This is a genomic window from Sinomonas sp. RB5 (genome assembly GCF_054063535.1).
Window position 1 is genome coordinate 1 of sequence record NZ_JBSSGJ010000023.1, and the last position, 55,500, is coordinate 55,500.

The following is a 55,500-nucleotide window of genomic DNA, read 5'->3' on the forward strand; positions in this document are numbered from 1 at the left end:
CCGCGAACGCATCCACGAGATCGCCGCCGCCCGCGACGGCTACACCGGCGCAGCCCCCGTCGTCGCCAACCGCACCCGACACGACTGACCCACCCCGCGGCCCGGCCGCCGGGGGTCCGGCCGGGCCGCGCCCCATCCGCATATTGCCAATCGTTACCGCAGCCCCATGGTCGGCCCCAGTGCCCCGTGCTACGTTCAATCGAAGAGTAATGAGCGCCAGTGCCAAGCCCTGACTTAGCTGGCCGGCAACCCTCCAAGCGGCGGGGTGCCTCAGGTGAGTACTCGGCATTCGTCTTCGATACGCAAGCCCGAAGGAGCCCCGTCATGCCCGACACAGCAACCGAGCAGACCGCGGCGGCAGCCGCGACCACCCCGCTCAACGACCCGGCGGCCCCGGGCAGCCCCGCCGAGGAGAAGCTGGCCTACCGGCTCCTGACCGGCCCGGACACCCGCGAATTCTGCGCCCGCATCTCGCAGGCCCTCGCCGACGGGTACGTGCTCCACGGCAGCCCGGCCGCCACCTTCAACGGCACCGACGTCATCGTGGCCCAGGCCGTGGTCCTCCCCCACACGGTGGCCAGGGCGGACGCCGCGGTGGCCTCCGCCGTCGACTCCCTCGAGTACGAGGGCGAGGGCCACGCGTGAGCTACGCGGGCGACCTCACCCCGGAGGAGGCCTGGTCCAAGCTCGCGAGCGGCGAGGCCGTGCTCGTGGACGTGCGCACCGAGGAGGAGTGGGCGCACGTGGGCATTCCCGATACCAAGGGCACCGAGAACGATCCGCTCTTCATCCCCTGGGTGTTCGAGGGCGGCATCCCCAATCCGGACTTCGTGATGGAGCTCGAACTCCAGGGGCCCGACGACAGGACGACCCCCCTGCTGTTCCTCTGCCGCTCCGGCCACCGCTCCGCGGCCGCGGCCGCCGTGGCCACAAACCTCGGCTTCACCGCGTACAGCGTCCTCGAGGGCTTCGAGGGCGTGCCCGGGCCGGACGGCCAGCGGACGGTCAACGGGTGGAAGAACCGCGGACTGCCGACCAATCTTGGACAGGACTGAAGACTTACGTGAGCTTTGACATCAACGCCGCCAGCTGGAGCGAGGACACGCAGGCGGTGCGGGGCGGACTCCTGCGCACCGACTTCCAGGAGACGTCCGAGGCGCTCTTCCTCACCTCCGGATTCGTCTACTCCTCCGCCGAGGCCGCCGAGCGGGCGTTCACCGGCGAGGAAGAGCGCTTCGTCTACTCGCGCTACGGCAACCCCTCCGTCGCCACCTTCCAGGAGCGGCTCCGGCTGCTCGAGGGGACCGAGGCCTGCTTCGCGACCGCATCCGGCATGTCCGCGGTGTTCACCGCGCTGGCGGCCCTGCTGGGAGCCGGGGACCGGGTCGTCGCGGCGCGCAGCCTGTTCGGCTCGTGCTTCGTGATCCTCAACGAGATCCTGCCCCGCTGGGGCGTTGAGACGGTGTTCGTGGACGGCCCCGACCTGGACCAGTGGCGCGAGGCGCTCTCCCGGCCCACCACCGCCGTGTTCTTCGAGTCCCCATCGAACCCGATGCAGGAGCTCGTGGACATCCAGGCCGTCGCGGACCTCGCCCATGCCGCGGGCGCGAAGGTCGTCGTCGACAACGTCTTCGCCACCCCCCTGCTCCAGCGCAGCCTGGACTTCGGTGCCGACGTCATCGTGTACTCCGGCACCAAGCACATCGACGGCCAGGGCCGCGTGCTCGGCGGCGCCGTGCTCGGCACGAAGGAGTTCATCGACGGGCCGGTGAAGAACCTCATGCGCCACACGGGCCCGGCGCTCTCGGCCTTCAACGCCTGGGTGCTCTCCAAGGGCCTGGAGACGATGGGGCTGCGCGTGCGGCACTCCTCGGCGAGTGCCCTCGCGATCGCCGAATGGCTCGAGGCGCGGCCCGAGGTCCGCTGGGTCAAGTACCCGCATCTCGCCTCGCACCCGCAGTACGAGCTCGCGAAGAAGCAGATGAGCGCCGGCGGAACCGTCATCACCTTCGAGCTGGATGCCCCCGAGGGCCAGGGCAAGGAGGCGGCCTTCCGCCTGCTCAACGGGCTTCAGGTCATCGACATCTCCAACAACCTCGGCGACTCGAAGTCCCTCATCACCCACCCCGCCACGACGACCCACCGGGCCATGGGCCCCGAGGGGCGCGCGGCGATCGGGCTCGGCGACGGCGTGCTGCGGCTCTCGGTGGGACTCGAGGACGTCGGGGACCTGATCGGGGACCTCGAGCGGGCGCTCACCCACGGCGGCTGAGGGGAGCCACGTGGCCGAGGGAAGCGCGGCGACGGCCGCACCGGGGACACTGTGACCATGCGGCACTTCGACATCGTCATCACCACACCGCTCCCGCCCCGCCAGGCGTGGACACGGGTGCTCGACCTGCGCGGGCATGACCGGTTCATCCCGTTCACGCGCATCACCCGGGGACTGGCCACGGCCGACGAGCTCCATGCCGGGCACCTCTTCACCGGGCGCACCGCCGTGGGCCCTGTCGGCTTCGACGACACCATGACCATCGAGTCGATCACCCCGCCCACCGACTCGGCGCCCGGCCGGGCCCGGATCGTCAAGGGGGGCCCGCTCGTGCTGGGCGCGGTGGACCTCACCGTCTCCGCGCACGACGGCGGCTCGACCGTTCGCTGGTCGCAGGACCTGGGGCTGGCCCGCCTCGGGCGGGTCGGGAGCTGGGCGGCCGGCGCCGTCGCCCCGCTGCTCTACCGGCCGCTGCTCAAGCGCCTCCTGCGCCACGGCGGCTGAGCGGAGCCACGCAGCCCAGCGGAGCCGGCCCACTCCGCCCGTGCCGGACAATGGGCCCATGGACACGCCCGGCCGAGACCTCCGAGTACCGCCGCAGCCCGGCGCGCGGCACGGGGTCACCATCCCGGCCTCCGAACTCGTGGAGCGGTTCAGCCGCTCGAGCGGTCCGGGCGGCCAGGGCGTCAACACGACCGACAGCCGGGTGGAGCTCCTCTTCGACCCCGGCGCGAGCGCGGCCTTCTCGGACACCCAGCGCGAGCGCGTCCTCGCCCGGCTGGCCGGCCGGCTCGTGGGCCGGCGGCTGAGCGTCGTCGCGTCCGGCGAACGCTCCCAGCTGCGCAACCGCGAGGCGGCGCGGGCCAGGCTCGCGGCGCTGCTGTCCGAGGCCCTCATGCCGCCGGGCCCCCTCCGCCGTGCCACCCGCCCGACCCGGGGCTCGCAGGTCCGCCGCCTCGAGTCCAAGAAGCGCCGCGGCGAGACCAAGGCAGCCCGGCGCCGGCTCCCTCCGCCGTAGGGACGGACCCCTTGACAGTGATCCACACCACGCCTAGCGTAAAAAAGGGGGTATATCCTATAGGAAAGAGGAGGCTATCGTGGCCGAAGCTGTCCACGGCGCCGTCGGCAGAAAGCGCTGGACGCGCCTGATCCCGGTGGCAATCATCGTCTACATCATCTCGTTCATGGACCGGACCAACATCGGGTTCGCCCTGAACGGGCTCCACAAGGACCTCGGCATCGACGCTGCACAGCAGGGTCTGGCCGCGGGGATCTTCTTCATCGGCTACCTGACGCTCCAGATTCCCGGCGGCCATCTGGCCGAACGCTGGAGCGCCAAGAAGTTCGTCGGCATCATGATCCTCGTCTGGGGCGTCCTGGCGGTCCTCGGCGGCTTCATCCAGAACTTCGGGGAACTGCTCGTTGTCCGCTTCTTCCTCGGCGTGGCGGAGGCCGGCATCTGGCCCGCGATCCTGGTGCTCATCAGCCACTGGTTCCCCGCGGCCGAACGCGCCCGCGCCTACGCCTTCTGGATGATGAACATCGCGATCGCCTCGATCATCACCGCACCCCTGTCGGGGTGGATCCTCTCCTTCTCGGACTGGCGCTGGCTGTTCATCATCGAGGGCATCTTCCCGTTCGTGATCGCCGCCCCCATCTGGTGGCTGATGATCGCCGACCGCCCGCGCGACGCCAAGTGGTGCTCGCCCGAAGAGCGCGCCTACATCGAAGAGGGCCTCGCCGCAGACGAGGCCGCCTCCCCGCAGCTCGGGCACGTGAGCATCAAGCACGTGTTCGCCAACAGCGCGGTGTGGCGGCTGACGATCGTCTACTTCCTGATCCAGATCGGCTTCTACGGCCTGAACATCTGGCTCCCGAAGGTCGTCAAGACGATCACCTCCGGCTCCTCGATCGAGGTCGGATTCGTCACCGCGATCCCGTACGTGCTGGCCATGTTCGCCCTCTGGTACAACGCCAAGGCCGCGGACCGCTCCGGCCGCTACTCCACGCACGTGCTGCTCTCCATGGCCGTCGGCGCCGTGGCCCTCGTCATCTCGGTGGCAACGGGCAGCGCCATGCCGATCCTCGCGGTCACGTTCATCAGCATCGCGATGGCCGGAGCGCTGGCCTACGACGGACCGTTCTGGGCCTCGGCCTCCCGCGCCATGCCGGTCGTGGTGGCCGGAAGCGCCATGGGCCTGATCAATGCCGTCGGAAACCTCGGCGGCTTCGTGGGCCCCTACGTCGGCGGCTTCCTGCAGGACGTCACCCATGGGAGCTTCATGGCCACGTCGGTGTTCCTGGCCGCCTGCCTGCTCGCCGCAGGCCTGGTGATGCTGACCCTCCGCAAGGGCGGCGACCGGCCGACGGCGGAGGGCGCCCCCCGCGCGGCAGTCTCGCCCTCCGACCGGCGGGGCTGAGGCGCACCGGAAGGACCGGAGAGCGTCCGCGCCCCCGCAGGGCCCGTCGTCGACGGGAACTGCGGGGGCGTCGGCATTGACGGTACGACACACTTGACGCGGGTGACCTGCTGTCAAATATCCTATAGGAAAGAGGCCCGAAGGTTTGGGCGTCGCAGGTGACTCAATGTCGAGGAGAAGCACATGACCCGGCTGTGGAATGATCCGGCCTCGTTCGCGGATGACATGGTGGACGGATTCGTGCGCGCCAACACCCGCTGGGTGCGCAGGGTGGCCGGCGGGGTGTCCCGCTCGACCCGCTCCCCCGAGCCCGAGGTCGCGCTCGTGATCGGGGGCGGCTCCGGCCACTACCCGGCGTTCGGCGGACTGGTGGGCGCCGGCCTCGCCCACGGCGCCGCGATGGGCAACCTCTTCGCCTCCCCGTCCGCCCACCAGGTCGAGGGCGTGATCCGGGCGAGCGAACAGGGCCGCGGCGCGCTCCTGAGCTTCGGCAACTACGCCGGCGACGTGCTGCACTTCGGCGCCGCCCAGGAGGCCGTGCGCGCCGACGGCATCGACTGCCGCACGGTCACGGTCACCGACGACATCTTCAGCGCCCCGCCCGCCGAGGCCGGCCGCCGCCGCGGCATCGCCGGCGACCTCACCGTCTTCAAGGCCGCCGGCGCGGCGGCGGCCCAGGGCTACGGGATCGACGACGTCGAGCGCGTGGCCATCGCCGCCAACGCCCGCACGCGCTCCATGGGCGTGGCGTTCACCGGCTGCACCCTCCCGGGTGCCGAGGAGCCGCTGTTCACGGTGCCCGAGGGCAAGATGGCCGTGGGGCTGGGCATCCACGGCGAGCCCGGGATCGACATCACCGACATCCCGAGCGCGGACGGCCTCGCCGAGCTCTTCGTGCAGCATCTCCTCGACCCGGCCGAGGTCCCCGAGGGCGCCTCCGTCCGGGGCGGCCGCGTGGTGCCCATCCTCAACGGCCTCGGGTCGGTGAAGAACGAAGAGCTCTTCGTGGTGTTCGCGCGCATCGCGGACCTCCTCGAGGAGGCAGGGCTCACGCTCGTGGACCCGCAGGTCGGCGAGTTCTGCACGAGCTTCGACATGGCCGGCGCCTCGCTCACGCTCTTCTGGGTCGACGACGAGCTCGAGCGGCTCTGGCTCGCGCCCGCCGACACCCCCGCCTTCCGCACCGGCTCGATGGACACCTCAGCGCTCGAGGCCGTCACCGCGGACGGCGAGGACGAGGCGGAGGCCGAGCTGCCGCCGTCGTCCGAGGAATCCCGCCAGGCCGCGCGGCTCATCAGCGGCGCGCTCGCCGCCGTGCGGGAGCTGATCGGCGAGCAGGCGGCCGAGCTGGGCCGCATCGACGCGATCGCGGGAGACGGCGACCACGGCATCGGCATGCAGCGCGGCACCGTCGCCGCCGCGGAGGCCGCCGCCGCGCTGGCGCAGGCGGGCGCGGGCGCCGAGAGCCTCCTCGTCCGCTGCGGCGACGCCTGGTCCGACCGCGCCGGCGGCACCTCCGGGGCGCTCTGGGGACTGATCCTCAGGACCGTCGGCACCCACCTCGGGGACACCGAAGCGCCGACGGCGCCCGCCGTCGCCGCCGGGGTCTCGGCGGCCCGGGACGCGGTCATGGACTACGGCAAGGCCAAGGTGGGCGACAAGACGATGGTCGACGCCCTCGTGCCCTTCGCAGACACCCTCGCCGAGCAGGTGGAGGCGGGCGAGGGCCTCGCGACGGCGTGGCAGCGCGCGGCCTCCGCCGCCGCCCGGGCCGCCGAGGCGACGGCGGACCTCATGCCCGGCATGGGCCGCGCCCGCTCGCACGGCGCCAAGTCCCTCGGCACCCCGGACCCCGGCGCTGTCTCCCTGGCCCTCATCGCCGAGCGCGTGCACGCCGTCCTCGCGGCCCGCTGACCCGGGCTCCGGGCCCGCAACCAGACCAGAACAAGAACCCACGACGAAGGAGCACGCATGCCCGCCTGGCGCATCGTGGTCGGCTCGGATGACGCCGGCTTCGACTACAAGGAAGTCATCAAGAAGGACCTCGAGGCCAACGGCCTGGTCGCCTCCGTGGCGGACGTGGGGGTGGACGCCGACGGGCACACCAACTACCCCACCATCGCCACGACCGCCGCCGAGATGGTGGCCCGCGGAGAGGCCGACCGCGCCATCCTCGTGTGCGGCACCGGCCTCGGCGTCGCGGTCGCGGCGAACAAGGTCAAGGGCATCCGGGCCGTGACCGCGCACGACAGCTTCTCCGTGGAGCGCAGCGTCCTGTCCAACAACGCCCAGGTGCTGTGCATGGGCCAGCGCGTCATCGGGATCGAGCAGGCACGCCGGAACGTGCGCGAGTGGCTCACGTACGTCTTCGACGAGGCGAGCGCCTCCAACGACAAGGTGCGCGAGATCTGCAGCTACGAAGGGATCTGAGGGTGACGGCGTTTCCGCCCGTCCTCCTCGGCACGAGCACCAAGATGTACTTCACCCACGGGCGCACGCTCGCGTGGTGCCGGGCGGTGGCGGAGATCGCCCGCCGGCACCCCGCGACCGTCGGCGGGAGCGCAGGACTGTTCATGGTCCCGGGCTACCTCTCCGTGCCCGGGGCGCTGGAGGCGCTCGAGGGCACCGCGATGGTCGGAGCGCAGGACCTCGCTGCCGAGGACTTCGGCCCCTTCACCGGTGAGGTCAGCGGCGCCCAGCTCGCCGAGCTCGGCTGCTCCCTCGCAGAGGTCGGGCACGCCGAGCGGCGGCGCCTGTTCGGCGAGGACGACGCCGTGGTGCGCGCCAAGACCACCGCGGCCCTGCGCAACGGACTCGTCCCGCTCGTGTGTGTGGGCGAGCCCGACCGGCTCGCCCCCGACGCGGCCGCTCAGGAGTGCATCCGGCAGCTCGACGACGCCCTGGCCGCCGCCGGGGCGTCCGGCCTGTCCGGGCCCGTGATCGCCGCCTACGAGCCGCAGTGGGCCATCGGGGCGCCGGAGCCCGCCGAGCCGGACTACATCCGGTCGGTCTGCGCGCCCCTGCGGGAGCACGTGCGGTCGCTGCCGGGCCACGAGGGCTCGGCCGTCATCTACGGCGGCAGCGCCGGCCCGGGCCTCCTGACCCTGATCGCGGACGCCGTGGACGGCCTGTTCCTGGGCCGGTTCGCCCACGATCCCGCGGCCGTCGAGGACATCCTCGACGAGGTATCGGCCCTCCTCGGCCCAGATGGGACTGGTACTATCAGTGGCGCAGGAGGAGCCCATGTCTGAGACCGTCTACCCCCTCGCCGGAGCGGCAGCCCTCGAGCGCAGGGGGCTGCGCGACCGTGTCTACGACCTCGTCCTGGACATGCTCATGACGGCGGACCTCGCCCCGGGGACCCGCCTGTCCATCGACGCGATCGCCCGGGACCTCAAGGTCTCCCCCACGCCCGTCCGCGAGGCCCTCGTCCAGCTCGAGCGCACCGGCCTCGTGACCCGCGAGGCGCTCAAGGGCTACCGCGTCGCCCCGCCGCTCGCCGAGGAGCACCTCGAGGCGCTCTTCGACGCCCGCCTCGTGCTCGAGGGCGGCGCCACGGAGCTCGCGGCCCGGCACGCGGAGACGCTCGTGCCCCGCCTGGAGCAGGCCCTCGCCGAGCACATCGAGATCTCGCGCGTCGTCGACGAGGCCGTGGCGCACGGCGAGAAGCTCACGCTGGCCCTCATGCGCGATTACTACGCGGTCGACTGGAACTTCCACCACCTCATCTTCGAGGGCACGCAGAATCCCTTCCTGATCGACATGTCGGAAGCCATTTCGACCCGCGTCCACCGCATGCGCCAGACCGTCAAGTCCGGCGTGAGCGACGCGGACGAGGCCGTGGTCGAGCACGGGGCCATCCTCGAGGCCTTCCGCTCCGGGACGGGCGCCGCCGCAGGCGCCGCCATGCGCGACCACATCCAGCGGGTCCGCGAACGCGCCCGCCGGGACGTCGCCTCCAGCTGACAGCCCCAGGACGCACGACGTCGGCCGGTCACCTCCGCGAGGTGACCGGCCGACGTCGTACTCCGTTGCGGTGTCCCCGCCCGGCGGCGGGCGCCGGCGCCCCCGGTCCTCTGCGGAGGACCGGGGGCGCCGTGTGCCAGTACCGGGTCAGTGGACCGGGGTGAGCTCCTCGGCCTCGAGCAGCTCATCCGACTTGGCGCCCTTGAAGAACTTGGTCGCGAAGACCATCGCGGCGGCGAGGAAGGCGAAGACGCCCAGGGACACCACGCCCCATTCGCCGCTCTTGGTGGGCAGCGCGTCGTTGAACGCGGTCCGCATGAGCGGGGCCACGAAGCCGCCGAGGTTACCGAGGGAGTTGATGAGGCCGATGCCCGCCGCGGCGGCAGCGCCCGTGAGGAAGGCCGTGGGGTAGGCCCACGTGATCGGTCCGACCGTGAGGAAGCTGGCCACGGCGAGCGTGATGAAGACGATGCCGAGCAGCGGCTGGCTGTTCGCGCCCGCCCAGGCAGAACCGAGGATGAACACGCCGGTCCCGATGTAGAGCAGGCTGCCCCAGTTGCGCCGGCGCGCCACCGTGTGCGCCGCCTTGCCCAGGTAGTAGCACGCGAACAGGCCAACGAGCCACGGGATGGCGGAGACGAGGCCGACCTCCCACCCGACCTTCTTGCCGAGCAGGCCCGCGACCTCCTGGGGGAGGTAGAACGTAGTGCCGTAGACGGCGATCTGCAGCGCGAAGTAGATGACCGTGAAGTACCAGACCTTCCAGTTCGCCATGGCGCGCCAGATGCCGCTCGGGCCGTCCTCGGTGCGAGCCCGGTCCTCGACCGCCATCGCGTTCGAGAGGGCGAGCTTCTCCTCATCGCTGAGGAACTTGGCCTTGGCCGGGCTGTTCGTGAGGAGGAACAGCGCCGCGATGCCCGCGATGACGGCGAGCAGGCCCTCGCCGAAGAACATCACCTGCCAGCCCCGGGCGAAGCCGAGGGAGTCGCCGAAGCTGATGAGGCCGCCGGAGAGCGGGGCGCCGATCATCTGCGAGAAGGGCTGGGCGAGGTAGAAGATCGCGAACATCTGCACGCGGACCTTGTTCGGGAACCACTCGGACAGGAACATGATGACGCCCGGGAACAGGCCTGCCTCGGTGACGCCGAGGAGGAAGCGCAGCACGTTGAACATGACGTCGTCCGTGGTGAACGCGAACGCGGCCGCGACGATGCCCCACGTGATGGAGATGCGCGCGAGCCAGAAGCGTGCGCCGAAGCGCTTGAGGAGGAGGTTGCTCGGCACCTCGAAGAGGGCGTAGCCGATGAAGAAGATGCCGGCGCCGAGGGCGAACGCGGCGTCGCCGACGCCCCGGTCCGCCTTGAGGGCCGCCTGGGCGAAGCCCACGTTGGTGCGGTCGAGGAAGGCGACGAAATAGAGGATCACGAGCATCGGCATCAGGTGCCGTGCGGCCTTCGAGATGGCGGATTTCAGCGCAATGTCATGCGCCGAGGGCGCGACCGTCCGCGGAGCGGGGATGGACACGTCAGCTCTCCTTTGAGATGAACCCGTGCAGGGGTTGGGTGCCTTGATGGAACGGAAGAGGTACTGCTAGTGGGCCTGCAGGATCGAGACGACGCCGATGGCGACGAACACGATCCCGATGGCCAGGAAGGCGAGGCGGGACTTCGACCAGGGGCCGAGGACAGACTTCACGGTGGCCACCTCAGTGCATGTAGAGGCCGCCGTCGACGTTCAGGGTCTGGCCCGTCACGAAGCCGGCGTCCTCGCTGATGAGGTAGGCGATGGCCGCGGCGATGTCCCGCGGGGTGCCGATGCGCGGCAGCACGCCGTCGGCCGCCATCTTCTCCTTGCGCTCGTCCGTGAGCGTGCCGCCCATGATGTCCGTGTCGATCGGACCGGGCGAGATGGCGTTGGCGGTGATGCCCTGGTGCCCGAGCTCGCGGGCGATGCTGCGGGTGAATCCGATGACGCCGGCCTTGGCCGCGGAGTACACGGTCTTGCTGTAGGTTCCGCCGCCGCGCTGGGCGGAGACCGAGGACAGGCTGACCACGCGGCCCACGCCGTGCTTGACCATGGACTCGACGGCGCGGCGGGTCGCGTAGTGGACGCCGTTCATGTTGATGCCCATGACGCGGTTCCACTCGTCCGCCGTGACCTCGAGGTACGGCACGGGCGAGGAGACGCCGGCGAGGTTCACGAGGGCCACGATTTGGGGCAGCTCCCCCTCGAGCTCGTCGAAGGCGGCGCGGACCTGGGCCTCGTCCGAGACGTCGGCGCCGGCGCCGGCGGCCTGGACACCGTGCTCGAGCGCGATCTCCTCGGCCACGCGCTTGGCGGCCTCGGCCTCGACGTCGATGATGCCGATGTTCCAGCCGCGCTCGGCCAGGTAGTGGGCGGAGGCCCGGCCGATGCCGCGCGGGGAGGCCGCGCCGGTCAGGATCACGGTGCGGGAAGCGGGAAAGTCAGTCATGCGGTTTCTCCTGGTCCTCAGTGGGCAGCCGCGGCGGGCGCGGGCTGGATGGGGGCGGGGCCGAGCTCGTCCATGAGCTTCTTGATGGCCACGTAGGCCTTGTTGCGGTAGGCGACGAGCTCGGGAGTGCGCTCAGCGGGGACGTCGAGGTAGCCGGCCCCGGACTTGGTGCCGAACTTCCCGGCGTCCACGAGCTCCTTGAGGGACTCCGGCGTGGCGAAGCGCTCGGGCCAGCGGGTCTGCAGCGAGGCGTAGCAGAACGCGTACACGTCCAGCCCCGCCATGTCCGCGATCGCGAACGGGCCGAAGACGGGCAGGCGGAAGCCGAAGGTGGTGCGCACGATCGTGTCGATGTCCTCCGGGGTCGCGATGCCCTCCTCGACGATCTGGGTCGCCTCGTGGAACAGCGCGTACTGGAGCCGGTTGAGCACGAACCCGGTCGCGTCCTTCACCCGCGCGGTCTCCTTGCCCGTGGAGGCCACGAGCTCCTCGACCATCGGGATCACGGACTCGTCCGTGCCGGGGTGCGGGATGAGCTCGACCCCGGGGATGAACGGAGCCGGGTTGGAGAAGTGGACGCCGAGGAACCGCTCCGGGTTCGTGACGGCCTCCGCGAGCGAGGCGATGAGGATGGTCGAGGTGTTGGAGCCGATGACCGCGTCCGGCCGGGCCGCGGCGCTGATACGGCGGAGGGTCTCGTGCTTGATCTCGATCTTCTCGGGCACGGCCTCCTCGATGAAGTCCGCGTCGGCCACCGCCTCCTCGATCGAGGCGGCCGGCGAGAGGTGCGCCTCGAGGCGCGCGACGGCGTCGTCCGGGAAGAGCCCGTCGGCGACGAACTGGCGGGCCTCGTCGAGGAGCCGGCCGTAGTTGCGGACGGCGATCTCCTCGGAGATGTCGGCGATCTTCACGGTGGCGCCGGCGAGCGCAAGGACCTGGGCGATCCCGCCGCCCATGTACCCGGAGCCGACGACGGCAACGGTGAGTTCAGTCATGGTGGTTCCTAGCCCTTGGGGAGCAGAGTGCGGATGTACTTCTGGTTGGTGGCGCAGACGCCGAGGCTGTCCCCGCCGTACTGCTCGGTGAGGATGATCCCGTCGAAGCCGACCGCGATGGCGTCGCGGAACACCTGGCGGTAGTTGATGAGGCCCGTCTCCATGGTCGAGGGCACCGAGGTGGCCCAGCTGCCGTCCGCGGCCTCGTCCCGCGTGTAGTTCTTCACGTGCCAGTAGTTGGCGTACGGGAGGGTCTTGTCGAAGAGGTAGCGCCAGTCCTCGACGGGCCGGTGCAGGCGGATGAGGTTGGCGACGTCCGGGTTGAGGCCCACGTTGTCCAGGCCCACCTCCTCGATGAAGCGCACGGCGCTGTCCGCCGTGCCGACGTACGTGTCCTCGTACATCTCGAGCGACATGCGGAGGCCGAGATCCGCGGCGTGCTTGCCGAGCTCGCGGATGCGGCCGACGGCCGTGTCCCAGACCTCGCGGTCGTCGGGGTCCTTGGGGCCCTCGGCCGTCCAGAACCACAGGGCCTTGCGCTGGGCCTCGCTGAAGGGCTGGTGCAGGCCGGTCGAGAAGACCTGCATGCCCCACTCGGCGGCGGCGTCGATGGTCCGGTGGGCGTAGGCGAGGTTGCGCTCCTCGTGGCCGGGCATGATCACGCTCTGGCGCTGGAGGTGGACCGACGGGATCCCCACACCGTGGGACTCCGCGATCGCGAGGAACTCGTGCCGGCGTGCGGGCTCGAGGTCGGCGGGGCGGACGTGGCTGTCCGCGAGCTCGGCGAGGGTGAAGCCGACGTCGGCGATCTGGGCGAACATGTCGTCCCAGACCTCGGGCGATGCATCATGCATCGCCACTCCCGTGCGGCGGTCCACGGCCTGGAAACCGTGGAGGCAGGTGGCGATGGGCCATGACTCTGCGGTGAACGCTGGTTCGTTCGACATGGTGCTCCGTTGCAGCTGTGGATGAAGAACGCTGCCGTGAGGCAGCTCACGAAAAAGATCCTATAGGAAATATGCTTGCTGTCAACGGGGTCCTGAACGCTTGTGGAGTCACCTCCGCACCGTTGAGGGGTCACCTCCGCACTGTTGAGGGGTCACCTCCGCAGGCACCCCGCAGCGGCCCCGGACGTGGCTCTTCAACGCGGCGGGGCTGACTTCTCAACGTGGGGACATGACCCCGCAACACCGCGTACGTGACTTCTCAACGCCGCGTACGTGACTTCTCAACGGGGCGGGGGCGGGGACGGACGTGGCTCCTCGGGGGCTAGGGGATGTCCCACCCGCCGTCGCGCTGCTGGGTCGCCTCCACGGCGGCGTGCACGACGGCGGCCAGCCCCTCGCCGTCGGACGCGGCCTCGCGCTGGGCCCGCTCCCCCGAGCCGCGGGCGAGCACGCCCCGGAGGGCCCGCTCGGCCCCGGTGAGCTCGCCGGTCTCGCGGAGCACGGGCCCCACATGCTCGAGCAGGGAGGCGAGGGCGTCCTCGGCCGGGACCGGCCGGCCGCCGAGCGGGTCCACGAGGTCGCCGTTGAGCCCCGAGCGGCTGGCGCGCCAGGCGGCCAGGCGCAGCACCGCGCCGGGGGTCCCGAGCGGCGGCCGACCCTCGGCGGCCTCGCGTGCGGCGGTCTCGACGAGGCCCCGGACGAGGACCGCGACGAGGGCGGAGTCGGCGGCGTTGAGGCACACGTCGGAGGCGCGGACCTCTACGGTCGGGTGGCGGCGCGAGAGGCGGGCGTCGAAGTACACCATGCCCGCATCGAGGATGCCGCCGGTGCCCACCATGGACGCCACGAGCCGGTTGTAGGCCTCGGCCGAGCCGAACGGCTCCTGAGGGCCGGAGGTGGGCCAGCGGTTCCACACCTGGGTGCGGAAGCTCGCGTAGCCGGTGTTCGCCCCGTGCCAGAACGGCGAGTTCGCGCTCAGCGCCGCGAGCAGGGGCAGCCATTCGCGGATCCGGTCGAGGATCCCCACGCCCTCCTCGGCGGAGGCGATGGACACGTGCACGTGGAGCCCGCACGTGAGCTGCTCGAGGGCGGTCAGGCGGTAGTCCTCGGCCATCGCGGCGAACCGCTCCCCCTCGCTGAGGTGGGTCGCGGAGCTCAGCGGCGAGGTCCCGAGCGCCGCGATGCGGGCGCCGACCTGCCGCGCCGCACGGTCCAGGGCCCGGCGGCCGTGGTACAGCTGCCCGAGCAGCTCCTCGTGGGTCAGACAGGGCTCCGTCTGGACCTCGACCTGCTCGAGCTTGAACTCGCGCTCCACGTCCCGCGGACGGCCCATGACCGCCAGCACCCGGTCCACGAGCGGCTGGGGGGCGCCCGTGTCCGGGTCCACGATCAGCAGCTCTTCCTCCGCCCCAAAGCTCCGCATACCGGCCATTCTGCCAACCCCTGCCGCCCCGCGGACAACCCCCGGCGCCCGGCGCGGCGGCCGGAGCAGCGGCCGGCCCTACTCTGGGTGCATGGATGCCCGCACCTGGTCCCTCGTGTTCGACCTCCTCGGGGTGTTCTTCTTCGCCGTCTCAGGCTGCCTCCTGGCCGTGCAGAAGAACTTCGACATCGTGGGCTCGCTGATGCTGGGCTCCCTCACCGGGCTCGGCGGCGGCGTGATCCGGGACCTCGTGCTGGGGCGCTTCCCCAACTCGTTCGCCGAGCCCGTCTACCTCGCCCCGCCCGTCCTGGCCGCGGCGGTGGTGTACTTCCTCATGCCCGCGGTGCAGAAGGCGCGCCGGACGCTCCTGACGTTCGACGCCGCGGGGCTGGCGCTGTTCTGCATCACCGGCACCGTGACGGCCCTGAGCTACGGGGTGAACCCGGTCTCGGCGGCGCTGCTGGGGACCGTGACCGCGATCGGCGGCGGCCTCATGCGGGACACGGTGGCCAACGTCCGGCCAGGGCTCTTCGACCGGCACGACCTCTACGCCATCCCGGCGATGGTGGGCGCCGGGGCGGTGGCCGCCCTGTGGCCCCTCGGGCTCTACTCGACGGCCGCGGGCGTGGTCGTGGCGGTGGTCGTCTTCGCGTTCCGCATCCTCGCCCTGCGCCTGCGCTGGCGGGTCCCGCTCGCGGCCTCCAGCCGGCACCGCAGCGGCGGGGAGGCCCCCGCGCGGGAGTGAGCCGCGCGCCGTCGTCCGCCCCGTTCCGGACGGTGTTCGGCGCGGGGGCCTTGACGCGCTCCCCACCCGAGGGAGTTGGCTAGGACCATGACCCAGACACGAACCCTCGGCACCGCCTCCCCGCTCACCGTCTCCGCCCTCGGCCTCGGCTGCATGGGCATGTCCGAGTTCTACGGGACCCCCGACGAGGCCGCGGGCCTCGCCACCATCCACCGGGCGCTCGAGCTCGGGATCACGTTCCTGGACACCGCGGACATGTACGGGCCGTTCACGAACGAGCTGCTCGTGGGCCGGGCGATCGCGGGGCGCCGCGACGAGGTCCAGCTGGCCACGAAGTTCGGCAACGTCCGCGGACCGAACGGCGAGCGCCTCGGCATCAGCGGCACCCCGGAGTACGTGCGCCAGGCGTGCGACGCGTCCCTGCAGCGCCTCGGCGTGGACCACATCGACCTCTACTACCAGCACCGGGTGGACCCCAAGGTCCCGATCGAGGACACCGTCGGCGCGATGGCCGAGCTGGTCCAGGCGGGCAAGGTCCGCCACCTCGGCCTCTCGGAGGCCTCCGCGGCGACGATCCGGCGCGCGCACGCCGTGCATCCGATCACGGCCCTCGAGACCGAGTACTCGCTGTTCACCCGCGACCTCGAGGACGAGATCCTCCCCACCCTCCGGGAGCTCGGGATCGGCCTCGTGCCCTATTCCCCGCTGGGACGGGGCATCCTCACGGGCCGGATCACCGCCGAGTCCCTCGCGAAGGCGGGCGACTCCCGCAGCAGCCGCTACTTCCCGCGCTTCCAGGGCGAGGCCCTCGACGCGAACCTCAGGCTCGTGGAGCAGGTCAAGGAGATCGCCGCCGCGAAGGGGGTCACGCCGGGGCAGATCGCGCTGGCCTGGGTCCTCGCGCAGGGCGAGGACGTGGTCCCGATCCCGGGCACCAAGCGCGTGGAGTACCTCGAGGAGAACGCCGCGGCGCTGGACGTGGAGCTGAGCCGGGACGACCTCGAGGCCCTCGAGCGCGCGGTGCCGCGGGACGCGGTCGTCGGCTCCCGCTACGGGGACATGAGCAGCATCGACACGAGCCGCTAGCCCGGCCCCCGGCCCCCGGCCCCGCGAAATGGTGGGTTGAGCACCGTGCAGACCTGCAGGACCGTGCTCAACCCACCATTTGCGGACGCGGGAGCGCACGACGGCGGGCCCGCACCTTCTCGGTGCGGGCCCGCCGGTGTGAGTGGTCCCGTTCAGGCACCCGTGCGGCGGCCGGGAGGCCTCAGCCGTCCTCCCCCGCCGGCGTGGAGGCCGCGGTGTAGCCCTCGAGCTTGAGCGCCGCCTGGGCGTACTTCTGCGTGAAGGTGTCCGTCATCTTGATCTTCGAGGTGTCCACCCCGATGGTCTTCTCCTCCTCGAAGATCGTCTTGGGGCCGCCCGCGGGCATGATCCCGTCCGGCAGGAACTGCGCCTTGTCCTGGTCCAGCGCCTTGACGTACTGGTCCTTGGTGATGGTGGCGTTCTGGACGTAGGACTGCGGCAGCTTGTCCGCGATGTCCGCCGCCGAGTGCGTGCTGATCCAGTGCATCGTGTCCACGAGCGCGTCGACGACCTTCTGCGCCGCGTCCTCGTGGGACTTCACCCAGTCCGCCTGGGCCAGCAGGCCCGCCGAGGGCAGCGTGCCACCGAGCGCCGCCTTGGCGCCGTCCGCCGTCGCGAGGTCGATCGCCGGGACGGCGAGGTTCTTCGCCTCCAGCGCCCCGACCGTGGGCTGGGTGGTCATGACGCAGTCGGCGGAGCCGCGCTGGATGGCCGCGATCGCGGTGGCACCGGCGCCCACCGCGATGGTGTGGTAGTCGTTCTTGGACAGGCCGGCCTTGGACACGATGAACTGGGTGAGCTCGTCGGTGCCGGAGCCGAGGTCGGTCACGCCGACGGTCTTGCCCTTGAGGTCCGCGCCCGAGTGGACGTTGGCCTTCGGCGTGCACATGATGCGCTCGCCCGGGGCGCCGGAGAGCTGGACCAGGTTGACGACGTTCTTGCCCTTGGACTGGAAGTCGACCGTGTGGATGTACCAGGCGCCGGCCATGTCGACCTGGCCCGAGGCCATCGCGTCCTCGGCGCCGACGCCGCCCTGCTGCTCCGTGGAGAGCTCCACCTTGACGCCGTACTTCTGGTAGAAGCCCAGCTGCTGCGCGAGCTGGTACGGCAGGTAGATCTGCTTGTCGATGCCGCCCACCATGAGCTTGACGGTGGGCATGCTCGCGCTGTCCGCGCTCTGGCCGCTGCTCGCGGTGCTCCCGCTCGAGGCGGCGCTGCCCCCGCCGCAGGCGGACAGGGTGAGCGCCACGGCTCCGGCGGCGGCTGCGGCGTAGATGCTGCGCTTCATCTTCATTGTTTTACGCATCCTCTGTGTCATTCCTGCTGGAAATTCCGGGTGAAAAGGGAAAGAAATGCTAGATGGCCTGTGCCTCGGAGCGGTTCGGCGGCCGCCATTTGAGGAGGGACTTCTCCAGCAGGCTGATCAGGAATTCGGCGCCGAGGGTGATCACCGCGATGATGACCATGCAGGCGAACACCGTATTGGGATCGAAAGTGCCCTGGGCCTGGCTGATGATCAGCCCGACGCCCTGCTGGGCGCCGAGCACCTCGGCGACGAGGGCGCCGATGATCGCGAATCCGAAGGCGGTGTGGAGGCTCGCGATGATCCAGGTCATCGCCGACGGGATGGTCACGTGCAGGGCCACCTGGAACGGGGAGGCACCGAGCACCCGCACGTTGGCGACAAGGTTCTGGTCGACCTCCCGCACGCCCTGGAACGCGTTGAAGAAGACCACGAAGAACACGAGCACCGCCGCGAGGAGGATCTTCGGGAAGACGCCGAGGCCGAACGCGACGATGAAGATCGACCCGAGCACGATCCTGGGGATCGAATTCACGATCCGGATGTAGGGGCCGATCACGGCGGAGAGGTACTTGTTGGACCCCAGCAGGATCCCGAGCACCACGCCGACGAGCGTGCCGAGCAGGAACCCGAGGAATGCCTCCTGGACCGTGACCCACAGGTTCTCCCAGATGGTGCCGAACGCGGTGCCCTCGGTGAACAGCCGCACGAGGCTGTTCCAGATCTCCGACGGCTGGCCGAAGAAGAACTTGTCCACCCAGCCCTCCTCGGTGAACCACTGCCAGCCGCCCACCACGGCCACCGCCAGGGCGACGCGCCCGGCCCAGATCAGCGTCCGGCGCCTGCGGAAGGACGCCCGCGCGGCCGCCTGGAGCTCGGCCCCCTGGTCCTTGCGCACCTCGGCGGCGCGCACCTTCTCCTCTGCCATGGCCGTCATGCCCCAACCCCTGCCGTGCGCGCGTAGGCCCGCGTGACTTCGTCTTTGAGCGAGTCCCAGATGTGCCCCTGGAGCTCGAGGAACCGCTCCTCGTGCCGGATCTCCTGGACGTTCCCGCGGGGCCTGGGCAGGTCGATGTCGAAGACGTCCTTCACCGAGCCGGGGCTGCTGGTCATGATGACCACCCGGTCGGAGAGGGCCACGGCCTCGTCGAGGTCGTGGGTGATGAACAGGACCGAGGGCCGCAGCTCCTCCCACAGCTTGAGGAGCTCGTTCTGCATGATCGCCTTGGTCTGCACGTCGAGGGCGCCGAACGGCTCGTCCATGAGCAGGATGCGCGGGTTGTTGATCAGGGCCGCGGCCATGGCGACGCGCTTGCGCATGCCGCCCGAGAGCTGGTGCGGGTAGCGGTCCTCGAACCCGGCCAGGCCCACACGCCGCAGCCAGTCCCGGGCGAGCTCGGTGGCCTCCCGCTTCGGGGTGCCCAGGAGGACCGGGCCCATCATGACGTTCGCGAGGACGCTCTTCCACGGGAACAGGGCATCCGCCTGGAACATGTAGCTCACGCCGTTCGTGACGCCCTCGACCCGCCGCCCGCCCACGTGCACCGAGCCCTCGCTGGGCCGCTCGAGCCCGGAGACCTGGGCCAGGGTGGTGGACTTGCCGCAGCCGGTGGGGCCGACGATCGAGCAGAACTGCCCCGGCTCGACCGTGACCGTGACGTCGCGGATGGCGGTGAACGTCCCGCCCTTCGGGGTCAGGTACCGCTTGGTCAGTCCGGAGATCTCGATCCCCGCATCCTCGGCGCCGATGGCTGGCGGCCGGATGGGATGAATTACTCCCATGGTCAAAAGACCTCTCTGTCTTTGCACGCCCACAGAATTTGCAGGGACGCCATTGTCTGGTGGATCCTTAATCCATGCCCCGTGAAATGGATCACATCGGCTGCACTGACAGTAGGAAAATGTCACCTCCCGCAGCCAGCCTTGCGCGTCTTGCGAGGGTTATCAGCGTTAAAACATGTTTCGAGCCTTTTGCTCATTCGGGGCAGGGCGTGCCGCGATGAGGCGTGCGCGGGACTGGTGGGCCGACCGTCCGCTGGCCTCGCAGATCCTCGTGTGGACCCTCGTGCTGATCGTGCTCACCGTGGCCCTCGGCGGGTTCGTCGCGGACCGCATCACGGGCCAGATCCTCGACAACCAGTTCCAGCTGCGCGCCCTCGGGGTCGCGGAGTCCGTGGCCCAGATGCCCGAGGTTGCCGCGGACCTGGCTTCCCGCGATCCCGGCCACCAGATCCAGGCCCTCGCCGAGCAGGTCAGGGTCCGGGCCAAGACGGACTACGTGGTGGTCACGGACCGGGAGGGGATCCGGTTCTCGCACCCCACGCCCTCGCTCATCGGGCAGCGGCTCGAGGAGCCGGTCGCGGTGCTCGACGGGCAGAGCCACCTGGGCACGAACCATGGCAGCCTCGGGGACTCGGCGAACGCGAAGGCCCCGATCCTCGATGCCGGCGGCCACGTCGTGGGACAGGTCTCGGTGGGCATCCTCGAGACCGCGGTCAGCACCGAGTTCACGCAGGACGCCGGGAGCATCGCAGCGTACTCCGCGCTCATCCTGCTCCTCGGCGGCGCCGGCTCGTTCCTGCTCGCCCGGACCATCAAGCGGGCCACATTCGGGCTCGAGCCGGCGGCGATCGCCTCGCTCCTGCAGGACAGGGAGGCCCTCCTGCACGGAATCCGCGAGGGCATGGTGGGGCTCGACGACGACGGCCGCGTCACCGTGATCAACAACGAGGCGCGGCGGCTCCTCCACCTCGGGGACACCGCGCTGGGCCAGCCCGTCTCGGAGCTCATCCCGCCCGGCCGGCTCCGCGACATCCTCACGGGCGATGCGCTGGGCGAGGACCAGTCGGTCATCACCGAGGATGCACTGCTCGTGGCCAACCGCAGGCCCGTGAGCGTCGGCGGCCGCAGCGTGGGCGCGGTCGTGACCCTCCGCGACCGCACCGAGGTCGAGGCCCTCGTCCGCGACCTGCGCTCGCTCGAGGGGCTCATGGACGCGCTGCGGGCGCAGGAGCACGAGTACGCCAACCGCCTGCACACGGTGGGGGGCCTCCTGGACCTCGGCGAGCCCGAACAGGCCCGGACGTTCATCTCCGGCATCTCGGACTCGTCCCGCTCCCTCGGCGAGGGGCTGCGGGCGCGGATCGAGCCGCCCGAGCTCGCCGCGCTCATCCACGCCAAGATCACCATCGCCGCCGAGCAGGACGTGCGCCTGGTCGTCTCCGAGGACTCGCACCTGCGCGAGCCCGGCCTCGGAACGCAGGACCTGCTCACGATCGTGGGCAACCTCCTCGACAACGCGGTCGACGCCGTCTCCGGGCTCCCGGGGCCGCGGGAGGTCACGCTCACCCTCGACGACTCGTCCGGGGTCTTCGTCTCGGTGACCGACAACGGCCCGGGGGTGCCCGCGGAGGCGGTGGACGACGTCGTGCGCGACGGGTACACGACCAAGCCCGGGAGGGCGGGGAAGCCAGACCTGCGGCGCGGGATCGGGCTCGCTCTCGTGACGCGGATCGTGCGGCGTGCCGGTGGCACGATGGACGTGTTCGCCGGGCCCGGCGGGCGGTTCGAGGTGTGGATTCCGAGGGGCGAGGGCGGGGAGGCGCGGCCGTGATCAGGGTTCTCGTGGTCGATGACGACTTCCGCGTGGCGCGGCTGCACGCGGCCCAGGTGGCCCGCGTGCCGGGGTACGAGTGCGTGGGCGAGGCGCACACCGCCGCGGAGGCGCGCGAGGCCATCGCCAGCGAGCGCCCCGACCTCGTGCTGCTCGACGTGTACCTGCCCGACGAGGACGGCATCGCCCTGCTGGCTTCCCTGCGCGAGGCCGGGCACGATGTGGACGTCATCATCATCACCGCCGCGCGGGACATCGCGACCGTGCGCGCCGCGATGCGCGGCGGAGCCGTGCACTACCTCGTGAAGCCGTTCGGGTTCGAGCAGCTCGCGGCCCAGCTCGGGGCGTACCGGCGGTGGCGGGCGGACGCGGAGTCCCGCAGCCGGACGGGGATCACCGGCCAGAACGACGTCGACGCGCTCTTCGCGTCCCAGCGCGCCTCGACGGCCGCTGCGGGCCCCGGCCCGGGCTCCGCGCGGCGCCTGCCGCCGACCATGCAGAAGGTGCTCGACGCCGTCCTGGGTGCTGGCCGCCCCCTCGGCGCCCAGGACGTCTCCGACCTCATCGGGATCTCCCGCCCCACGGCCCAGCGCTATCTGAGCGAGCTCGAGCGGAAGGGCCGGCTCACCCTGCACCTCGAGTACGGGGCGACGGGACGGCCGGTCAACACGTACGTCCCGGCCCCCGGCTGACCCGCTGGCCCTGCGGTGCTCGGGCCGCGCAATTGGTGACTTGAGCACGGTGCCGAGTCCTCGCACCGTGCTCAAGTCACCATTTGCGGACGGGGCGCAGGTGGCTCAGGCGGCGTCGTCGACGTTGCGCCGCCGGCCGGCGAGGTACCCGAACACCGAGGCGCCGACGCCGATGGCCAGGAACGCCCAGCCCGCGAGGGCGAAGCTGCCGGTGGCCTGGTGGATCTGCGCCACCAGGAGCGTGCCGACGGAGCCGACCCCGTAGCCGATGCCCTGCATCATCCCGGAGAGGTTCACGGCGGTGTGGCCGTGCCGCGTGCGGAGCATGATCAGGGTCAGCGCGGCCGCGGTGAGGGCGCCCTGGCCGAGGCCCAGGAGCGCGATCCAGACCCAGATGAGCTGAAGCGGCCCGAGGACGCTGAGGGCGAACCCGACGGACGTCATCACGGCGAGGGTGACGTTCAGCGCGCGCTGGTCCCACAGGCGCGCGGCCAGGCTCGGCGCGAACAGGGAGCCGAGCATCTGGAGCACGATCGAGGCCGAGACCATGAGCCCGGCGGTGGCGCCGTCGATCCCGCGCTCGCGCAGGATCGGGGACAGCCAGGCGAACACGCTGAAGGACGTCATGGCCTGGAAGAGCATGTACAGGGTCACGTGCCACGCGGTGGACGAGCGCCACACGCCCGGTCCGGCCTCGGCGGGATGCCCGGCCGGGGTCCCGCGGTGGCGCGCGCGCACGGCCACGGGAACGAACAGCACCGCCACGGCCAGCGCCGGGAACGCCCAGAAGAGCAGGGCCGAGCTCCACGATCCGGTCGCCTGGAACACGGGGTACGTGAAGCCCGCCCCCAGGGCGGCGGAGGCGACGATCGCCGCGGTGTACAGGCCGCCCATGAGTCCGAGCCGGTGCGGGAAGTCCTGCTTGACCTCGCTGGGGAGGATCACGTTGCACAGCGCGATCGCCGCCCCGCATAGCGCGGTCCCGAGGATGAGCCCCGGCAGGTGCCCGGCCGGCCCCCACTCCGACGGCCGCACGAGCAGCCCCGCGGTCAGCACGGCCATGGCCCCGAGGAGCACGCGCTTGGAGCCGAGCCTCCGCGAGAGCACCGGCGCGAGGGGAGCGAAGACGCCCAGCAGCGTCACGGGCGCGGTGGTGAGCAGGGAGATGCCCCACTCCGGCACCGAGCCGCTGGCCCGGACCTCCGTGAGCACGGCCCCGAAGCTGGAGAACGCGGTGCGCAGGTTCAGCCCGATGAGCACGAGGCACAGCCCGAGGAACGCGAGCCGGGCCCGGCTGGGAGGTGCGGCGGCCCGGGGGCGTGCTTCGGGTGCATGGATCACTCGTGCCATGCGTCAGAGCGTAGCGGTCAGACCACAGAGGCTTCGACTCCGCCCGCCCAACGAGACGCCCCCGGCCGCCACCCTGGCGCTTAGGCTGGCCCCATGAGGATCGCCGTGGTGGGTGGAACGGGGACGGCCGGGTCGCGGGTCGCGGCGCTGGCGGACGAGCAGGGCCACGACGTGGTGGTGATGACCCGCAGCGCCGGGGTCAACCTCGTCACGGGCGAGGGGCTCGTCGAGGCGCTCGACGGCGCCGACGTGGCGATCGATGCCTCGAGCCCCACCCCGCCGGACGCGAGCATGAGCCGCTTCGACGCCGTCGTGCGGTCGGGGCGGAACCTCGTGGATGCGTGCGTCGAGGCGGAGGTGCGGCGCCTCGTCCTGCTCTCCATCGCCAACATCGAGAAGCCGGACTTCGACACCTTCAGCTACTACGTCGCCAAGCGCGACCAGGAGGAGGCCGTGCGGGACAGCGGGCTCGAGGTCTCCGTGGTCCGCTCGGCCCAGTGGTTCGAGTTCGCGGAGCACTCGAGCGCCGTCGACTACGCCGAGGACCGCGTCACGGTGCAGGACTGGTACGTCCAGCCCATCGCGGTCGCCTCCGTGGCCGAGGTCCTGGTCCGCGAGGCCACGCGCCGCAGGGCCCGGGACACGACGATCGCCGGCCCGGAGGCCGTGCGGCTGCCCGAGCTCGTGCGCCGCCTGCTGCTCGCCCGGCAGGACCCGCGCCCGGTGGTGGCGGTGGACGCCCCGTTGCCGGGATTCGCCAACGGGGCGCTCCTGGCTCCTGCCGGTGCCGAGATCCTGGGCCCCGGGGTCGCGGGGTGGATCGCTGGCCGCGCCAACGCCGGCGCCCCTCAGAGCGGCGCCCCTCAGGGCGGCGCCGAGTAACCTGCCGGGCCCCGGGGACGGTGGCACCAGCGGGCCGCTCCCGGAGCCACCAGGGACGCCCGCCTGAGCGAAAGGACCCCGCATGCCCGTGCCCACCAGCCTCGAGGAGTTCGTGATCCGATGGGACGCATTCCGCGCCGGCATCGGCTTCGAGGAGATCACGGACACCCTGGCCATCGAGCCGCACGCGTGCGACGGCGCGTCCCTCGCCATGCGCATGCCCCTCGCCGCGCGCCTGCGGCAGGCCGGCGGGATGTTCGCCGCCACGGCGCTGTTCGGTGCGGCGGACGTGACCGGGACGTTCCTGGCGATGCAGGTCGTGGAGCCTGGCCACTTTCCGCTCGCCGCACAGTCCAGCCTGAACTTCATCGACAACTCGCGCGTGGGTCCGGCGATCGCCACGGCGCGGATCGTGCGCGCGGGGCGCACCATCGTGGTGGCCTCCGTGGACGTGGCGGACGCCGGCGGGAAGGTCCTCGCCACCTCGACCTTCACCTACGTCCCCATGCCGTCCGCGGGACGGGACCGCGAAGGGGAAGGGCGCGCGCAGGAGACAGCTCCGGGCACGCAGGCCTAGCCGGATCGCCGGACTGGGGGATTTCGGGGCGGACCGGGTGACGCCGACGCGCCAATCCGCGCGGGCTGTTGAGGTGGCCGCGCCGCGCTGGTAGGCATGGGCCATGCGGTCCCCCACGGTGGAAGCGATCCAGCCGCCGTTCAACGCGGTCATCTTCGACCTCGACGGCGTCGTCACGGACACGGCCGCCGCGCACGAGGCCGCCTGGCGGGAGCTCTTCGACGCGGTCCTGCGGGACCCGCGCGTGGGCGCCGGCGCCGACACCGGCCCGTTCCGGCATGAGGACTACTTCGAGTACGTGGACGGGCGCCCCCGCGAGGAGGGGGTCTCCGCCTTCCTGGCCGCGCGCGGCATCACCCTGCCCGCCGGGGACGAACGGGACGCACCCGGGGCGTGGACTGTGCACGGGCTCGCGGCCCGCAAGAACGAGCTCTTCGCGCGGCGCCTCGCGGCGTCCGGGGTGGAGGTCTTCCCCGAGTCCGCCGACCTCGTGGCCAGGCTGCGCGCCGGGCGCATCCCCGTGGCGCTGGCGACCTCGAGCCGCAACGCCCGTCCGGTGCTCGAGGCGGCCCACCTCCAGGATGCGTTCAGCCTCGTCCTGGACGGGAACGAGGCGGCAGAGCTCGGGCTCCCGGGCAAGCCGGATCCGGCCCTCTTCCTCGAGGCCGCCCGTCGGCTGGGGGTGGATCCGCCCCGGGCGGTGGTCATCGAGGACGCCGTGGCCGGGGTGCAGGCCGGCCGGCGGGGCGGGTTCGGGCTCGTCGTGGGGATCGACCGGGGCGGGCGGCGGGCCGAGCTCGAGGACGCGGGCGCCGACCTCGTGCTCCGCGACGTCGGCGAGCTGGACTTGGGCCTCGTGCTCGCGGATCCCTGGACGCTCGTCTACGAGGGCTTCGACGCCGGGCACGAGGGCCACCGGGAGGCCCTGACCACCCTCGGCAACGGGTACATCGGCGTGCGCGGGGCCGCCCCGGAGTCGATCCGTGGCGGCACGGGGTACCCGGGGACGTACCTCAGCGGTGTGTACAACCGGGTGGTGAATCTGGTCCAGGACCAGGAGACCGAGGACGAGCACCTGGTCAACGCCCCCAACTGGCTCCCCGTGGACCTGCGGGTCGCCGGGGGCGAGTGGTGGTCGCGGGGCGGCCTCACGGTCCGCCGCGAGCGCCGCGTGCTGGACCTCGGTGCCGCGCTGCTGCGCCGCGAGGTGGACCTCGAGGACGACGCCGGGCGGCGGCTCCGCGTCCAGCAGCGGCGGTTCGTCTCGATGGCGGAGCAGCAGCTCATGGCCCTCGAGACCACGGTCACCGCCCAAGGCTGGAGCGGGCAGGCGGAGGTCCGCAGCGGGGTGGACGTGGACGTGGCGAACGAGAACGTGCTCGAGGACGCCCTCCTGGCCCGCCGGCACCTGCGCGACGCGACCCCCGCGGGCGGCGACAGTGAGGCGGAGGCGGAGGCCGGCGTCGTGATCGAGGCCGAGACGCTGCAGAGCGGGGTCCGGATCGCCGTGGCCGTGCGCCACACGGTGGACGGGCGCGTGCCCGCCGGATCGACCGGCGGCCAGGTGGGCGGCCTGCACTACCGCCAGTTCGCCCTCGCGCTCCACGACGGGGTGCCCGTGCGCGTGGTCAAGACGGCCGCCTATGCGACCTCGCGGGACCGCGCCGTCTCCTCGCCCCGGACGGGGGCCGCCGCGGTGCTCGACCGGTGCCGGGGCGGGTTCGACGAGCTGCTCGCAGCCCACGGCCTGGTGTGGGAACGCGTGCGGCGGCTGTTCACGGTGGCGATCGACGCGGCCCCGGACGTCCAGCCAGTGGTCAACCTGCACGTGTTCCACCTGCTTCAGACTCTCTCGCCCTTCGTCACCGAGCTGGACGTGGGCGTGCCCGCCCGCGGCCTGCACGGCGAGGGCTACCGCGGGCACGTGTTCTGGGACGAGCTGTTCGTGCTGCCGCTGATCACGTCCCGGATCCCGGCTGTGTCCCGCTCGCTCATCGCCTACCGGTGGCGGCGGCTGCCGGCAGCGAGGCTCGCGGCGGCCACGGCTGGGCTCAAGGGCGCGCTGTTCCCGTGGCAGAGCGGGAGCGACGGGCGGGAGGAGACGCCGCGATGGCTGTTCAACCGCCGCTCGGGGCACTGGATCCCGGACGTCTCGCGGCTGCAGCGGCACGTGGGGCTGGCCGTCGCATTCAGCGCCTGGCAGTACTTCGAGGCGACCCAGGACCGCTTCTGGCTGCTGCGGCACGGCGCGGAGCTCGTGGTCGAGGTGGCCAGGCTGTTCGCCTCGCTCGCGGAGCAGGAGGCCGCCGAGGACCGCTTCCACGTGCGCGGCGTCATGGGACCGGACGAGTACCACACCGGCTACCCGGACCGGGACACGCCTGGGCTCGACGACAACGCCTACACGAACGTCATGGCCGCATGGACCTGCCAGCAGGCCTGCCGGATCCTCGATATCGTCGCGGGCCACGACCGGGAAGACCTCGTGGCGCGGCTCGCGATCGACCCGGAGGAGGTCCGGCGCTGGGAGCACCTCAGCAGGCGCATGTCGGTGCCGTTCCACGACGGCGGGATCATCAGCCAGTTCGCCGGCTACGAGGACCTCGAGGAGCTGGACTGGGAGGCGTACCGGGAGAAATACCACAACATCGAGCGGCTCGACCTGATCCTCGAGGCCGAGGGGGACACCACCAACCGCTACCGGCTCGCCAAGCAGGCCGACACCCTCATGCTGCTCTACCTCCTCGGCGAGGAGGAGCTGCTCGCCGTACTGGCACGCCTGGGCTACACCGTCACGGCGGAGCAGCTGGACCGGGCCGTGGACTACTACCTCGCCCGTACCGCGCACGGCTCGACCCTCAGCCGCGTGGCACACGCCTCGGTGCTGGCCCGCAGGGACCCCGAGCGGGCGTGGGAGACGTTCCGCGAGGTCCTCGATGCCGACCTCGACGACACCCAGGGCGGCACGACCCAGACGGGCATCCACTTGGGCGCCATGGCGGGCTCGATCGACGTGGTCCAGCGCAGCTTCGCGGGCCTTCGCCTGACGGGCAACGACCTCGTCTTCGCCCCGCGGCTGCCGCGGGAAGTCCGCTCGGTCTCGTTCCGGGTTCGCTACCGGGACCAGCTCCTGGATGTCAGCCTCACCCACGAGGCCCTCGAGGTGGTCTCGGCACCCGGCGACGCCGCACCTGTCCGCGTCCGGGTGGGCGCCGACGAGGCCCTGCTCCACCCGGGCGCCGCGCACCGGTTCAGGCTTGTGCCTCTCGCCGAGGGGGCGCCCACCCTCTAGCCTTCTGCTATGCAGAACACGCGGATCGTGAAGCGGCCGGAGTACGCTGTCGAGTCGGTGGACAACGCGCTGCGGATCCTCCTGCTGCTGCAGGAGCGCGAGTGGCTGCGGATCGCCGAGGCGGCACGCGAGCTCGGGGTGGCCCCCTCGACCGCCCACCGGCTCATGTCCACCCTCGTGTTCCGCGGCTTCGCGCTCCAGGACGACCAGCGCCGCTACACCGCCGGCCCCAGCCTCGCCGCCGGGCCCGCGCAGCGCCACGTGCGCGGCCTCGTCGCGACGGCCCGCCCCCACCTCGAGGCCCTCGCGGTGCAGAGCCGGGAGACCGTGAACCTCGTGGAGCGCGTGGGCGCCTCCGTGCGCTTCCTCTTCTCGGCCGAGGGCCCGCAGCTCCTGCGGGTCGGGGACCGCACGGGCACGGTGCTCCCGGCCCTGACCTCCTCGGGCGGCCTCGCGGCCCTGGCGGCCCTGCCCGATGCGGTGGTGGAGCAGCTGTACACGGGCCGGGGTGCGCAGCTGGGCGGCCACGCCCTCGCCCCTGCCGAGCTCGCGGACCTCCGACGCGAGCTCGCCGAGACCCGGGCGCGGGGGTACTCGCGCAACCTGGGCCGGACCGAGCCGGAGATCGCCGCGGTGGGCGTGGCACTCGCGCTGCCGGAACGGCCCGGCACGCTCGCCGTGACGCTCAGCGCCCCGATCTCCCGGGCCGCCGCCCTCGAGCGGCCCGAGACGGTCGCGCCGCTGCGGGCCGCGTGCGCAGCGCTCCAGCGCGACTTCGCAATCTAAGCCGTCTCAGGCGCATCGATTCTGCACAACAGAATGGACAGGGTCCTTCCGTGATACCTGTCACTACCCTCGAAGCAGGGCCCCGCGGGCAGTGCCGCCCGCGGGGCCGACCAGAACCGCTAGCGAGCAACGAGGAGCGTCTGTGCAGTTCTACCTTGACGGCTACCGTCCCGGAGACCCCGAAGAGCGACCCGCGGCCCCCGGCCTCGAGCCGGCCGCCGGCAGCGGCGCACTGCCGGAGGAGGTGGACGTGCTCGTGGTCGGCACGGGCCCCGCGGGCGTGGTCCTCGCTGCCCAGCTCGCCGAGTTCCCGGGCATCACCACCCGCGTCGTGGAGCGCAGGAACGGCCCCCTCGAGCTCGGTCAGGCCGACGGCGTCGCGTGCCGCACGGTGGAGATGTTCACCGCGTTCGGCCTCTCCGAGAAGCTCCTCCGCGAGGCCTACTGGGTCAACGAGACCGCCTTCTGGGGACCGGCGGGCAGCGGGATTGCCCGCACCGGCCGCATCCAGGACGTGGCGGAGGGCCTGTCCGAGTACCCGCACGTGATCGTCAACCAGGCCCGCATGCAGGACTACCTCCTCGAGAAGATGCGCACCTCGCCCTCCCGGCTCGTGCCGGACTACGGGCTCGAGGCCACCGACGTCGAGGTCCTGCCCGAGGGCGGCGACCACCCCGTGAAGGTGACGCTGCGGCGCGAGGGCGGGCACACCGCCGTCGTGCGCGCGAAGTATGTGGTGGGATGCGACGGCGCCCGGTCGGCGGTCCGGAAGTCGCTCGGGATCGAACTGCGCGGCGATGCGCGCAACCACGCGTGGGGCGTCATGGACGTGCTCGCGGTGACGGACTTCCCGGACATCCGGCTCAAGTCCGTGATCCAGGGACCGTCCGGCGGCAATATCCTCATCATCCCCCGTGAGGGCGGCTACCTGGTCCGCTTCTACGTGGACCTCGGCGACCTCGAGCCGGGCGACCGCGAGGCCAGGAAGCGGTTCACCCGCGAGTCGATCGTCGAGGCGGCGCAGAAGGTCCTGCACCCGTACACCCTCGAGGTCAAGGACACCGCGTGGTGGTCCGTGTACGAGGTGGGGCAGCGGATCGCGGACCGGTTCGACGACGTGCCCGACGCCGAGCGCGGCTCGCGCACCCCGCGCGTGTTCATCGCCGGGGACGCCTGCCACACCCACAGCGCCAAGGCGGGCCAGGGGATGAACGTCTCGATGCAGGACGGCTTCAACCTGGGCTGGAAGCTCGCGGCGGTGCTCGAGGGGCGCAGCCCGGAGTCGCTCCTGGACACATACGCCGGGGAGCGGCGCGCGATCGCGCAGGAGCTGATCGACTTCGACCTGCGCTTCTCCACCATGATGGCGGCCAGGCCCAAGAACCCGGACCGTCCCGAGGCCGGCGGGGTGGACGCCGCGGAGAAGCAGCGCATCTTCACCGAGGCGGGCCGCTTCACGGCCGGCTTCGCGACCGAGTACGCGCCCGGGGCCCTGACGGGCTCGGGCGAGCACCAGTCGGCCGCGGCGGCCTTCCCGGTCGGGCAGCGGTTCTACTCGGCGCCGGTGGTCCGGGTGGCGGACGCGAAGGAGATCGGGCTCGGGCACGTGGCCCGCGCGGACGGGCGGTGGCGGATCTATGCGTTCGCCGGCGCCGGCGACCCGCATTCCGCCGAGTCCGGCATTGCCCGGTTCTGCCGCTTCCTCGCCGAGTCCCCCGAGTCGCCGGTGCGGCGCTTCACGCCGGACGGCGCCGATCCCGACGTGGTGTTCGACGTGCGCGCGGTGTTCCAGCAGGGCCACCGGGACCTCGCGGTGGAGAAACTGCCTGAGTTCCTCAAGCCGCGCAAGGGCCGGTTCGGGCTGGTGGACTACGAGAAGATGTTCGCCCCGGACCTCAAGGCCGGCCGGGACATCTTCGACGAGCGCGGGATCGACCGCGAGCGCGGCGCGATCGTAGTGGTCCGCCCTGACCAGTACGTGGCCCAGGTCCTCCCGCTCGACGCCCACGCCGAGCTCGCGGGGTTCTTCGACGGGATCCTGCTGCCGGCGCCGCAGCCCGCGCGGGTCTGAGTGCCCACCCTCGAGGAGTCACCTCCGCGCCCTTGAGGAGTCACCTCCGCGGCGTTGGGGAGTCACCTCCGCGTCCTCCTCAAGGAGTCAAGGTCCTGACAATGGCCCCGCAAAGCGCCGGCCGTGACCCCTCAAGGTGCAGGACGTGACCCCGCAATGGGGCTGTTACAGACCCCTCAAGGTCGGAGGGCAGGGGCGAGGGGAGCAGGGCGGTGGCTACAGCGCGGATCGATGGCTAGAGCGCCGCGCTGATCCGCTCCCCCTCGGCCTCGAGCCAGGCAAGCCGGCGCTGGATCTTCTCCCCCACCCCGTCGTCCCACATCCGCGCCCAGCCGCCCCCGAGCGTCTGGGCGCGGTGGCGCATGAGGTGCCAGGACCGCTCGGTCCGCCGCACGGCCGTGGGGACGAGACGGGCGCGGCCGGCGCCGTCGAGCCCGTAGGCGTCCGCCACGAGGCGGGTGCGCACGACGGCGTCGACTCGCCTGAGCGCGTCGCTGCGGTCCCGCTCGGGAGCCAAGGGCGCCCAATGGAGGCACAGGTTCACGACCTCGTCGACGCGGGTGGCCGGGCGGACCAGGTCGAAGTCGATGAGGGCCACGGCCTCGCCGCCGCGGAACACCACGTTCTCGGGCGTGATGTCCAGGTGCCCGATCAGCTCCGGGGCCGCATCCGGCTCCGGCGGCATGCCGGGCAGCTCCGGCGGGGCGACCGGCTCGAGGAGGTGCGCCGGGGGCGCGAAGCCGGCCACGGCGTCGTCGTACGCCCGCAGGAGGCGCGCCACCGAGGCGAGCCGGGAATCGTCGGCGAGCCATGGAGGGTGCGGGCGCCCGGCAACCTCGCCCTCGATGAAGGTGAGCACCTCCCGGCCGCGCCCGTCGAGGCCCCGGAACCGCGGGGAGCCCGCGAACCCCACGGCCTCGAGGTGCGCCAGGACGGCGTGGACGAGCGGCGAATGCGGCCCGAGGGGCCGGCGCACCGTGTCCCCCACGCGCACGATCCCCTCGGTGACGTCCCCGCCGGCGAGCGGGACCTCCTCAGTGCTCGTCGTAGTGGTGCTCGTGCTGGGCGTGCTTGTGGCCGTCGTGGACGTAGTCGACGTGGTCGCCATGCTGGATCTCCTCGTGGCCGCAGCCGGGCCCGTGCCGGTGGTCCTGGGCGCTGTGCTCGGCGACGTGCTCATGCTCGTCGTAGTGGTCTCCGTGGAGGAAGTGGCGGTGGTCGTCGTGCACGTAGTCGACGTGGCCGCCGTGCTCCACCGCCTCGTGGCCGCAGCCGTCTCCGTGCTCGTGGTCGGAGATCCGGTGTGACTCATGGACGTGCGTCTTGGTCATCTGTGCCAGCCCCTTCGCCGTGCGTGGGTGGCATCCCGGCGGCTCGCCGGGCGCCTGGGGCCAAGCCTACGGACGGCGCAGCGCGGGAGGCCAGAGGCGGTGTGATGACCGGCGAATATTTCCACCTTGTGAAATCCAAATTTCTTCTTGCGAAATCCTAAGTGAGGGTCCTACTCTGGGTATACCAATCCGGACCGTGAGGCAGCTCACTCGGCGGCCCCACCGACACAGAAATGGCAATCCGATGAATCCCTCTGCTGGCGCCGCGCTGAAGGCGAGTTCGGTGCGCGCCGGGAAGCGCCGGCAACGTCGCCGCCTTCCCCAGACTCTGATCGTCCGTGGACGTCCGATACCGATGGGCCGTCCGCGGCCGCCCATCGGTCTCGCCTGACGCCACGTTCGACGCAGAGCACTCCACCGCAGCTGACCATCGGCGGCACCGCCACGGCGGGCCTGCCGCGCACGGGCCGGAGCGCACCACGCCCGGCTTCGTGCAGTGAGTCCCCCTCTTCATTGCCCAGGAGCTTCCTTTGCTGTCTCAAGCATCCAAGAACACCCACCACGAGCCTGCGGTCAAGGCGGTGCGCCCGCGTGGCAAGGCCCGCTGGAGCATCGCGCTGCTGATGGGCTTCGGCATCCTCATCAACTACGTGGACCGCCTCTCGATCTCGGTCACGCAGGGCCCCCTCACCAAGGAGTTCGGCCTCACCGCGATCGAGTTCGGAGTCCTCTCCTCGGCCTTCCTGTGGTCCTACGCGATCATGCAGATCCCCTCCGGCATGCTGCTGGACCGCTTCGGCGTCAAGAAGGTCTGGGGTGCCAGCGCCGTGCTGTGGACCGTGGCCTCGGTCCTGACGGCGGTCGCCTCCGGCGCCTGGGTGATCGTCCTCGCCCGCGTCTTCCTCGGCGTCGCGGAGGCCCCTGCCTTCCCCGGCGCGATGAAGGCCACCGGGCTCTGGTTCCCGCGGCACGAGCGGGGCCTGTGCACCGCAATCTTCGACAGCGGGACGCGTCTGGCCAACGTCCTCGGCCTGCCGCTCATCGCCTTCACCGTCGCCACCTGGGGCTGGCGCGAGGCCTTCTGGCTCCAGGCCGTCCTCTCCCTCGTGTTCCTGGGCGCCTTCCTCTGGCGCTACACCGGACCGAAGCACAAGCTGTCCAAGGGCTCGCTCTCGGCCGAGGAGTACCGCTACATCATCGACGGCGGCGCGACGAGCGAGGACGTGCGCCCCGCGAGCGACTGGTCGACCATCGCCTACCTCCTGCGCCAGCGCAAGGTCTGGGGGCTGTCGCTGGGCCTGGCCGGCGCCGGCTACGTGCTGTGGATGCTGCTGACCTGGCTGCCGGGCTACATGCAGACGAGCATGAACCAGAGCGTGCTGCAGAGCGGCATCTACGCCGCCGTCCCGGCCCTGGCCATGTTCGTCTCCGAGCTGACGATCGGCGGCTGGTGGGTGGACCGCGTGATCGGCCGCGGCGCGAACGCGGACAAGGTCCGCAAGGGCGTGCTCGTCGCCGGGATGATCGTGGCCCTCTTCACGGTGGGCGCCGCGTTCAGCAACTCCCCGATCGTGGCGATCACGTGGATCGCCATCGGCAGCGCCGGGATCGCGCTCGTGTACGTGACGAGCAACTCCCTGCCGGCCCTGATCGCCCCGGAGGGCAGCGCCGGCTCCCTCGCCGCGATCGTCAACTGCGTGAACCTGCTCGCGGGCGTCGCCGCGCCGATCGTCACCGGCTTCATCGTCGACGCCACCGGCCACTTCGTCTACGCGTTCATCATCGGCGGCGTCGCCCTCGTGGGCGGCCTGGCCTCGTATCTGCTCCTCATGGGCAGGATCGAGCCGATCCCCGCCCCTGCCGTGACGGTCGCCGCCGAGGACTGACCGGCGCACCCTCCGACGCACGACGGCGGCCCCGCACCTTTTGGGTGCGGGGCCGCCACTGCGTCACGCCGCCTGCAGGGCCTCCTCGACGCGCCCCATGACGGTCTCGAACCGCCGCAGCAGGACCTCCTGCCGGCTCGCGGGCCAGTGCGAGTAGACCAGGCCGATGCTGACCACCCCGCGCGGGGGCACCTCGAAGTGGGCGTACAGCTCGCCGTCCGGGGACCGGCCCAGTTCCGTTCCCTCCCCCGCCTCCACCTCCTCGACCGAGTCCGGCACGAGGAACACCGCGGCGCTGATCTGGCCCAGCAGGAACTCCTGCGCGCCCTTCCCGAGCCGCTCCACGGGCAGGAGGCCGGCGGTCTCCGCGGAGAGCAGGCCGTCGCTGAGGACGAAGACGAAGCCGCCCGGCGTGCTCACGAGCGCGCCGTTGAGCTCGACCGAGTCGGCGTTGCCCTGCGGGACGATCATGAACCCGGGCAGCAGGACCGACTCGTCCATGTACAGCTCGCGGTTGAAGTGCGGATCCGACGCCGCGGCGAGCTCGAGCGCTGCGCGCATCATCAGCGGCTCGGCCTTGGCCTCCACGGACAGCAGCGGGTCGTCCCAGGCCGCCTCCTCGGATTCCTGCGCCATCTCCTCGAGCGCCTGCTCGGCGGCGGGCATGTGCCGCAGCACGAGGCGTGCCGACTCCTCCGCCCCGAACAGCACCGCGCCGGCGCCGAGCAGCGCGACCACGGCATCCCGGGTCGTCACCTGCGGACCCAGCTGCCCCTCGAGCAGCTCGACCACGCGGAGCGCCCCGGCCTGGTCCAGGACGCAGCCGGCGGCCTCGCCGGTGCGGCGGCCGGGCGGAACGGCGCAGGCCTCGGCGAGCACGGCGGCGAGCCCGTCGGGGACGCCCTCGCCGACGAGCCGCAGTGCCAGGGTCAGGCCCGGTGGAGTGGTAGGCATCCATCAATCCTCCCGGGGCACGCGGGGCAGGGTCAACCAAGGAGGCGCCGGATGACGGCGTGGTGGGTCGGGCAAAACACCCAGCCTCCCACGTCCCGCTCACGATGTGCCACTGGAATCGCCCGGCCGTCCCCCCGACTGGAATTGGGTATCCAAGGCGTGTAGTTTTCTGCGGTGGCGGCCCTTGGCTGCATGGGGGGCTTGGCTCGAAGGGGCCATTTCGACCGATGCAGGCACCGCGCGCACAGCGCAGAAGGGACGGCTACGTGGATTCGGGGGCCTTGAAGCGGACGTGGTCGATCGCGGCCGGTCTGGGGGACGACGTCCCGCTGTACTTCTACTCGCACCTCTTCGCGCACCACCCCGAACTCCGGGAGATGTTCCCCGTGGCGATGGGCGCCCAGCGGGACAAGCTGTTCGCGGCCCTGGGCCACATCATCAGCCATGTCGACCGGATCGACAACGTGGGCGAGTTCGTGCGCCAGCTCGGCCGGGACCACCGGCGCTTCTCGGTCATCCCCGAGCACTACTCGATGGTCGGGTCCTCGTTCCTTGCGACGCTTCAGCGCTTCGTCGGCGCCGAATGGACCGACGCGGTCGCCAAGGACTGGGCTCAGGCCTACGGCATCATCGCCAAGGTCATGGTGATCGCCGCCGAGGACGCCTCGGACGAGACGCCGCCGTGGTGGGAGGGCGAGGTGACCGCCGTCGACCGCCGCAGCCTCGACGTCGCCGTCCTGCAGGTGCGCCTTCCCCAGGACTTCACCTATGTCCCGGGCCAGTCCGTCGCTGTGGAGGTCCCTGCACTGCCCCGTACGTGGCGCTACCTGAGCCCGGCGAACGCGCCCCGGCCCGACGGCACCGTCGAGTTCCACGTCCAGCTCGTCCCCGGCGGCCTCTTCAGCACGGCGGCCGTGCGCAAGACTTCCCCCGGCGACGTGATCCGGGTCGGCGCGCCAGTGGGCGAACAGCTCACTGCCGACGGCGGCCGCGACCTCCTGCTGGTGGCCGGCGGCACCGGCCTCGCACCGCTCTCTGCCGTCCTCGACGGCGTTGCGGCCAGGTGGCGCCAGGACGGCTCCGGGCCGCGCGTGGACCTCTTCCACGGCGCCCGTGTGCCCTGGAACCTCTACGACGAGGCGCGGCTCGCGGACCTTGCCGCCCGCGAGCCGTGGTTCTCCTTCCACCCGGTCGTCTCGGACGACGCGACCTTTCCCGGCTACCGCGGCTGGGTCGGCGCCGCCGCAGCCTCGCACCCGTCCGCCGCGGGGCGCCTGGCGCTGGTGTGCGGCTCGGGCGCCATGGTCTCCCACACCGTCGGCGAACTCGTCGGAGCGGGAGTGCCCCGCGGCGACATCCGGTACGAGGACTACACCGGCGTCGAGGACAATTCCTCACCCACCGGAGAAGAGCAGCTAGAAGGGACACGATGAGCACCACCACGAACGGAACCCGGATCAGCCCGTCCGACGTCCGCACCGCCACCTTCCACCAGGTGGAGTACGGCTACGACCCCCAGGCGGTGCGCCGCTTCCTCCAGGCCGTCTCGGACCAGCTGGACGCCGACCGCGTCCAGCTCGAGGCCCGGGAGACGGCCGGGAAGGAGGAGATGGTCAGGATCATCAGCCAGGCCCAGGTCCTGGCCGAGAAGTTCGTCGCGGAAGCCGAACAGTACTCCAAGGACCTCGTGGCCAGCGCCCGCACGCAGTACAGCGAGATCCTCCGGCGCGCCGAGCAGGCTGCCGGGAACCAGGCACCGGCCGCCGCGCCCGCCGCGCCTGCGGGGGGTCCCGAGTACCACACCCCGATCGACGAGATCGAGTACGTCCGCACCTACACCAAGGTCGCCCAGGTCCAGCTCCGCGCGGTCATCGATGCCCTCGCAGCCCAGGTCGACCGGCTCGGCGACGTCCCCGGCGCGCAGCGGGCGCTCGGCAGCTCCCAGGACCAGACTCCCCGCTGACCTTCCCTCTTCTCCCCCGTCCGCCCGCCGACCCCAGCCGCCCACCCCCGTTCCGCCCCGAGGGCGCCCCTCCATGGTGCCCGTGAGGAGTAACCCAGCATGCTCTCTGAAACCTCCGCGCCCATCATCAAGGCGACCCTCCCCGCCGTCGGGGAGAACATCCAGACGATCGCCCAGCGCTTCTACGACCACCTCTTCCAGGCCCACCCGGAGCTGTTCAACGGCGTGTTCAACCGCGGGAACCAGGCGGACGGCCAGCAGCAGCAGGCCCTCGCCGGTTCCGTTGCCGCCTATGCCTCCATGCTTCTGGAACGCCCGGGCGAGGTGCCCGAGGCCCTGCTCTCCCGCATCAGCCACAAGCACGCCGCCCTCGCCGTGACCCCCAAGCAGTACGAGGTGGTCCACGAGCACCTCTTCTGGGCCATCGCGGATGTGCTCGGCGAGGCCGTCACGCCCGAGGTCGCCGCCGCCTGGGACGAGGTGTACTGGCTCATGGCCAACACCCTGATCAACCTCGAGCGGGGGCTGTACGCGGACTTCGGCGGCCAGCCGGAGAACATCTGGCGCACGTGGCGTGTGGTCGAGAAGCGGCCCGAGACGGACGACGTCGTCTCGATCGTGGTCGAGCGGACCGACGAGCGCGACGTCTACCCGTCCCGGCCGGGCCAGTACGTCACGGTCCAGATGCCCACGGAGGACCAGCTGCACCAGCCCCGCCAGTACAGCCTCACCCGGGCCGACGACGGCCACCACCGCACCTTCGCCGTCAAGCGGGTCCACGAGGCCGGGCGTCCGGCAGGCGAGGTCTCGACCCTCATCCACGACTCCCTCGAGGTGGGCGACGAGGTCATCCTCTCCGCACCGTTCGGGGACGTGGTCCTCGCCGAGGGCGACGGTCCCGTGGTGTTCGCCAGCGCTGGCATCGGCGTCACCCCGTTCGCCGGCATGCTCAGCCACCTCGCGGGCCAGGGCTCCCAGCGCGAGGTGCTGTTCCTGCACGCCGGCACCTCGCCGGAGAGCTTCCCGCTGCGCGACCAGGTCTCCCGGGACCTCGGGTCCCTGCCGAACGCAAGCCTGGAGGCGTGGTACGAGCAGCCCGGGCGGGAGCTCGCAGCCGGCGAGCACGAGGGCTTCATGGACCTCAGCGCAGTCGGGCTCCCCGCGGATGCGACCTACTACCTGTGCGGCCCGCTGCCCTTCATGAAGGCCGTGCGCAGCCAGCTGATCGGCCGCGGCACCCCCGCCAAGAAGATCCAGTACGAGGTGTTCGGCCCCGACCTCTGGCAGGCAGACACCGAGTAGCAGCGCACCCCGACGCACGACGGCGGCCCGCACCTTTCCGGTGCGGGCCGCCGTGCCGTACGGGGACAGTCAGCGGCCAGCGCGGGAGCTGAGGTTCTAGACCGCCACGGCGTTCGCGACGGCGAACACGTCGGCCGGCATCGGGCGGTGGAGCTTCCAGGTAATGGCAATCGGCTTCTCGCCGGAATGGCTGACGTAGCGAGCCGTTCCGAGGCACGTGTACTGCTGGGTCATGCCCCGTTCGTCTTCGGCGGCTTGGCGGGCAAAGAGCACGACGTGCGATTCCCCTGACAGGTAGCGCCGCCCGACGGGCGACGCAGACGTCGTCGAGCTCTGCGATTCCCAATGGAACAATTCTGGACTCACGGCGTAGTCCTTGTAGAGCGTTGTCGGTGAATGGTCCCGCTCATCCTTCTCGAGCGTGACCAGGAAGGCATCGACCCCGGTCTCCGGGCACCAGGCCACGCCTTCACGGTGATTGGCAATCCGGTTCCCAGCAAGCCGAAATGCCGCCAGCAGTTCCTGGCGCGAGTACGTGGCATGGGACTGGATCGGAAGGTGAGCGAGTTCCAGCCCGAGCGCCCTGGGGGTGTGCCTCGCAGCATCGGCGGCGATGGCCACGATCTGCTCGATCTCGGCGCGTGCCCAGCGGAAGCTGCGAACGAAATCGAGTCCCGCATCGATGGCGGAGTCCTCCGTACCGAATTGCCCCTGCAATTCGAGGTTGAAGTAGAGCATCCGGGCGAAGAGCCGCTCTCGCACTCCCAGGTCCTCGAGGCGCGGGGCGTCCGGCTGGAGAAGCGATGTGTAGGCCTTCGCGCGTTCCAGGTCGTCTACGTGGAGGAACCGGGAGACCTTCCGCAGAATCTGCTGCTCGGCTTCACTCGCACTGCTGACGAGCTTCGTTGCGATGCGTTGCTCGAGGACGGAATCGGGACTGATGAGTTGTGCCGTCCGCAGGTATCCTGTCCACGAGTCGCGGGTTCCCCTGTACAGCTCACGCAAGTCGGTCCCGGATTCGCGAAGGTAGACGGCAAGGTCTGTCGTCCCATGGGAGCGGATGTCTTCCATGACGGCCCGCCGGGTGAGGCGCAGCTGGGACCTGATGTTGTCGAGGACGATGCCTTGGGCCACGCGGTCGAGCTGGAGTTGGCAGCCGGAGGGAAGGGAGGGGAACTCCTCTTCGACCTCCTGCCCGAGCCGCTTGCGCCCGACGCCGAGCAGCGCACGGTACTTGGCGTCGAATCTGAAGGCCCGGTGTTGCTGGCCGATGAAATCGAGCACCGTGAGAACTGCTTTTCCTTCGGCCCGGCGTAGCCCTCGGCCCAGCTGCTGAAGGAAGACCGTCGCGCTCTGCGTCGGTCTCAGCAGCAGAATGGTGTCGATCTCCGGCACGTCGAGGCCCTCATTGAAGAGGTCGACGGCGAAGAGGCAGTTGACCTCGCGATCGCGCAGCTTCCGGAGGGCTTCCGCGCGCTCCTCGTCCGGGGTCGAGCCGGAGACCGCAAGGGAGTCGATCCCGGCCCGAGTGAACACCCGGGCCATGTACTGCGCGTGCTGCACCGAGACACAGAAGCCGATGGCCCTCATGTCCGCAGTGCTGAGGACCTTGTCGCGCAGCGCTTCGATGACCTTGGCTGCCCGGGCGTCGTTCCCGGTGTACAGCGCATCCAGCTGGTTCAGGTCATAGCTTCCGCGCCGCCATTCGACCCGCGACAGGTCCACGTCGTCTGCAATGCCGAAGTAGTGGAAGGGAACGAGGAGATCCTCGCCGAGCGCGTCCCACAGCCTTATTTCGCTTGCAGTCCGGCCGCCGAAATACTCGTGGGCAACGCTGACGCCATCACCGCGCTCGGGAGTCGCCGTGAGACCGAGGAGCTCGCTCGGTTCCAACTGCTCAAGGAGGCGGCGGTAGGTGGGTGCCGCGGCGTGGTGGAACTCGTCGATCACGACGATCTCGAAGGCGCCGGGTCCGAGGGACTGGAGAAGGTCTGAATCGAGAGACTGCACGGAAGCGAAGACGTGGCGCCACTCGCGGGGCTTCTCCCGCCCGACGAGGAGTTCGCCGAAGCTTCCGTCATTGAGCACGCGACGGTAGGTGGCGAGAGACTGCTCGAGAATTTCCCTGCGGTGGGCGACGAAGAGCAGGGTCGGCTTCTCGGGACGCCCCTGGGCGAGCCGTGTGTAGTCGAGGGCCGCCACTACGGTCTTGCCGGTGCCGGTTGCCGCCACGAGCAGGTTCCGGTGGTACCCCTTGGACCGTTCGGACTCGAGGTCGTCCAGCATTTCCTGCTGGTGGAGGTAGGGAACAACGTCAAGCCCTGTCGGCCCGAGGTCCCGCCGCCGTTCCTTGCTGCCTGAGCGGCGGAGGGCTTCATCGAGGCGCGCGCCATCACGGTCGGGATCGTACGGAACGAATCGCCTGTCCTCCCAGTACGAGTCGAACGTTATCTGGAACTTCTGCAGGAGGCGGGGCGTGCCGATTCCGGAAAGTCGCACGTTCCATTCGAGACCGTCCAGAAGTGCAGGCTGGCTGAGGTTGGAACTGCCGACGTAGGCCGTGTCGAATCCGGTCACGCGGCGGAACAGCCACGCCTTGGCGTGGAGCCTCGTGGCATTCGTCTCGTAATTGATCCGCACTTCGGCGCCGTAGCGACGCACCAGCTCGTCAATGGCCTGGCGTTCGGTGGCCCCCATGTACGTCGTCGTGATCACACGGAATCGGGTTCCGCGGTCCTTGAGCTCGCGCAATTCAGACTCGAGGAGCCTCAGCCCGCGCCATTTGATGAAGGCACAGATCAGGTCCACTGAACTTGCGGACTCGATTTCGCGGCGCAGTTCGTGGGCGAGATTCGGGTCTTCGTGGCTTGCCGTCAGAAGGGCGGCATCGCTGAAAGGAGTGCTCGGACGGCGCAGCTCGCGGCGCCGCACATCGGTCGAGTCGTAGACGGCGTGAAGGAGCGTCGGTCCCTCGAGGACGATGTCCGCCGCTTCGGGGCCCGATATCGAGGCGAGCAGCCGATTGGCGGTGGCAATCCGGTCTTCGGCTCGCTCAGAGGCGAGCCGTTCGCGAACCACATTCCCGATATGCCGCGCGAGGACCTCGGGCACATCGGCTTCGGGGATTCCCTCGAATGTCGTCGTCCGCCCTGGCCGCAAGGCCACAACGCGCCTTTGGAGCGCTTCGGTCCGCAGCGTTTCATACAGACCGTCCGGCAGACCGCCGTCGTCGATTCCCCCACTATCGCTCACGCCCTCAGCCTATTGGCTGAGTCCGACATTCTTGGGTGAGCTCACCCGCAGTGCAGAGCGCGCTACCCCTGCCCTGCGGCCTTCTTCTTCCGCTCCGCCTCCTCGCGGTGCCGGCGGATCTGCTCGTGGATGAGCTGCTCCTCCTCGGTGAAGCGGAGGGCGTTGGCGTCATCGCCGGAGTCCCGGGGGCCGTCGGCCTCCTGGCGTGAAGGGTACTCGACCTCGTCCTCCGCCGGCTCTTCGCCGGTGTCGCGCTGCTCAGTCATGGCGACACTGTAGACCCGCTGTGCGCCCTTGGGGAGATGGCGCTCCTCGTCGTCGCCCACGGCCGCCTCCCGGGCTACGCTCGGAGCCATGGACGGCTCCCCCACCCTCGGCATCACCGGCGTCACCGGCGCCATCGGAGGCCACGTGGCCCGGCTCCTCTCCGAGCGCGGCGAGCCCCTGGTGCTGCTCCCCCGGGACCCGGCGAAGGCACCCGACCTGCCGCGCGCCGTCGTGCGTCCCGCCGACTACGCCGACGGGAACCTCTGCGAGCGCTCGCTCGAGGGCGTCGAGACGCTGCTCATGGTCTCCGGCCGGGAGAGCGAGACGCGCCTCGACGAGCACCGCAGCTTCATCGACGCCGCCGCGGCCGCCGGGGTGCGGCACCTGGTCTACACCTCGTTCATGGGCGCCGCCCCGGACGCGACGTTCACCCTCGCCCGGGACCACTTCGCCACCGAGGAGCACATCAAGTCCGCGGGCCTCGCCTACACCTTCCTGCGGGACTGCCTCTACGCCGACTTCCTCGAGGGCATGGTGGGGGACGACGGCGTGCTCCGCGGCCCCGCGGGCAACGGCGCCGCCGCGGTGGTGGCCCAGGCCGACGTGGCCTGCTGCGCCGCCGCCGTGCTCCTCGACCCGGAAGCCCATGCCGGGGTCACCTACACGCTCACCGGCCCGGAGGCCCTCACCATGGCCCAGATCGCGCACGTGATCTCCGCCGTCCGCGGCCGCACCGTTACCTTCCACAACGAGACGGTCGCCGAGGCCTACGAGTCCCGCAGGAAGTGGCCGGCCCCGGACTGGCAGTACGAGGCCTGGGTCTCGACCTACACCGCGATCGCCGCCGGGGAGATGGAGCACGTCAGCGACGACGTCGAGACCATCACCGGACGCCGGCCGATGAGCCTCAGAGAGGTGCTCCTGGCGCGGTAGGCGAATGTGCCCTTCTGGCGGCTCCGCGCCAGCGGTACGGTTACGGCAGGAGCGGCGGAAGGATCGGCCATGACTCGCTTCCTCATCACCTACCACGGCATGCCCTACCCCGAGCGCGAGGTCATCGAGCCCCTGCGGCGCGCGCTGCGCGAATGGACGGAGAAGTCCCTCGGGAGCGCCCTCGTGGACTTCGGTACGCCCCTGCTGCTCGGCGGCCAGCTCTCGGACGGCCAGGCCACGGACGCCGTGCAGATCGACGGCTACACGATCATCGAGGCCCGCGACCTCGCGGATGCGCGGGCGCTGCTCGCAGACCACCCCTACCTCGCCCGCGGCGGGACCATCCAGATCAACGAGTGCGTCGAGCTCTGACCCGGGCCGGGCCGGCGCCGAGCAGCCGAGCAGCGGAAGGAGCCTCCCATGACGCGCTTCCTCATCACGTACCACGACCTGCCCTACCCCGAGATGGACGAGGTGGCCGGGGAGCGGCGCGACTTCCGGGCGTGGGCGGAGAAGGCCCTCGGGGCGGCGATGGTGGACTTCGGCGCGCCGCTGTTCGTGGTGGGCCAGCTCGCCAGGGGCGAACCCGGCGCCCAGATGGAAGTGGACGGATACTCGATCGTCGAGGCCCGCTCGGCCTCCGAGGTACGGGCGCTCCTGAAAGACCACCCGTTCCTCGCCCTCGGCGCCACCATCCAGATCAACGAGTGCCTCGAGGTCTGAGCGCCCGCCCGGGCGGGTAAGCTCTATCGGTCCGCCTCCACCGCGCGGACCCGGCGTCCATGAAGGAGGCTCGAGACCGTGACGCGGCGATTCCACGGCTGGCGGCCCACGACGCGCCGCGGACGGAATGCCCTCTTCTCCCTCGGCCTGATCGTGGCCTCCCCCATCCTCGGCTTCGTGGCCGCAGAGGCGGCCGTCAGCGTGCTCGGCGTTCCCGCCTCGGACGCCGGCAGCTACCTCCTGTTCGCCATTGCCCTCACCACCGCCTTCATCGCGGGAGCCCACTGGGTGGCCGTCCTCCTCGGGGAGCGCTCGGAACTGGTGCTCATGCTCGCGGTGGCCCTGACGGCGGCGGCCATCGCAGCCTTCGTCTACATCCCGATCGCCGACTGGGGACCGCTCTTCTAGACCCGCGGCGCCCAGACCCGCGAGACCGTTAGTTACCGACCAGTAGCATCCGCGGGGCCCGCGGCGCTACCCTCGTGTGCATGACCTCCCGGACGACGACGCCCGCCCCCTCCGCGCACCTCTCGCCTTCCTCCGGGGCCGCGGCCGCGGCCCTCGCCAGCCTCGCCGCCCTGGCCACCGGCACCGGCCCGGAGCACGAGGTGACCGCCCCCAGCGACGGCCGGCCACTCGGCGTCGTGCGCCAGGCCTCCGCAGCCGAGATCGCGGCGGCCGTGACCCGGGCCCGCGCCGCCCAGAAGGCCTGGGCGAGGATGCCCGCGACGGCGCGGGCCGCCGTCGCCCGCCGCTTCGCCTCGCTCGTGCTGGATCGGCGCGATGAGATCCTCGACGTCATCGAGGCCGAGACCGGCAAGGCCCGGCTCGCCGCGCTCGAGGAGGTCATGGACGTCTCCCGCACCGCCGCGTACTACGCCCACGCCGCCCCCGGGCTGCTGCGGCCGCGCCGGCGCGGCGGGGCGTTCCCCGTGTTCACCCAGACCACCGAGCGCCGCCACCCCAAGGGCGCGGTCGGTGTCATCACCCCGTGGAACTACCCGTTCACGCTCCCGGCGAGCGACTCCGTGCCCGCCCTCCTCGCCGGCAACGCCGTGGTGATCAAGCCGGACGAGAAGACGCCCTTCAGCGCGCTGCTCACCCTCTCCCTCCTGCGCGAGGCCGGCCTGCCCGACGGGCTGGCCCAAGTCGTGGTCGGCCCGCGGGACGAGGCCGGCCCCGCACTGGTGGAGGCCGCGGACTACATCATGTTCACCGGCTCCAGTGCGACTGGGCGGAAGGTCGCGGCTCGCTGCGGCGAGCGGCTCATCGGCTTCTCGGCGGAGCTGGGCGGGAAGAACCCCCTCATCGTCCTCGCCGACGCGGACATCCCGGCCGCCGCGGCCGGCGCCGCGCGGGCGTGCTTCGCCAACGCCGGGCAGCTGTGCATCGGCCCCGAGCGGATCTACGTGCACGAGGCCGTCAGGACGCAGTTCACCGAGGCGTTCCTGGGCGAGGTGGGGCGCATGCGCGTGGCCGCCGGAGCGGGCTGGGACGCGGAGATGGGCTCGCTGATCTCCGAGGCCCAGCTGGAGAAGGTCCGGGCCCACCTCGAGGACGCGGTGGCCCGCGGTGCCCGGATCCTGGCCGGCGGCACGGCCCGGCCCGAGCTGGGCCCGTACTTCTTCGACCCCACCGTGCTCTCCGACGTGCCCGAGAGCGCTGCCCTGTGCCGGGAGGAGACCTTCGGCCCGGTCGTGGCGGTCTACCCGGTGGCCTCGGACGAGGAGGCGATCGCGCGGGCCAACGACAGCGCGCTGGGGCTCAACGCAAGCCTGTGGACCCGGCCCGCTCGCGGCGCGGAGCTCGGGGCGCGCCTCGAGGCCGGCACGGTCAACGTCAACGAGGGCTACGCAGCGTCCTGGGGGTCCCATGCCGCGCCCATGGGCGGGTGGAAGGGCTCGGGGGTGGGGCGACGGCACGGGGCCGAGGGCCTGTTGAAGTACACCGAGGCGCAGACCGTCGCCGTGCAGCGGCTGCTGCGCTTCGCACCTCTGCCGGGGATGTCCAACGAGCGGTACGCGGACCTCCTCACCGCCGCCGTGCGCGTGCTGAACCGCTTCCGCTGACGCGTGGCCGCGCCCGGTATCTGATATATCTGTGGTATGGGAAGCAAGAGCGCCGGCCGCACACTCGCCGAGCATGCGTACGCTGAGCTGCGCGAGCGGATCATCGACATGCGCCTGCCGCCGGGGTCGGCCGTGGACGAGGAGTCGCTCATGCGGGAGCTCGGCGTGGGCCGGACCCCGATGCGCGAGGCGGTCAAGCGGCTCGAGTCCGACCGGCTGCTGACGGTCTACCCGCGCCGGGGCACCATCATCTCCGAGGTGAACATCAAGGACCTGCGCGCCATCTCGGACGCGCGCCGGGTGCTCGAGGCCTTCGCCGCGCGCCGGGCCGCCGAGCACGTGACGGACGACGACCGGGTAGTCCTCCGGGGGTGCCTGGAGGAGCTCTCCCACGACGGCGTGAGGTCCAACCAGGATGCGATGGCCCTCGACGAGCGCATCCACCGGGCCATCTACGCGACCATGCGCAATACGTACGTCGAGGCCACGCTCATCCAGTACTTCAGCCTCTCCCAGCGGATGTGGAACTTCGTGCTGGCGGGCCTCGCGCCGATCACCGGCAACGTGCACGAGCACGCCGAGCTCGTGAATGCCATCATCGACGGCGATCCGGAGCGCGCGGCCAAGCTCGCCGAGGAGCACGTGACGCACTTCGAGGACCTGGTCCGCGCCGCCCTCTGACGCCCTTTCTTCAGCGCACGACGGCGGGCCCCGCCTCGCCCGGTCAGGTTCCGGGTGGGGCGGGGCCCGCTTCTCGTGCTGGGACGGGTCAGGCGCGGATCTTCGCCATCTCCGGGTCGACGAGAGGCTCGGCCTGGACGGTGGCGGGGATCCTGGTGCCGAAGTAGTCGATCTCGACCGAGTCGCCGACCGCGACCTCGCCGGGCAGCCAGGCGTAGGCCACGGGCTTGCGGACGGTGTGGCCGAAGGCCGCGCTCGTCACGTAGCCCACGGGGGCGCCGCCGATGAAGACCGGCTCCTTGCCCAGGACGAGGGAAGTGCCGTCGTCGACCGTGAGGCAGCGCAGGCGGCGCGCGGGGGCCGCCCCGGAGGCGGCCTCGAAGGCGGCCTTGCCCACGAAGTCGCCCTTGGCGGGGCGCACGGCGAACTCGAGCCCGGCCTGGACCGGGTCATGCTCGGTGGTCATGTCCGAGCCCCACGAGCGGTAGCCCTTCTCCAGGCGCAGGCTGTTGAAGGCGCTGCGCCCGGCGGCGATGACGCCGAACGGCTGGCCCGCGCCCCAGAGTGCGTCCCAGAGCCGCTGGCCGTACTCGGCCGAGGTGTAGATCTCCCAGCCGAGCTCGCCCACGTAGGACAGTCGCATCACGCGGACCGGGATGCCCGCGATGGTGGTGGACACGGCCCGGAAGTACTTCAGGCCCTCGTTGGTCAGGTCCGCGGGGGTGAGCGGCTGGACGAGGTCCCGGGCGCGCGGGCCCCACACGCCGACGCAGCAGGTGCCCCCGGTGGTGTCCCGGACCTGGACCCACTCGGCCGGGGACGCGGCGGTCTGGTCCGCGGCCTCGCGGGAGAGGTAGTCGAGGTCCTGGCCGCCGTTCGCGCCGACCTGGAAGAGGTCCTCGCTGATGCGGGCCACGGTCAGGTCGCTGCGGATGCCGCCGGCCTCGGTGAGCATGAGGGTGTAGGTCACCGAGCCGATGCTCTTGTCGATCTGCCCGGTCGTCAGGCGCTGCAGGAGGCGCAGGGCGCCGGGGCCGGAGACCTCGAGGCGCTTGAGCGCGGTCATGTCGTACATGGCCACGTTCGTGCGGGTCGCATGGGCCTCGGCCGCGGCGATGGGCGAGTCGAACTGGGCCGCCCAGTCGTCGCGGGCCGGGGCCTGCCACTCGGCCGGGAGGGTGTCGAGGAGGCCGCGGTTGGCCTCGTACCACTGCGGGCGCTCCCAGCCGGCAGCCTCGAGGAAGAAGCCGCCGAGCTCGCGCTGGCGGGCGTGGAACGGCGAGACGCGCAGCCCGCGCGGGGACTGGCGGGGCTCGAGCGGGTGCTTGATGTCGTAGACCTCGACGAAGCTCTGCTTCGAGGTCTCCAGCACGTACTCGTCGGTCAGCTGGATCTCCTCGAACCGCGCCACGTCCAGCTCGTGCAGGTCGGTGGCCGACTGTCCGTCGACGAGGAGCTCGGCGACCGCCTTGGCGACGCCGGCGGAGTGGGTGACCCACACGGCCTCGGCGATGAAGAAGCCCCGCACCTCGGGGGACTCGCCCACGAGGGAGCCGCCGTCCGGGGTGAAGGAGAAGATCCCGTTGAAGGCGTCGGCGATGCCGACCCCCTCGAGGCCCGGCAGGAGCTGCTTGGTGGCCTTGAAGGCCCGCTCGAAGTCCTCGGGGGTGAAGTCGAGCCGCGAGGGCATCGAGTGCTCGCCCATCTGGCTCCCGTCCACGGCGGGGAGCTCGTCGTAGCCCACCGCGATGGGGCGGTGGTCGTAGGAGCCGATGCCGAGGGACTCCCCGTGCTGGCGGAAGTACAGGCCCGCGTCCTGGTGGCGCAGGATCGGCAGCATCGCGCTGTTGCCGGTGCCGAGGACATGGCTGCCGCCGAGGGCGACGCCGTCGGCCTGCTCGGCGAGCTCGCGCACCGGGGTGGTCCTGACGTACTGGTGCGCCATCGGCACGAGCGGCACGCGCATGCCCACGAGCTCGCCGAGCGCGGGGCCCCAGAATCCGGCGGCGGAGATGACGATGTCCGCCGGCACCACGTCCTCGCCCGTCCGGACGCCGGTGACCCGGCCGCCCGCGCGCTCGATGCCCGTGACCTGCACGCCGCCGACGAACGTAGCGCCGCGCTCCTGGGCCCGCTCGCGCAGGAGCTCGACGGCGAGCACGGACGAGGCGAGCCCGTCGCCGGGCAGGTGGAGGCCGCCCAGGACGATGTCCTCGTCGATGAGCGGGTGGAGGGCCTTGGCCTCGGCCGGGTCCACGAGCCGTGCCTCGACCCCCCACGCGGTGGCCCACCCGTGCCGGCGCTTGAGCTCGGCGAGCCGCCGCTCGCTCGTGGCGATCTCGAGGCCGCCCACCTGGTTGAACGCGGCGAAGCCCGGGCGCTTCAGGGCTGCGAGCTTGCGCCCGGTGTAGGCGGCGAACTCGGTCATGGTCTTGGAGGAGTTGGTCTGGAAGACCAGGCCCGGCGCGTGCGAGGTCGAGCCGCCCGTCAGCGGGATCGGGCCCTTGTCGAGCACGGTGATGTCCGTCCAGCCGCGGGCGGTGAGCTCGTCGGCGAGGTTGGCGCCGACGATCCCGGCTCCGATGATGACAACGCGTGGTGAAGGCATGAGGGGCTCCCTTGGAGGTCGTGGAAAGTCGGGGGTCAGGGGAAGACGATGGTGCGGTGGCCGCTGAGGAGGACGCGGTTCTCGGCGTGCCAGCGCACGGCCCGGGCCAGGGCCAGCGTCTCGGCGTCGCGGCCCACCGTCGCGAGTTCCTGCGGGGACAGGCGGTGGTCCACGCGGATCACCTCCTGCTCGATGATCGGGCCCTCGTCCAGATCCGCGGTGACGTAATGGGCGGTCGCGCCGATGTGCTTGACGCCGCGGGCGTGGGCCTGGTGGTAGGGCTTGGCGCCCTTGAAGCCCGGCAGGAACGAGTGGTGGATGTTGATGGCCCGTCCCGCAAGCTGCCGGCACAGTCCGTCCGAGAGGACCTGCATATAGCGGGCCAGGACCACGAGGTCCGCCTCGTACTCCGCCACGACCTCGAGCAGCTCGGCCTCCGCCTGCGGCTTCGTCTCCGCCGTGACCGGGATGTGGATGAACGGCAGCCCTGCCGACTCGGCCATCGGGCGCAGGTCCGGGTGGTTGGAGACGACCGCCACGAGCTCGGCAGCGAGGCTGCCGGCCTTCCAGCGGTAGATCAGGTCGTGCAGGCAGTGGTCCAGCTTCGAGACCATGACGAGCACCCGCGGCGGGGCCGCCGGGTGGAACGCGAAGTCCATGCCGAACTGCTCGGCGATGTCGGCGAACTCCCCCGCGAGGGACGCGGCCTCGACCGGAGCCGCCGAGCCGAAGGCCGTGCGCAGGTAGAGGGTCCCTTCCTCGCGGTCGTCAAACTGCTGGTGCTCCGTGATGTCGAAGCCCCGCTCGACCAGGAACCGCGAGACCGCATGGACGATCCCGCTGCGCTGCGGACATGAGAGCGTGAGGACCGCGGCGTGGCCGCCGCCGGCCGGGGTGCGCGCACCTGCGCCGGACTCGCTCGGACGGAGGAGGGCTTCTGCAGTCATGGGTTTCCTTCCGGGGGTCCGGGCGGTCGTGGGGGTCTGCCGAGGTGGCGGCGGGGATGCAACCCCCTGCTCATACAACTGATATATAACAAACTAGTGGGGCCGCTCACACGAGGTCAAGAGGTTTTCGCCCCTGTCCGGAGCAAGACCTACTGGCGCCGCTCGAAGCGGACGGTGAGGGCCTTGTAGCCGGGAGTGTTGGACTCGCGGGCCACGAGGTCCTTGTGGACGAGGACGTTGGCCTCGGGGTAGTAGGCGGCCGCGCAGCCCCTGGCGGTCGGATACCCGACGAGGCGGAAGGCCTCGGCGCGGCGCTCGTCGCCGTTGAACACCGAGATGACGTCGACGAGCTCGCGGTCGGCGAAGCCGAGGGCCGCGAGGTCCTCAGGGTTCGCGAGCACCACCTTGCGGGCCTTGGAGATGCCGCGGTAGCGGTCGTCGAGGCCGTAGATCGTGGTGTTGTACTGGTCGTGGGAGCGCAGGGTCTGGAGGATCAGGTGGCCGGCCGGGGGCGTGAGGTACTCCAGCGGGGACACGGTGAAGCGGGCCTTCCCGATGTCGGTCGCGAAGGTGCGGGTGTCCCGGGGCGGGGAGGGCAGCACGAAGCCGTCCCTCGTGCGCACGCGCCGGTTGTAGTCCTCGAACCCGGGGATGACGCGGGCGATGTGGTCGCGGATCAGGTCGTAGTCCTCGGCCATCGCGCGCCAGTCGACCGGGTGGTCCTCTCCGAGGGCCGCCTGCGCCATCCGGGCGACGATCACGGGCTCGGCGAGGAGGTGCTCGGAGACGGGCCGCAGCCGGCCCTGGCTGCGGTGCACGACCGACATGGAGTCCTCGATGGTGACGAACTGCCGCCCGCCCGCGTGCTTGTCGTCCACGTCCGTCCGGCCCAGCGTGGGCAGGATGAGGGAGGTGCGCCCGTGGGCGACGTGCGAGAGATTCGGCTTCGTGGACACATGGACGGTCAGCCCGGTGCGCTTCAGCCCGGCCCTCGTGTGCTCGGTGTCCGAGGCCGCGGAGAGGAAATTCCCGCCCATCGAGACGAACACGTCCACCTCCCCGGCCTCCAGGGCGTGCTGGGTCTCCACGGACTCGTAGCCGTGCTCCCGGGGGAACGGGATGCCGAACTCGGCCTCGAGGGCGGCGATGAAGGCCTCGGTGGGCTTCTCCCAGATCCCCATGGTCCGGTCGCCCTGGACGTTGGAGTGCCCGCGCACCGGGCAGGCGCCGGCACCCGGCCTGCCGAAGTTCCCCTGGACCAGGAGCAGGTTGACGATCTCCTTGAGCGTGTCCACGGAGTGCCGCTGCTGCGTCAGCCCCAGGGCCCAGCACACGATCGTGGCCTTGGAGGCGACCATCATCTCCGCGACCGTCTCGATCTGGGCGCGGGAGAGCCCCGTGGCGCGCTCCGTCTCGGCCCAGTCCAGGGCGCGGCGCGCCTCGCGGTACTCCGCGAACCCGGCCGTCTGCGCCTCGACGAAGTGACGGTCGACGACGGAGCCCGGCTCGCGCTCCTCCCTCGCCAGCAGCAGGTGGCCCAGAGCCTGGAAGAGGGCCAGGTCGCCGCCGACCTTGATCTGGAGGAACTCGTCCGCGACCTTCTCGCCCCCGCCCACGATGCCCCCGAGCGCCTGTGGGTCCTTGAAGGCCATGAGGCCTGCCTCGGGCAGGGGGTTGACCGCGACGACCTTGCCGCCGTTCTTCCGGCATTCCACCAGGGCCGAGAGCATCCGCGGGTGGTTCGTCCCCGGGTTCTGGCCCACCACGAGCACCAGCTCCGAGCGATGGATGTCCTCCAGGGAGACCGTGCCCTTCCCCACCCCGATCGTGGGGTTCAGGGCGAACCCCGAGGACTCGTGGCACATGTTCGAGCAGTCGGGCAGGTTGTTCGTCCCCAGGGACCTGGCGAAGAGCTGGTACAGGAACGCGGTCTCGTTCGCCGTGCGCCCCGAGGTGTAGAACACACAGCGCTCCGGCGTCGTCGCGCGGAGGTGCTCTCCGATCAGCTCGAACGCCTCCCCCCAGGAGATCGGCGAGTAGTGCGTCTCCCCGGGCCGGACCACCACGGGCTCGGTGATCCGGCCCCGGGACCCGAGCCAGAACTCGCTCCTGCCTTCGAGCTCGGCGATGGGGTGCGCGGCCCAGAACTCCGGCGTGACCGTCCGCACGGTGGACTCCTCGGCGATGGCCTTCGCGCCGTTCTCGCAGAACTCCGCCGGCTTCCGCTTCCCGGTGATCGATTCCGGCCACGCGCACCCCGGGCAGTCGAACCCGTCCCGCTGGTTGATCCGCAGCATCCCCCGCACCGTCCGTGCGACCCCGGCCTGCGCCAGGCCCCGCTCGAGCGCCACGGCGACCGCCTTCACTCCCGCCGCGGCCGTCTTCGGCGCATGCACCTCGAGGGCGCCCTCGTCGATGTCGTGCGGGTCAGGAGTGGTGGTGAACAAGGAGAGGGCCTTTCGGAGATGGCGGTCGTGCCGTCGGTGACGGCGCTGAGCGGGGCTGGGCCGCCTCAGATGATGGCGGCCCTGAGCTCGCGTGCTGCCTTGGCGGGGTCCGCTGCGCCGTAGATCGAGCCGCCGGCCACCGCCACGTCGGCGCCCGCGCGCTGGACCGAGGCGATGGTTGCCGCGTTGACCCCGCCGGCCACCGAGAACGGCACGCGGGCCCTCTCCCCGGCGGTCAGGAGCACACTGAGGTCGTAGCCGGGCTTGGCCTGCTCATCGAGGCCCGCGTGGAACTCGACATACTTGGCCCCGAGCTGGCGCGCCTCCTGGGCGCGGGTGACCTTGTCCTGGACGCCGATGAGGTCCACGACGACGCCCTTGTTGTGGGCGCGGGCCGCCTTGACGGCACCGGCGATCGTCGAGTCGTCCGCGCTGCCGAGCACGGACACAAGGTCCGCCCCGGCCTTGAAGGCCAGCTCGGCCTCGAGCTCGCCGGCGTCCATCGTCTTGAGGTCGGCGAAGACGACCTTCGTCGGGTGGGCCTCCTTGACGGCCGTGACGGCCGAGAGCCCGGCGTTCTTCACGAGTGGCGTGCCGAGCTCGATGATGTCCACGTGCTCCGCAACCTGCGCGGCCAGCTCGAGGGCCTCGTCAACGGTGAGCACGTCCATGGCGACCTGCAGCTTCATGATGTGTTCCTTTCGTGGTGGATTGTCCTGGTCGTGGGGGTGGGCTATTCGATGTTCGCGTGGCGGAGCCACAGTTCCTCGGCCGGGGTCCCGTCCACTTCCCAGAGGGTCTGGAAGAGGGCCTCAGTGGCCACGAGCAGCACCTGCTCGAAGAGGCTTCCCGAGTACTGGCGCGAGGCATTGCCGCCGTGGTCGGCCTTCCGCGCGGCCGGGATGATCACGACGGCCTCGGCGCGGGCAGCGAGCGGCGATGCGCCGTCGGTCGTGAACGCCGCGATCCGGGCACCCACAGCCGCCGCCGTGCTCGCGGCCTTCACCACGCCGGACGTCGTGCCCGACCCCGACGCGGCGATGAGCAGGTCGCCCGAGCGGATGGCCGGCGTCGTGGTGTCTCCGGCGACGTGGACGTCCAGGCCGAGGTGCATGAGGCGCATGGCGGCCATGCGGAGCACCAGGCCGCTGCGGCCCGCGCCAGCGAGGAAGATCCGGGGCGCGTCCGAGATCAGCTCGGCAACGGCGGCCAGCTCTCCGCGGTGCAGTTCGCCCGTCGCCATGATGACCTCCCCGTGGATGAGGCCAAGGCTGCGGTGGACGCCGTCCGAGGTGACCCGGCGCTGCCGTGGAAGGGTCTCGATGCTCACAGATGCTCCTTTGCTGTCGGTGCCGCGCGGGCTGGGGAGGGGCTGCCTCCAGCATCTCCGCCGTCCGGAGGGGCGGGAACTGCCTTCTCGGGCGGTCCTGCCCACCCGTTCGGGTAGGGCACCCTTTAGACTGCTGCGATGTCCTCCACCATCGCGGCCGCCTTCGCGCGCGATCCCGCGCGGGAGGCCCTGGCCCTCCTGGACTCCGCTGCCGCTCTCGCCGAGGCGCCCCTGCCGCGCATCGCCGAGATTCTCCGTACAGCCCTCGCCCCGTATGTGCGGTGTTCGGCGCTCGTGATCTTCACGGAGGACTGCACCGGACGGCCGCAGAAGAAGGCCGGGGCTGAAGCCATCATCAGTCGCGTCACGCTCGACGAACTGGACCTGATCCGGTCCTCCCTGCCCGACCTCGCTCCGCGGTGGAGCGATGAGAGGATCGCCGGCGCGTCCCGTCCCGTCCTCGCCGCGCGGTCGGCAACGAACGCGCTCCTCGTCCTGACGGATCCCCTCGCCGTGGCGGACCCACCTAAGGCCAGCGGGGTCCTGGACCCCGATACCGGGGCGGTGCTCGCCCGCCTCTGGCACCTCGCGGCGGTGCGGATCCGGGACAAGGTGGCCGAGGCGACGCCGTCGTACCTGAGGGAGTCCCGCGCGGTGTCCGCCGAGCGTTCGCGGCTCACAGCAGAGCTCACCGACGCGCACTCGACCACGCTCGAAACGATCCTCGCCGCCCTCCGGTCCGCGCGCCAGTCCGATGGGGCGGCACGACGAGCGGCCATCGACATCGCAGCGGCCGCACTGGTGAGGCTCAGGGCGTCCGCTGACAGGACGGCCTCGCTCCTGGAGGAACCCGTGGTCACGGCGTTCGAGCGCCTGCGGGCTGATCTGCGCCCTCTCGAGCGGTTCAGCGGGATCTCCCTCCAGTTCGTCGAGCCGCCCGTCGACGGCCGGGCCCTCCCGGGGGAGGTCGCCCACGCCGCGCGCGCGATCGTGCGCGCGCTCGTGCTGGCCATGGTCGAGCAGGACGAGGTGCACCGCATCCGCATCCAGTGGGGCTGCGACGGCACGAACCTGCTCGTGGACATCCGGGACGACGGCCAGGGCGGCCTCTCGCTCGCCGAGGACGGCCTCCGGCGCATCGAGCAGCGGGTCCAGGCCCTCGACGGGCGGCTGCGCCTCGAGGTGCTGGAGGGCTGGGGGGCAGACGTGTTCGTCTCACTGCCCTTGGATCCGCCGTCATCCCGGGCGCCCAAGGGGCCGGGCGCGGAGTGGGAGCTGGGCGAACGCGAGGAGGAGGTGCTCCGGCTCCTGGCCGGCGGCCTTCGCAACCGCGCCATCGCTGCCGAGCTGGGCCTGAGTGAGAACACCGTCAAGTTCCACCTGCGGAACCTGTTCCGCAAGCTGGGCGTCTCGTCGCGCGCGGAGGCAGTAGCCCGCGCCGCGCAAGCCCACGCGGGCCAAAGGTGATCTACGTCACAAATATTGGCGGGACCCCCCGCCTGTATGGCCATCATGGCAGCAGTCCCTCACCCCGACCCACTCCTTGGAGGTTCCCCATGACCAGTGCAGCCCACCGCCCCGACGTCCACGAGGTCAAGGCTGTCGTGGTGCGTTCGAAGGGTGCTCCGGCGACGGTGGAGACGATCCTGGTCCCGGATCCGGGCCCGGGCGAGGCGCTCGTGGACGTGCTCACGTGCGGGGTGTGCCACACGGATCTGCACTACAAGCAGGGCGGCATCGGGGAGGACTACCCGTACCTGCTCGGGCACGAGTCCACGGCCGTGGTCTCGGCGGTCGGCCCGGACGTGACCGACCTGAGGCCCGGGGACCGGGTCATCCTGAACTGGCGGGCCGTGTGCGGGCAGTGCCGGGCCTGCGCCAAGGGCCAGCCGCAGTACTGCTTCGCCACCCACA

The 55,500-nt window shown here is 71.3% G+C and carries 50 protein-coding genes and 1 riboswitch; of the genes, 31 read left to right on the top strand and 19 right to left on the bottom strand.

Going from position 1 to position 55,500, the window contains the following annotated elements:
- Positions 1-205: 205 nt before the first annotated feature.
- Positions 206-315: riboswitch (SAM riboswitch) on the top strand.
- Between the two features lie 9 nt (positions 316-324).
- The 10 genes from ACVWWH_RS19170 (at position 325) to ACVWWH_RS19215 (ending at position 8,658) form a co-directional block, all read left to right on the top strand.
- Complete coding sequence (locus tag ACVWWH_RS19170) at positions 325-645, top strand: DUF1737 domain-containing protein (protein WP_066500327.1); 321 nt, start codon at positions 325-327, stop codon at positions 643-645.
- Positions 642-1,055, top strand: a complete 414-nt coding sequence (locus tag ACVWWH_RS19175) for a rhodanese-like domain-containing protein (protein WP_066500328.1) — start codon at positions 642-644, stop codon at positions 1,053-1,055. Before ACVWWH_RS19170 ends, ACVWWH_RS19175 begins: the two co-directional genes overlap by 4 nt.
- A gap of 8 nt (positions 1,056-1,063) precedes the next feature.
- Entirely contained in the window at positions 1,064-2,272 is a 1,209-nt protein-coding gene (locus tag ACVWWH_RS19180; protein WP_141305600.1) for an O-succinylhomoserine sulfhydrylase, read from the top strand.
- 57 nt (positions 2,273-2,329) lie between these two features.
- Complete coding sequence (locus ACVWWH_RS19185; protein ID WP_141305601.1) at positions 2,330-2,776, top strand: SRPBCC family protein; 447 nt, start codon at positions 2,330-2,332, stop codon at positions 2,774-2,776.
- 58 nt (positions 2,777-2,834) lie between these two features.
- Entirely contained in the window at positions 2,835-3,290 is a 456-nt protein-coding gene (gene arfB / locus ACVWWH_RS19190; protein ID WP_457317666.1) for an alternative ribosome rescue aminoacyl-tRNA hydrolase ArfB, read from the top strand.
- A 79-nt stretch (positions 3,291-3,369) separates the two neighbouring features.
- On the top strand, positions 3,370-4,692 hold the full coding sequence (locus ACVWWH_RS19195; RefSeq protein ID WP_218030607.1) for an MFS transporter: 1,323 nt from the start codon (positions 3,370-3,372) through the stop codon (positions 4,690-4,692).
- Positions 4,693-4,875: 183 nt separating this feature from the next.
- Positions 4,876-6,606, top strand: a complete 1,731-nt coding sequence (locus ACVWWH_RS19200; RefSeq protein ID WP_457317667.1) for a dihydroxyacetone kinase family protein — start codon at positions 4,876-4,878, stop codon at positions 6,604-6,606.
- Positions 6,607-6,663: 57 nt separating this feature from the next.
- Positions 6,664-7,122 (top strand): ribose-5-phosphate isomerase, encoded by a 459-nt coding sequence (locus tag ACVWWH_RS19205; protein WP_066500335.1) that lies wholly within the window; start codon positions 6,664-6,666, stop codon positions 7,120-7,122.
- Between the two features lie 2 nt (positions 7,123-7,124).
- Positions 7,125-7,943: a triose-phosphate isomerase family protein gene (locus ACVWWH_RS19210; RefSeq protein WP_457317668.1), complete on the top strand. Its 819-nt coding sequence runs from the start codon at positions 7,125-7,127 to the stop codon at positions 7,941-7,943.
- Entirely contained in the window at positions 7,936-8,658 is a 723-nt protein-coding gene (locus ACVWWH_RS19215; RefSeq protein ID WP_066500341.1) for a GntR family transcriptional regulator, read from the top strand. Before ACVWWH_RS19210 ends, ACVWWH_RS19215 begins: the two co-directional genes overlap by 8 nt.
- A 147-nt stretch (positions 8,659-8,805) precedes the next feature.
- Here the strand turns inward: ACVWWH_RS19215 and ACVWWH_RS19220 are convergent, their stop codons facing one another.
- From ACVWWH_RS19220 to ACVWWH_RS19240, 5 genes are all read right to left on the bottom strand, one after another.
- Complete coding sequence (locus tag ACVWWH_RS19220; protein WP_457317690.1) at positions 8,806-10,176, bottom strand: MFS transporter; 1,371 nt, start codon at positions 10,174-10,176, stop codon at positions 8,806-8,808.
- Between the two features lie 187 nt (positions 10,177-10,363).
- The gene (locus ACVWWH_RS19225) at positions 10,364-11,131 is read right to left on the bottom strand and encodes an SDR family NAD(P)-dependent oxidoreductase (protein ID WP_066500344.1); all 768 of its coding nucleotides are present in this window, start codon (positions 11,129-11,131) and stop codon (positions 10,364-10,366) included.
- 17 nt (positions 11,132-11,148) lie between these two features.
- Positions 11,149-12,126: a 3-hydroxyacyl-CoA dehydrogenase family protein gene (locus ACVWWH_RS19230; RefSeq protein ID WP_066500347.1), complete on the bottom strand. Its 978-nt coding sequence runs from the start codon at positions 12,124-12,126 to the stop codon at positions 11,149-11,151.
- 8 nt (positions 12,127-12,134) lie between these two features.
- Entirely contained in the window at positions 12,135-13,073 is a 939-nt protein-coding gene (locus ACVWWH_RS19235; RefSeq protein ID WP_066500349.1) for a sugar phosphate isomerase/epimerase family protein, read from the bottom strand.
- A 322-nt stretch (positions 13,074-13,395) separates the two neighbouring features.
- On the bottom strand, positions 13,396-14,496 hold the full coding sequence (locus ACVWWH_RS19240) for a carboxylate-amine ligase (protein WP_066500356.1): 1,101 nt from the start codon (positions 14,494-14,496) through the stop codon (positions 13,396-13,398).
- Positions 14,497-14,587: 91 nt separating this feature from the next.
- On the opposite strand from ACVWWH_RS19240, the gene ACVWWH_RS19245 reads away from it, so the two are divergent.
- Positions 14,588-15,241: a trimeric intracellular cation channel family protein gene (locus ACVWWH_RS19245; RefSeq protein WP_066500358.1), complete on the top strand. Its 654-nt coding sequence runs from the start codon at positions 14,588-14,590 to the stop codon at positions 15,239-15,241.
- Between the two features lie 87 nt (positions 15,242-15,328).
- Positions 15,329-16,327 carry an aldo/keto reductase gene (locus tag ACVWWH_RS19250; RefSeq protein WP_457317669.1) on the top strand — a complete coding sequence of 333 codons (999 nt, stop codon included), beginning with the start codon at positions 15,329-15,331 and terminating at the stop codon, positions 16,325-16,327.
- A gap of 181 nt (positions 16,328-16,508) precedes the next feature.
- On the opposite strand, the gene ACVWWH_RS19255 is transcribed toward ACVWWH_RS19250, so the two are convergent.
- The 3 genes from ACVWWH_RS19255 to ACVWWH_RS19265 form a co-directional block, all read right to left on the bottom strand.
- Positions 16,509-17,615 carry an ABC transporter substrate-binding protein gene (locus ACVWWH_RS19255; RefSeq protein ID WP_066502759.1) on the bottom strand — a complete coding sequence of 369 codons (1,107 nt, stop codon included), beginning with the start codon at positions 17,613-17,615 and terminating at the stop codon, positions 16,509-16,511.
- Positions 17,616-17,682: 67 nt separating this feature from the next.
- Entirely contained in the window at positions 17,683-18,567 is an 885-nt protein-coding gene (locus ACVWWH_RS19260) for an ABC transporter permease (protein WP_457317670.1), read from the bottom strand.
- Entirely contained in the window at positions 18,564-19,412 is an 849-nt protein-coding gene (locus ACVWWH_RS19265; RefSeq protein WP_457317671.1) for an ABC transporter ATP-binding protein, read from the bottom strand. The genes ACVWWH_RS19260 and ACVWWH_RS19265 overlap by 4 nt, the downstream gene beginning before the upstream one ends.
- 217 nt (positions 19,413-19,629) lie before the next feature.
- On the opposite strand from ACVWWH_RS19265, the gene ACVWWH_RS19270 reads away from it, so the two are divergent.
- Positions 19,630-21,243 carry an ATP-binding protein gene (locus tag ACVWWH_RS19270; protein WP_457317672.1) on the top strand — a complete coding sequence of 538 codons (1,614 nt, stop codon included), beginning with the start codon at positions 19,630-19,632 and terminating at the stop codon, positions 21,241-21,243.
- The gene (locus tag ACVWWH_RS19275) at positions 21,240-21,935 is read left to right on the top strand and encodes a response regulator transcription factor (RefSeq protein ID WP_457317673.1); all 696 of its coding nucleotides are present in this window, start codon (positions 21,240-21,242) and stop codon (positions 21,933-21,935) included. The genes ACVWWH_RS19270 and ACVWWH_RS19275 overlap by 4 nt, the downstream gene beginning before the upstream one ends.
- A 105-nt stretch (positions 21,936-22,040) precedes the next feature.
- Here the strand turns inward: ACVWWH_RS19275 and ACVWWH_RS19280 are convergent, their stop codons facing one another.
- Positions 22,041-23,285 (bottom strand): MFS transporter, encoded by a 1,245-nt coding sequence (locus tag ACVWWH_RS19280; protein WP_141305603.1) that lies wholly within the window; start codon positions 23,283-23,285, stop codon positions 22,041-22,043.
- A gap of 93 nt (positions 23,286-23,378) precedes the next feature.
- Between ACVWWH_RS19280 and ACVWWH_RS19285 the strand changes: the two genes are divergently transcribed.
- The 5 genes from ACVWWH_RS19285 (at position 23,379) to ACVWWH_RS19305 (ending at position 30,893) form a co-directional block, all read left to right on the top strand.
- Positions 23,379-24,167: an SDR family oxidoreductase gene (locus ACVWWH_RS19285; RefSeq protein WP_066500370.1), complete on the top strand. Its 789-nt coding sequence runs from the start codon at positions 23,379-23,381 to the stop codon at positions 24,165-24,167.
- A gap of 82 nt (positions 24,168-24,249) precedes the next feature.
- Positions 24,250-24,744, top strand: a complete 495-nt coding sequence (locus ACVWWH_RS19290; protein ID WP_066500371.1) for a PaaI family thioesterase — start codon at positions 24,250-24,252, stop codon at positions 24,742-24,744.
- Positions 24,745-24,847: 103 nt separating this feature from the next.
- On the top strand, positions 24,848-28,036 hold the full coding sequence (locus ACVWWH_RS19295) for a beta-phosphoglucomutase family hydrolase (RefSeq protein WP_457317674.1): 3,189 nt from the start codon (positions 24,848-24,850) through the stop codon (positions 28,034-28,036).
- A gap of 9 nt (positions 28,037-28,045) precedes the next feature.
- A complete protein-coding gene (locus tag ACVWWH_RS19300) occupies positions 28,046-28,822 on the top strand; it encodes an IclR family transcriptional regulator (RefSeq protein ID WP_457317675.1) in 777 nt (258 codons plus the stop codon).
- Positions 28,823-28,964: 142 nt separating this feature from the next.
- Complete coding sequence (locus ACVWWH_RS19305) at positions 28,965-30,893, top strand: FAD-binding monooxygenase (protein WP_457317676.1); 1,929 nt, start codon at positions 28,965-28,967, stop codon at positions 30,891-30,893.
- Between the two features lie 235 nt (positions 30,894-31,128).
- On the opposite strand, the gene ACVWWH_RS19310 is transcribed toward ACVWWH_RS19305, so the two are convergent.
- The gene (locus tag ACVWWH_RS19310; protein ID WP_084249608.1) at positions 31,129-32,001 is read right to left on the bottom strand and encodes a phosphotransferase; all 873 of its coding nucleotides are present in this window, start codon (positions 31,999-32,001) and stop codon (positions 31,129-31,131) included.
- Complete coding sequence (locus ACVWWH_RS19315) at positions 31,928-32,224, bottom strand: hypothetical protein (RefSeq protein WP_457317677.1); 297 nt, start codon at positions 32,222-32,224, stop codon at positions 31,928-31,930. Before ACVWWH_RS19315 ends, ACVWWH_RS19310 begins: the two co-directional genes overlap by 74 nt.
- Positions 32,225-32,754: 530 nt before the next feature.
- Between ACVWWH_RS19315 and ACVWWH_RS19320 the strand changes: the two genes are divergently transcribed.
- Complete coding sequence (locus ACVWWH_RS19320; RefSeq protein WP_457317678.1) at positions 32,755-34,110, top strand: MFS transporter; 1,356 nt, start codon at positions 32,755-32,757, stop codon at positions 34,108-34,110.
- A 63-nt stretch (positions 34,111-34,173) separates the two neighbouring features.
- Here ACVWWH_RS19320 and ACVWWH_RS19325 read toward each other — a convergent pair whose 3' ends face one another.
- Positions 34,174-35,064: a hypothetical protein gene (locus ACVWWH_RS19325; RefSeq protein ID WP_141305604.1), complete on the bottom strand. Its 891-nt coding sequence runs from the start codon at positions 35,062-35,064 to the stop codon at positions 34,174-34,176.
- Positions 35,065-35,345: 281 nt separating this feature from the next.
- Between ACVWWH_RS19325 and ACVWWH_RS19330 the strand changes: the two genes are divergently transcribed.
- The 3 genes from ACVWWH_RS19330 to ACVWWH_RS19340 all read left to right on the top strand — a co-directional run bounded on the left by ACVWWH_RS19330 (position 35,346) and on the right by ACVWWH_RS19340 (position 38,329).
- The gene (locus ACVWWH_RS19330; RefSeq protein WP_457317679.1) at positions 35,346-36,497 is read left to right on the top strand and encodes a globin domain-containing protein; all 1,152 of its coding nucleotides are present in this window, start codon (positions 35,346-35,348) and stop codon (positions 36,495-36,497) included.
- Entirely contained in the window at positions 36,494-37,027 is a 534-nt protein-coding gene (locus tag ACVWWH_RS19335) for a DivIVA domain-containing protein (RefSeq protein ID WP_457317680.1), read from the top strand. The genes ACVWWH_RS19330 and ACVWWH_RS19335 overlap by 4 nt, the downstream gene beginning before the upstream one ends.
- A 99-nt stretch (positions 37,028-37,126) precedes the next feature.
- On the top strand, positions 37,127-38,329 hold the full coding sequence (locus ACVWWH_RS19340) for a globin domain-containing protein (protein WP_457317681.1): 1,203 nt from the start codon (positions 37,127-37,129) through the stop codon (positions 38,327-38,329).
- Between the two features lie 96 nt (positions 38,330-38,425).
- Here ACVWWH_RS19340 and ACVWWH_RS19345 read toward each other — a convergent pair whose 3' ends face one another.
- Together ACVWWH_RS19345 and ACVWWH_RS19350 are read right to left on the bottom strand one after the other, a co-directional pair.
- Positions 38,426-41,548 carry a DUF3427 domain-containing protein gene (locus ACVWWH_RS19345; protein WP_457317691.1) on the bottom strand — a complete coding sequence of 1,041 codons (3,123 nt, stop codon included), beginning with the start codon at positions 41,546-41,548 and terminating at the stop codon, positions 38,426-38,428.
- A 95-nt stretch (positions 41,549-41,643) separates the two neighbouring features.
- Positions 41,644-41,847 (bottom strand): hypothetical protein, encoded by a 204-nt coding sequence (locus ACVWWH_RS19350; protein ID WP_141305605.1) that lies wholly within the window; start codon positions 41,845-41,847, stop codon positions 41,644-41,646.
- Positions 41,848-41,935: 88 nt separating this feature from the next.
- On the opposite strand from ACVWWH_RS19350, the gene ACVWWH_RS19355 reads away from it, so the two are divergent.
- From ACVWWH_RS19355 to ACVWWH_RS19380, 6 genes are all read left to right on the top strand, one after another.
- Positions 41,936-42,781 carry an SDR family oxidoreductase gene (locus tag ACVWWH_RS19355; RefSeq protein WP_457317682.1) on the top strand — a complete coding sequence of 282 codons (846 nt, stop codon included), beginning with the start codon at positions 41,936-41,938 and terminating at the stop codon, positions 42,779-42,781.
- A 69-nt stretch (positions 42,782-42,850) separates the two neighbouring features.
- A complete protein-coding gene (locus ACVWWH_RS19360; protein ID WP_066500394.1) occupies positions 42,851-43,153 on the top strand; it encodes a YciI family protein in 303 nt (100 codons plus the stop codon).
- A 48-nt stretch (positions 43,154-43,201) separates the two neighbouring features.
- Entirely contained in the window at positions 43,202-43,504 is a 303-nt protein-coding gene (locus ACVWWH_RS19365; protein WP_457317683.1) for a hypothetical protein, read from the top strand.
- 78 nt (positions 43,505-43,582) lie between these two features.
- Positions 43,583-43,912, top strand: a complete 330-nt coding sequence (locus tag ACVWWH_RS19370) for a hypothetical protein (protein WP_066500411.1) — start codon at positions 43,583-43,585, stop codon at positions 43,910-43,912.
- An 80-nt stretch (positions 43,913-43,992) separates the two neighbouring features.
- Positions 43,993-45,573, top strand: coding sequence for a succinic semialdehyde dehydrogenase (locus ACVWWH_RS19375; RefSeq protein WP_457317684.1), 1,581 nt, complete (start codon positions 43,993-43,995; stop codon positions 45,571-45,573).
- A 36-nt stretch (positions 45,574-45,609) separates the two neighbouring features.
- Positions 45,610-46,254 (top strand): GntR family transcriptional regulator, encoded by a 645-nt coding sequence (locus ACVWWH_RS19380; RefSeq protein WP_066500414.1) that lies wholly within the window; start codon positions 45,610-45,612, stop codon positions 46,252-46,254.
- An 88-nt stretch (positions 46,255-46,342) separates the two neighbouring features.
- Here the strand turns inward: ACVWWH_RS19380 and ACVWWH_RS19385 are convergent, their stop codons facing one another.
- From ACVWWH_RS19385 to hxlB, 5 genes are all read right to left on the bottom strand, one after another.
- Complete coding sequence (locus tag ACVWWH_RS19385) at positions 46,343-48,862, bottom strand: GcvT family protein (RefSeq protein WP_457317685.1); 2,520 nt, start codon at positions 48,860-48,862, stop codon at positions 46,343-46,345.
- Positions 48,863-48,897: 35 nt separating this feature from the next.
- On the bottom strand, positions 48,898-49,809 hold the full coding sequence (gene purU, locus ACVWWH_RS19390) for a formyltetrahydrofolate deformylase (protein ID WP_457317686.1): 912 nt from the start codon (positions 49,807-49,809) through the stop codon (positions 48,898-48,900).
- A 149-nt stretch (positions 49,810-49,958) separates the two neighbouring features.
- Complete coding sequence (locus ACVWWH_RS19395) at positions 49,959-52,256, bottom strand: FdhF/YdeP family oxidoreductase (RefSeq protein WP_457317687.1); 2,298 nt, start codon at positions 52,254-52,256, stop codon at positions 49,959-49,961.
- Positions 52,257-52,321: 65 nt separating this feature from the next.
- On the bottom strand, positions 52,322-52,945 hold the full coding sequence (gene hxlA, locus ACVWWH_RS19400; protein ID WP_066500421.1) for a 3-hexulose-6-phosphate synthase: 624 nt from the start codon (positions 52,943-52,945) through the stop codon (positions 52,322-52,324).
- Positions 52,946-52,989: 44 nt separating this feature from the next.
- Positions 52,990-53,586, bottom strand: a complete 597-nt coding sequence (gene hxlB, locus ACVWWH_RS19405; RefSeq protein ID WP_371326634.1) for a 6-phospho-3-hexuloisomerase — start codon at positions 53,584-53,586, stop codon at positions 52,990-52,992.
- Between the two features lie 138 nt (positions 53,587-53,724).
- Between hxlB and ACVWWH_RS19410 the strand changes: the two genes are divergently transcribed.
- Both ACVWWH_RS19410 and ACVWWH_RS19415 read left to right on the top strand, forming a co-directional pair.
- On the top strand, positions 53,725-55,053 hold the full coding sequence (locus ACVWWH_RS19410) for a LuxR C-terminal-related transcriptional regulator (protein ID WP_457317688.1): 1,329 nt from the start codon (positions 53,725-53,727) through the stop codon (positions 55,051-55,053).
- A gap of 89 nt (positions 55,054-55,142) precedes the next feature.
- A partial coding sequence (locus tag ACVWWH_RS19415; protein ID WP_457317689.1) for an alcohol dehydrogenase catalytic domain-containing protein occupies positions 55,143-55,500 on the top strand: 358 nt, incomplete at its 3' end.

Excerpts from the sequence above, each read along its gene's own strand:
- ACVWWH_RS19360 (WP_066500394.1), top strand. The coding sequence starts at position 42,851 with ATGACTCGCTTCCTCATCACCTACCACGGCATGCCCTACCCCGAGCGC.
- ACVWWH_RS19380 (WP_066500414.1), top strand. The coding sequence starts at position 45,610 with ATGGGAAGCAAGAGCGCCGGCCGCACACTCGCCGAGCATGCGTACGCT.
- ACVWWH_RS19340 (WP_457317681.1), top strand. The coding sequence starts at position 37,127 with ATGCTCTCTGAAACCTCCGCGCCCATCATCAAGGCGACCCTCCCCGCC.
- ACVWWH_RS19335 (WP_457317680.1), top strand. The coding sequence starts at position 36,494 with ATGAGCACCACCACGAACGGAACCCGGATCAGCCCGTCCGACGTCCGC.
- ACVWWH_RS19240 (WP_066500356.1), bottom strand. The coding sequence starts at position 14,496 with ATGCGGAGCTTTGGGGCGGAGGAAGAGCTGCTGATCGTGGACCCGGAC.
- ACVWWH_RS19245 (WP_066500358.1), top strand. The coding sequence starts at position 14,588 with ATGGATGCCCGCACCTGGTCCCTCGTGTTCGACCTCCTCGGGGTGTTC.
- ACVWWH_RS19230 (WP_066500347.1), bottom strand. The coding sequence starts at position 12,126 with ATGACTGAACTCACCGTTGCCGTCGTCGGCTCCGGGTACATGGGCGGC.
- ACVWWH_RS19265 (WP_457317671.1), bottom strand. The coding sequence starts at position 19,412 with ATGGGAGTAATTCATCCCATCCGGCCGCCAGCCATCGGCGCCGAGGAT.
- ACVWWH_RS19185 (WP_141305601.1), top strand. The coding sequence starts at position 2,330 with ATGCGGCACTTCGACATCGTCATCACCACACCGCTCCCGCCCCGCCAG.
- ACVWWH_RS19310 (WP_084249608.1), bottom strand. The coding sequence starts at position 32,001 with ATGGCGACCACGTCGACTACGTCCACGACGGCCACAAGCACGCCCAGC.
- ACVWWH_RS19300 (WP_457317675.1), top strand. The coding sequence starts at position 28,046 with ATGCAGAACACGCGGATCGTGAAGCGGCCGGAGTACGCTGTCGAGTCG.
- ACVWWH_RS19225 (WP_066500344.1), bottom strand. The coding sequence starts at position 11,131 with ATGACTGACTTTCCCGCTTCCCGCACCGTGATCCTGACCGGCGCGGCC.
- hxlA (WP_066500421.1), bottom strand. The coding sequence starts at position 52,945 with ATGAAGCTGCAGGTCGCCATGGACGTGCTCACCGTTGACGAGGCCCTC.
- ACVWWH_RS19355 (WP_457317682.1), top strand. The coding sequence starts at position 41,936 with ATGGACGGCTCCCCCACCCTCGGCATCACCGGCGTCACCGGCGCCATC.
- ACVWWH_RS19215 (WP_066500341.1), top strand. The coding sequence starts at position 7,936 with ATGTCTGAGACCGTCTACCCCCTCGCCGGAGCGGCAGCCCTCGAGCGC.
- ACVWWH_RS19270 (WP_457317672.1), top strand. The coding sequence starts at position 19,630 with ATGAGGCGTGCGCGGGACTGGTGGGCCGACCGTCCGCTGGCCTCGCAG.
- ACVWWH_RS19260 (WP_457317670.1), bottom strand. The coding sequence starts at position 18,567 with ATGACGGCCATGGCAGAGGAGAAGGTGCGCGCCGCCGAGGTGCGCAAG.
- arfB (WP_457317666.1), top strand. The coding sequence starts at position 2,835 with ATGGACACGCCCGGCCGAGACCTCCGAGTACCGCCGCAGCCCGGCGCG.
- purU (WP_457317686.1), bottom strand. The coding sequence starts at position 49,809 with ATGACTGCAGAAGCCCTCCTCCGTCCGAGCGAGTCCGGCGCAGGTGCG.
- ACVWWH_RS19200 (WP_457317667.1), top strand. The coding sequence starts at position 4,876 with ATGACCCGGCTGTGGAATGATCCGGCCTCGTTCGCGGATGACATGGTG.
- ACVWWH_RS19250 (WP_457317669.1), top strand. The coding sequence starts at position 15,329 with ATGACCCAGACACGAACCCTCGGCACCGCCTCCCCGCTCACCGTCTCC.
- ACVWWH_RS19365 (WP_457317683.1), top strand. The coding sequence starts at position 43,202 with ATGACGCGCTTCCTCATCACGTACCACGACCTGCCCTACCCCGAGATG.
- ACVWWH_RS19280 (WP_141305603.1), bottom strand. The coding sequence starts at position 23,285 with ATGGCACGAGTGATCCATGCACCCGAAGCACGCCCCCGGGCCGCCGCA.
- ACVWWH_RS19205 (WP_066500335.1), top strand. The coding sequence starts at position 6,664 with ATGCCCGCCTGGCGCATCGTGGTCGGCTCGGATGACGCCGGCTTCGAC.
- ACVWWH_RS19285 (WP_066500370.1), top strand. The coding sequence starts at position 23,379 with ATGAGGATCGCCGTGGTGGGTGGAACGGGGACGGCCGGGTCGCGGGTC.
- ACVWWH_RS19375 (WP_457317684.1), top strand. The coding sequence starts at position 43,993 with ATGACCTCCCGGACGACGACGCCCGCCCCCTCCGCGCACCTCTCGCCT.
- ACVWWH_RS19385 (WP_457317685.1), bottom strand. The coding sequence starts at position 48,862 with ATGCCTTCACCACGCGTTGTCATCATCGGAGCCGGGATCGTCGGCGCC.
- ACVWWH_RS19350 (WP_141305605.1), bottom strand. The coding sequence starts at position 41,847 with ATGACTGAGCAGCGCGACACCGGCGAAGAGCCGGCGGAGGACGAGGTC.
- ACVWWH_RS19290 (WP_066500371.1), top strand. The coding sequence starts at position 24,250 with ATGCCCGTGCCCACCAGCCTCGAGGAGTTCGTGATCCGATGGGACGCA.
- ACVWWH_RS19315 (WP_457317677.1), bottom strand. The coding sequence starts at position 32,224 with ATGACCAAGACGCACGTCCATGAGTCACACCGGATCTCCGACCACGAG.
- ACVWWH_RS19325 (WP_141305604.1), bottom strand. The coding sequence starts at position 35,064 with ATGCCTACCACTCCACCGGGCCTGACCCTGGCACTGCGGCTCGTCGGC.
- ACVWWH_RS19255 (WP_066502759.1), bottom strand. The coding sequence starts at position 17,615 with ATGAAGCGCAGCATCTACGCCGCAGCCGCCGCCGGAGCCGTGGCGCTC.
- ACVWWH_RS19295 (WP_457317674.1), top strand. The coding sequence starts at position 24,848 with ATGCGGTCCCCCACGGTGGAAGCGATCCAGCCGCCGTTCAACGCGGTC.
- ACVWWH_RS19235 (WP_066500349.1), bottom strand. The coding sequence starts at position 13,073 with ATGTCGAACGAACCAGCGTTCACCGCAGAGTCATGGCCCATCGCCACC.
- ACVWWH_RS19170 (WP_066500327.1), top strand. The coding sequence starts at position 325 with ATGCCCGACACAGCAACCGAGCAGACCGCGGCGGCAGCCGCGACCACC.
- ACVWWH_RS19410 (WP_457317688.1), top strand. The coding sequence starts at position 53,725 with ATGTCCTCCACCATCGCGGCCGCCTTCGCGCGCGATCCCGCGCGGGAG.